At 65.5% G+C, this 56,117-nt stretch carries 52 protein-coding genes, 1 pseudogene and 1 riboswitch (1 of these 54 running past the window's edge); of the genes and pseudogenes, 20 read left to right on the top strand and 33 right to left on the bottom strand.

The genetic code is table 11. From position 1 onward, the window contains the following. Window positions 1-1,239, bottom strand: the 5' end (the start) of a protein-coding gene (gene clpB, locus QX124_RS00265) for an ATP-dependent chaperone ClpB (protein ID WP_315736251.1). 1,401 nt of this gene lie to the left of the window's left edge; 1,239 of the gene's 2,640 nt are visible here — the first part of the coding sequence; its start codon is at window positions 1,237-1,239; its stop codon lies beyond the left edge, outside the window. A 222-nt stretch (window positions 1,240-1,461) separates the two neighbouring features. Between clpB and QX124_RS00260 the strand changes: the two genes are divergently transcribed. Further along, window positions 1,462-2,247, top strand: a complete 786-nt coding sequence (locus tag QX124_RS00260; protein WP_315795644.1) for an MOSC domain-containing protein — start codon at window positions 1,462-1,464, stop codon at window positions 2,245-2,247. A 205-nt stretch (window positions 2,248-2,452) separates the two neighbouring features. Here the strand turns inward: QX124_RS00260 and QX124_RS00255 are convergent, their stop codons facing one another. Beyond that, window positions 2,453-3,124, bottom strand: coding sequence for a TIGR02594 family protein (locus QX124_RS00255; RefSeq protein WP_409997640.1), 672 nt, complete (start codon window positions 3,122-3,124; stop codon window positions 2,453-2,455). A gap of 256 nt (window positions 3,125-3,380) precedes the next feature. On the opposite strand from QX124_RS00255, the gene QX124_RS00250 reads away from it, so the two are divergent. Then, entirely contained in the window at window positions 3,381-4,244 is an 864-nt protein-coding gene (locus QX124_RS00250) for an alpha/beta hydrolase (RefSeq protein ID WP_315795640.1), read from the top strand. 391 nt (window positions 4,245-4,635) lie between these two features. On the opposite strand, the gene QX124_RS00245 is transcribed toward QX124_RS00250, so the two are convergent. Further along, window positions 4,636-5,055 carry a secondary thiamine-phosphate synthase enzyme YjbQ gene (locus QX124_RS00245; protein WP_315795638.1) on the bottom strand — a complete coding sequence of 140 codons (420 nt, stop codon included), beginning with the start codon at window positions 5,053-5,055 and terminating at the stop codon, window positions 4,636-4,638. 375 nt (window positions 5,056-5,430) lie between these two features. Between QX124_RS00245 and QX124_RS00240 the strand changes: the two genes are divergently transcribed. The 4 genes from QX124_RS00240 to QX124_RS00225 all read left to right on the top strand — a co-directional run bounded on the left by QX124_RS00240 (window position 5,431) and on the right by QX124_RS00225 (window position 9,926). Next, on the top strand, window positions 5,431-6,162 hold the full coding sequence (locus QX124_RS00240) for a BTAD domain-containing putative transcriptional regulator (RefSeq protein ID WP_315755972.1): 732 nt from the start codon (window positions 5,431-5,433) through the stop codon (window positions 6,160-6,162). A gap of 191 nt (window positions 6,163-6,353) precedes the next feature. Beyond that, on the top strand, window positions 6,354-7,487 hold the full coding sequence (locus QX124_RS00235; RefSeq protein ID WP_315795636.1) for a hypothetical protein: 1,134 nt from the start codon (window positions 6,354-6,356) through the stop codon (window positions 7,485-7,487). 113 nt (window positions 7,488-7,600) lie between these two features. Beyond that, window positions 7,601-7,831 (top strand): hypothetical protein, encoded by a 231-nt coding sequence (locus QX124_RS00230; RefSeq protein WP_315736244.1) that lies wholly within the window; start codon window positions 7,601-7,603, stop codon window positions 7,829-7,831. 52 nt (window positions 7,832-7,883) lie between these two features. After that, a complete protein-coding gene (locus QX124_RS00225; protein WP_315795634.1) occupies window positions 7,884-9,926 on the top strand; it encodes a S8 family serine peptidase in 2,043 nt (680 codons plus the stop codon). 669 nt (window positions 9,927-10,595) lie between these two features. Here QX124_RS00225 and QX124_RS00220 read toward each other — a convergent pair. The 3 genes from QX124_RS00220 to QX124_RS00210 all read right to left on the bottom strand — a co-directional run bounded on the left by QX124_RS00220 (window position 10,596) and on the right by QX124_RS00210 (window position 12,876). After that, entirely contained in the window at window positions 10,596-10,931 is a 336-nt protein-coding gene (locus tag QX124_RS00220; RefSeq protein WP_315795632.1) for a GIY-YIG nuclease family protein, read from the bottom strand. Window positions 10,932-10,992: 61 nt separating this feature from the next. Then, entirely contained in the window at window positions 10,993-11,658 is a 666-nt protein-coding gene (gene metW / locus QX124_RS00215; RefSeq protein WP_315736241.1) for a methionine biosynthesis protein MetW, read from the bottom strand. 3 nt (window positions 11,659-11,661) lie between these two features. Beyond that, window positions 11,662-12,876 carry a homoserine O-acetyltransferase gene (locus QX124_RS00210; RefSeq protein WP_315795630.1) on the bottom strand — a complete coding sequence of 405 codons (1,215 nt, stop codon included), beginning with the start codon at window positions 12,874-12,876 and terminating at the stop codon, window positions 11,662-11,664. A 91-nt stretch (window positions 12,877-12,967) separates the two neighbouring features. Further along, a riboswitch (SAM riboswitch) is annotated at window positions 12,968-13,047 on the bottom strand. Window positions 13,048-13,245: 198 nt separating this feature from the next. On the opposite strand from QX124_RS00210, the gene QX124_RS00205 reads away from it, so the two are divergent. From QX124_RS00205 to QX124_RS00195, 3 genes are read left to right on the top strand one after another with little or no spacing between them, the layout of a single operon-like run. Then, entirely contained in the window at window positions 13,246-14,079 is an 834-nt protein-coding gene (locus tag QX124_RS00205) for a chorismate mutase (RefSeq protein WP_315736239.1), read from the top strand. A 37-nt stretch (window positions 14,080-14,116) separates the two neighbouring features. Then, on the top strand, window positions 14,117-15,214 hold the full coding sequence (hisC, locus tag QX124_RS00200; protein ID WP_315795628.1) for a histidinol-phosphate transaminase: 1,098 nt from the start codon (window positions 14,117-14,119) through the stop codon (window positions 15,212-15,214). Continuing rightward, window positions 15,211-16,146 carry a prephenate/arogenate dehydrogenase family protein gene (locus QX124_RS00195; RefSeq protein WP_315795626.1) on the top strand — a complete coding sequence of 312 codons (936 nt, stop codon included), beginning with the start codon at window positions 15,211-15,213 and terminating at the stop codon, window positions 16,144-16,146. Before hisC ends, QX124_RS00195 begins: the two co-directional genes overlap by 4 nt. 5 nt (window positions 16,147-16,151) lie before the next feature. Here the strand turns inward: QX124_RS00195 and QX124_RS00190 are convergent, their stop codons facing one another. After that, on the bottom strand, window positions 16,152-17,336 hold the full coding sequence (locus QX124_RS00190) for a DUF2125 domain-containing protein (protein WP_315795625.1): 1,185 nt from the start codon (window positions 17,334-17,336) through the stop codon (window positions 16,152-16,154). A 108-nt stretch (window positions 17,337-17,444) separates the two neighbouring features. On the opposite strand from QX124_RS00190, the gene QX124_RS00185 reads away from it, so the two are divergent. Further along, window positions 17,445-18,038, top strand: a complete 594-nt coding sequence (locus tag QX124_RS00185) for a gamma-glutamylcyclotransferase (RefSeq protein ID WP_315795623.1) — start codon at window positions 17,445-17,447, stop codon at window positions 18,036-18,038. Window positions 18,039-18,044: 6 nt separating this feature from the next. Here the strand turns inward: QX124_RS00185 and QX124_RS00180 are convergent, their stop codons facing one another. The 4 genes from QX124_RS00180 to ftsE all read right to left on the bottom strand — a co-directional run bounded on the left by QX124_RS00180 (window position 18,045) and on the right by ftsE (window position 21,414). Then, window positions 18,045-18,812: a lysophospholipid acyltransferase family protein gene (locus QX124_RS00180; protein ID WP_315795622.1), complete on the bottom strand. Its 768-nt coding sequence runs from the start codon at window positions 18,810-18,812 to the stop codon at window positions 18,045-18,047. A gap of 12 nt (window positions 18,813-18,824) precedes the next feature. Next, window positions 18,825-19,538, bottom strand: a complete 714-nt coding sequence (locus QX124_RS00175) for a YdcF family protein (protein ID WP_315778297.1) — start codon at window positions 19,536-19,538, stop codon at window positions 18,825-18,827. Window positions 19,539-19,793: 255 nt separating this feature from the next. Then, the gene (locus QX124_RS00170; RefSeq protein ID WP_315783082.1) at window positions 19,794-20,762 is read right to left on the bottom strand and encodes an ABC transporter permease; all 969 of its coding nucleotides are present in this window, start codon (window positions 20,760-20,762) and stop codon (window positions 19,794-19,796) included. After that, window positions 20,755-21,414, bottom strand: a complete 660-nt coding sequence (gene ftsE / locus QX124_RS00165) for a cell division ATP-binding protein FtsE (RefSeq protein WP_006615648.1) — start codon at window positions 21,412-21,414, stop codon at window positions 20,755-20,757. Before ftsE ends, QX124_RS00170 begins: the two co-directional genes overlap by 8 nt. Before the next feature lie 214 nt (window positions 21,415-21,628). Between ftsE and QX124_RS00160 the strand changes: the two genes are divergently transcribed. Continuing rightward, a complete protein-coding gene (locus QX124_RS00160; RefSeq protein WP_315796599.1) occupies window positions 21,629-22,486 on the top strand; it encodes an MJ0042-type zinc finger domain-containing protein in 858 nt (285 codons plus the stop codon). A gap of 54 nt (window positions 22,487-22,540) precedes the next feature. After that, window positions 22,541-22,921, top strand: a complete 381-nt coding sequence (locus tag QX124_RS00155) for a response regulator (RefSeq protein ID WP_315795620.1) — start codon at window positions 22,541-22,543, stop codon at window positions 22,919-22,921. Between the two features lie 389 nt (window positions 22,922-23,310). Here the strand turns inward: QX124_RS00155 and QX124_RS00150 are convergent, their stop codons facing one another. From QX124_RS00150 to QX124_RS00120, 7 genes are all read right to left on the bottom strand, one after another. Next, window positions 23,311-24,480 (bottom strand): mandelate racemase/muconate lactonizing enzyme family protein, encoded by a 1,170-nt coding sequence (locus tag QX124_RS00150; RefSeq protein WP_315795619.1) that lies wholly within the window; start codon window positions 24,478-24,480, stop codon window positions 23,311-23,313. A gap of 34 nt (window positions 24,481-24,514) precedes the next feature. Further along, window positions 24,515-25,219, bottom strand: a complete 705-nt coding sequence (locus QX124_RS00145; RefSeq protein ID WP_315795617.1) for an SDR family NAD(P)-dependent oxidoreductase — start codon at window positions 25,217-25,219, stop codon at window positions 24,515-24,517. After that, window positions 25,216-26,286: an ABC transporter substrate-binding protein gene (locus tag QX124_RS00140; protein WP_315795615.1), complete on the bottom strand. Its 1,071-nt coding sequence runs from the start codon at window positions 26,284-26,286 to the stop codon at window positions 25,216-25,218. The genes QX124_RS00145 and QX124_RS00140 overlap by 4 nt, the downstream gene beginning before the upstream one ends. Before the next feature lie 21 nt (window positions 26,287-26,307). Then, window positions 26,308-27,147, bottom strand: coding sequence for an ABC transporter permease (locus QX124_RS00135; protein ID WP_315795614.1), 840 nt, complete (start codon window positions 27,145-27,147; stop codon window positions 26,308-26,310). Further along, complete coding sequence (locus tag QX124_RS00130) at window positions 27,140-27,967, bottom strand: ABC transporter ATP-binding protein (protein ID WP_315795612.1); 828 nt, start codon at window positions 27,965-27,967, stop codon at window positions 27,140-27,142. Before QX124_RS00130 ends, QX124_RS00135 begins: the two co-directional genes overlap by 8 nt. Before the next feature lie 77 nt (window positions 27,968-28,044). Continuing rightward, window positions 28,045-28,989: a dihydrodipicolinate synthase family protein gene (locus tag QX124_RS00125; protein WP_315795611.1), complete on the bottom strand. Its 945-nt coding sequence runs from the start codon at window positions 28,987-28,989 to the stop codon at window positions 28,045-28,047. A gap of 28 nt (window positions 28,990-29,017) precedes the next feature. Next, a complete protein-coding gene (locus QX124_RS00120; RefSeq protein WP_315795609.1) occupies window positions 29,018-29,833 on the bottom strand; it encodes an IclR family transcriptional regulator in 816 nt (271 codons plus the stop codon). 221 nt (window positions 29,834-30,054) lie between these two features. On the opposite strand from QX124_RS00120, the gene greA reads away from it, so the two are divergent. Next, on the top strand, window positions 30,055-30,537 hold the full coding sequence (gene greA / locus QX124_RS00115) for a transcription elongation factor GreA (RefSeq protein WP_315795608.1): 483 nt from the start codon (window positions 30,055-30,057) through the stop codon (window positions 30,535-30,537). 28 nt (window positions 30,538-30,565) lie between these two features. Next, window positions 30,566-31,030 (top strand): metallophosphoesterase family protein, encoded by a 465-nt coding sequence (locus QX124_RS00110; protein WP_315795607.1) that lies wholly within the window; start codon window positions 30,566-30,568, stop codon window positions 31,028-31,030. Window positions 31,031-31,088: 58 nt separating this feature from the next. Here the strand turns inward: QX124_RS00110 and QX124_RS00105 are convergent, their stop codons facing one another. Continuing rightward, the gene (locus tag QX124_RS00105) at window positions 31,089-33,437 is read right to left on the bottom strand and encodes a phosphocholine-specific phospholipase C (RefSeq protein WP_315795606.1); all 2,349 of its coding nucleotides are present in this window, start codon (window positions 33,435-33,437) and stop codon (window positions 31,089-31,091) included. A gap of 211 nt (window positions 33,438-33,648) precedes the next feature. On the opposite strand from QX124_RS00105, the gene QX124_RS00100 reads away from it, so the two are divergent. Further along, window positions 33,649-34,479, top strand: coding sequence for a MurR/RpiR family transcriptional regulator (locus QX124_RS00100; protein WP_315795605.1), 831 nt, complete (start codon window positions 33,649-33,651; stop codon window positions 34,477-34,479). A 62-nt stretch (window positions 34,480-34,541) separates the two neighbouring features. Here QX124_RS00100 and QX124_RS00095 read toward each other — a convergent pair whose 3' ends face one another. Then, window positions 34,542-37,175: a TIGR02302 family protein gene (locus tag QX124_RS00095; protein WP_315795604.1), complete on the bottom strand. Its 2,634-nt coding sequence runs from the start codon at window positions 37,173-37,175 to the stop codon at window positions 34,542-34,544. Window positions 37,176-38,302: 1,127 nt separating this feature from the next. On the opposite strand from QX124_RS00095, the gene QX124_RS00090 reads away from it, so the two are divergent. After that, window positions 38,303-39,250 (top strand): hypothetical protein, encoded by a 948-nt coding sequence (locus tag QX124_RS00090; RefSeq protein WP_315795602.1) that lies wholly within the window; start codon window positions 38,303-38,305, stop codon window positions 39,248-39,250. Further along, entirely contained in the window at window positions 39,247-42,078 is a 2,832-nt protein-coding gene (locus tag QX124_RS00085) for a DEAD/DEAH box helicase (RefSeq protein ID WP_315795601.1), read from the top strand. Before QX124_RS00090 ends, QX124_RS00085 begins: the two co-directional genes overlap by 4 nt. Window positions 42,079-42,980: 902 nt before the next feature. Here QX124_RS00085 and QX124_RS00080 read toward each other — a convergent pair. Continuing rightward, window positions 42,981-43,091: pseudogene (locus QX124_RS00080) on the bottom strand (diaminopimelate decarboxylase); the annotation flags it as partial. 237 nt (window positions 43,092-43,328) lie between these two features. Between QX124_RS00080 and QX124_RS00075 the strand changes: the two are divergent. After that, window positions 43,329-43,691, top strand: coding sequence for an NUDIX domain-containing protein (locus QX124_RS00075; RefSeq protein ID WP_315795600.1), 363 nt, complete (start codon window positions 43,329-43,331; stop codon window positions 43,689-43,691). Window positions 43,692-43,853: 162 nt separating this feature from the next. Here the strand turns inward: QX124_RS00075 and QX124_RS00070 are convergent, their stop codons facing one another. The 4 genes from QX124_RS00070 to argH form a co-directional block, all read right to left on the bottom strand. Continuing rightward, window positions 43,854-44,354 (bottom strand): hypothetical protein, encoded by a 501-nt coding sequence (locus QX124_RS00070; RefSeq protein ID WP_315795599.1) that lies wholly within the window; start codon window positions 44,352-44,354, stop codon window positions 43,854-43,856. Between the two features lie 175 nt (window positions 44,355-44,529). Continuing rightward, the gene (lysA, locus tag QX124_RS00065; protein ID WP_315795598.1) at window positions 44,530-45,795 is read right to left on the bottom strand and encodes a diaminopimelate decarboxylase; all 1,266 of its coding nucleotides are present in this window, start codon (window positions 45,793-45,795) and stop codon (window positions 44,530-44,532) included. Window positions 45,796-46,135: 340 nt separating this feature from the next. Continuing rightward, window positions 46,136-46,429, bottom strand: a complete 294-nt coding sequence (gene lptM / locus QX124_RS00060; protein WP_315777787.1) for an LPS translocon maturation chaperone LptM — start codon at window positions 46,427-46,429, stop codon at window positions 46,136-46,138. A gap of 83 nt (window positions 46,430-46,512) precedes the next feature. Then, the gene (argH, locus tag QX124_RS00055) at window positions 46,513-47,904 is read right to left on the bottom strand and encodes an argininosuccinate lyase (protein ID WP_315795597.1); all 1,392 of its coding nucleotides are present in this window, start codon (window positions 47,902-47,904) and stop codon (window positions 46,513-46,515) included. Window positions 47,905-48,005: 101 nt separating this feature from the next. On the opposite strand from argH, the gene tlpA reads away from it, so the two are divergent. Continuing rightward, window positions 48,006-48,695 (top strand): thiol:disulfide interchange protein TlpA, encoded by a 690-nt coding sequence (gene tlpA, locus QX124_RS00050; RefSeq protein ID WP_315795595.1) that lies wholly within the window; start codon window positions 48,006-48,008, stop codon window positions 48,693-48,695. 9 nt (window positions 48,696-48,704) lie between these two features. Here tlpA and QX124_RS00045 read toward each other — a convergent pair whose 3' ends face one another. The 6 genes from QX124_RS00045 to QX124_RS00020 all read right to left on the bottom strand — a co-directional run bounded on the left by QX124_RS00045 (window position 48,705) and on the right by QX124_RS00020 (window position 52,583). After that, complete coding sequence (locus QX124_RS00045; RefSeq protein WP_315736206.1) at window positions 48,705-48,902, bottom strand: putative motility protein; 198 nt, start codon at window positions 48,900-48,902, stop codon at window positions 48,705-48,707. Window positions 48,903-48,981: 79 nt separating this feature from the next. Further along, window positions 48,982-49,860, bottom strand: a complete 879-nt coding sequence (locus QX124_RS00040) for a 3-hydroxybutyryl-CoA dehydrogenase (protein WP_315736205.1) — start codon at window positions 49,858-49,860, stop codon at window positions 48,982-48,984. 99 nt (window positions 49,861-49,959) lie between these two features. Further along, the gene (locus tag QX124_RS00035; protein ID WP_315795594.1) at window positions 49,960-50,904 is read right to left on the bottom strand and encodes an electron transfer flavoprotein subunit alpha/FixB family protein; all 945 of its coding nucleotides are present in this window, start codon (window positions 50,902-50,904) and stop codon (window positions 49,960-49,962) included. Next, entirely contained in the window at window positions 50,904-51,653 is a 750-nt protein-coding gene (locus QX124_RS00030) for an electron transfer flavoprotein subunit beta/FixA family protein (RefSeq protein WP_315772759.1), read from the bottom strand. The genes QX124_RS00035 and QX124_RS00030 overlap by 1 nt, the downstream gene beginning before the upstream one ends. A 118-nt stretch (window positions 51,654-51,771) precedes the next feature. After that, a complete protein-coding gene (locus QX124_RS00025) occupies window positions 51,772-52,344 on the bottom strand; it encodes a cob(I)yrinic acid a,c-diamide adenosyltransferase (RefSeq protein ID WP_315736202.1) in 573 nt (190 codons plus the stop codon). A 44-nt stretch (window positions 52,345-52,388) separates the two neighbouring features. Next, window positions 52,389-52,583 carry a twin transmembrane helix small protein gene (locus QX124_RS00020; protein WP_015664263.1) on the bottom strand — a complete coding sequence of 65 codons (195 nt, stop codon included), beginning with the start codon at window positions 52,581-52,583 and terminating at the stop codon, window positions 52,389-52,391. Between the two features lie 131 nt (window positions 52,584-52,714). Here QX124_RS00020 and QX124_RS00015 point away from each other — a divergent pair, with 131 nt between their 5' ends. Next, window positions 52,715-53,608 (top strand): YihY/virulence factor BrkB family protein, encoded by an 894-nt coding sequence (locus QX124_RS00015; RefSeq protein WP_315736201.1) that lies wholly within the window; start codon window positions 52,715-52,717, stop codon window positions 53,606-53,608. On the opposite strand, the gene QX124_RS00010 is transcribed toward QX124_RS00015, so the two are convergent. Beyond that, window positions 53,535-54,689, bottom strand: coding sequence for an ATP-binding protein (locus QX124_RS00010; protein ID WP_409997661.1), 1,155 nt, complete (start codon window positions 54,687-54,689; stop codon window positions 53,535-53,537). The genes QX124_RS00015 and QX124_RS00010 overlap by 74 nt on opposite strands. A 558-nt stretch (window positions 54,690-55,247) precedes the next feature. Then, a partial coding sequence (gene gluQRS, locus QX124_RS00005) for a tRNA glutamyl-Q(34) synthetase GluQRS (protein WP_315795589.1) occupies window positions 55,248-56,117 on the bottom strand: 870 nt, incomplete at its 5' end.

Genomic DNA, 56,117 nt, shown 5'->3' with positions numbered 1-56,117 from the left:
CTCTTCCGGCTTGGAATCGACCTGCATCTTCAGCCGCGCGCCCGCCTCGTCCATCAGGTCGATGGCCTTGTCGGGCAGGAAGCGGTCGGTGATGTAGCGGTTCGACAGCGTCGCCGAGGCCACCAGCGCGGAATCGGTGATGCGCACGCCGTGATGCTGCTCGTATTTATCCTTCAGGCCGCGCAGGATCGAGATGGTGTCCTCGACCGTCGGCTCGGTGACGTAGACCGGCTGGAAGCGCCGCGCCAGCGCGGCGTCCTTCTCGACATGCTTCTGATACTCGTCGAGCGTGGTCGCGCCGATGCAGTGCAGCTCGCCGCGAGCGAGCGCGGGCTTCAGCAGGTTCGACGCATCCATCGCGCCGTCGGCCTTGCCGGCGCCGATCAGGGTATGCATCTCGTCGATGAACAGCACGAAGGTGCCTTCGGCCGACGTGACCTCCTGCAGCACGGCCTTCAGCCGCTCCTCGAACTCGCCGCGATATTTCGCGCCCGCGATCAGGGAGCCGAGATCGAGCGACAACAGCCGCTTGTCCTTCAGGCTCTCCGGCACGTCGCCATTGACGATGCGCAGCGCGAGGCCCTCGACGATCGCGGTCTTGCCGACGCCGGGCTCGCCGATCAGTACGGGATTGTTCTTGGTGCGCCGGGACAGAACTTGAATCGTACGGCGGATCTCCTCGTCGCGGCCGATCACCGGATCGAGCTTGCCGTCGCGCGCCGCCTGGGTCAGGTCGCGGGCATATTTCTTCAGCGCATCATACGCATTCTCGGCGGTCGCCGAGTCGGCGGTACGGCCCTTGCGCAGGGATTCGATCGCCGCGTTGAGGTTCTGCGCGGTGACGCCGCCCTTGGCGAGGATGCCGCCTGCTTCGCTGTTCTTCTCCAGCGTCAGCCCGAGCAGCAGCCGCTCGACCGTGACAAAACTATCGCCGGCCTTCTCGGCCGCCTTCTCCGCCGCGTCGAAGGCGCGCGCCAGCTCGGGCGACAGATAGACCTGTCCGGCGCCGCTGCCCGACACCTTCGGCAGCTTGCCCAGCGCATCCTCGGTCGCTTTCAGGATCGCGCGCGAATTGCCGCCGGCGCGGTCGATGAGACCGCCCGCGAGTCCCTCGCCGTCGTCGAGCAGGACTTTCAGCAGATGCAGCGGCGAGAACTGCTGATGGCCGTCGCGCACGGCCAGCGATTGCGCCGATTGGATGAAGCCCCGGGCGCGCTCGGTATATTTTTCGATATTCATGATATTTCCCTCAGCCTGCTGTGACGCCCCGAAGGCACGATTTCAGCATCTTCATTGGGTTTCGGACCGCGCACGTTGACGTCCATCAACGCCGCACCCCTGACGTCGCCGGCTTGCGCCCGGCTTGAGCTGAAATGTGGGAAGGCGGGCCAAAAACGGAAGAGGCCGTTTCACAAATTCGTGTGCCCTGGCCGCGGCCATGGGAATCTCCTATGAGGCGGCATGAGCCAGACCCGTCCCGCGCGCATCGCCGGCCTGTACCGCTATCCGGTCAAGGGCCTTACCCCGGAACCATTGCAGACGGCACCTCTGCGGGTCGGCCAGACCTTACCGGCCGACCGCCGCTACGCATTGGAGAACGGCCCCAGCGGGTTCGATCCGGACGCTCCGGTCTGGCGGCCGAAGACGGCGTATCTCATGCTGATGCGCAACGAGCGCCTCGCCGGCTTCAAGACCGTGTTCGACGACGCGACGAATATCCTCACCATCCGCAGGGACGACGCCGTCGTCGTGCAAGGCGATCTCGAGAGCCCCGAAGGCCGCGCGGCGATCGAGCGCTTCTTCGCAGGCGAGTTCGCCGACGAGCTGCGCGGGCCACCAAAGCTGCTGTCGGGCGGCGGCTACAGTTTCACGGACCTGGCGCGCAAGGTGGTCTCGATCATCAACCTCGCCTCCATCGCGGAGATCGAGACTTTGGTCGGCGCTCCCGTGCACCCGCTGCGCTTCCGCGCCAACGTCTACGTCACCGGCTGGCAGGCCTGGCACGAGACCTCGCTCATGGGCGAGACGCTGCGCATCGGCTCGGCGCGGCTCAAGGTCGTGAAGACCACCACCCGCTGCGCCGCGGTCAACGTCGACCCGGACACGGCCGCCCGCGACCTCGACATCCCGCCCGCGCTGATGACCCGGCGCGGCAACAATGAATGCGGCATCTATGCCGAGGTGATCGAAGCCGGTGATATCGCCGTTGGCGACGAACTCGCCGTGGAGCAGCCGCGGCTGGTGTAGTTCGAGCGCTGGCCGCATCGGCGGCGCGCCCCCTCTCCCGCGTGCGGGGGAGGGTTGGGGTGGGGGCCGCCCCACCCGAAAATCTTCGTGTGGAGAGACTTCCCCCACCCGCATCGCATCTTCGATGCGATGCGACCTCCCCCGCAAGCGGGGGAGGCGCACACCGAGCGAGCCTCGACGGCTCGATTCATCAGTTCGAGATTGGTTAGTTCGGCATCACATACGCATACACCCGGCCGCGCGACACCGCGGTCTCGCGCACGCGGTTGCCGTTGTTGCCGGAGATGACGATCGGGTTGCCCTGGGCATCGACGCCCGAGACCACGCCGACATGTCCGCCGCCACGGCGGCTCATGACCGCGATCGCGCCGACCTGCGGGCCGGAGACGCGCTGGCCATAGCTCGCGAACGAGCGCGCCATGTCGGAGCCGGTGCCGCGATGGCCGGTCCGCTCCAGCACCATGTTCATGAAACGGGCGCACCACAGGCTGCGCCGGCCGGTCGGGTTGCCGCTGCCGATGAAGCTGCGCGCCGCGGAGACGACGCTGCTGCCGCCGCCGAAGCCGCCGGACGACGCCATGCCGTCGGACGCCATGCCGTCGGACGCCGTGCCCGGCATCATGACGCTGGCCTGCGCGTCGGCAATGCCGCTCACCTGCACCCGCGCCACGCCGCGCTCCCAGCGCGACAACCGGGCGACGGACCGGCCGTGGTGATGATATCTTGCGTAGTGATGGCCGCCGTGGCTGCGGTGGGCATGATGCCCGGAGCCGTGATGCGGACGGGCCGAAGCCGGTGTTGCGGTGACGGCGACGACTGCCGAGCACATGGTTAACGCAACGATGTGAAGCGACCGGCGAAGGGTAGACACAACCATACTCAATCCTTCTGTTACTTCCCCCAGTACCTGACTTGGCACCCCCTGGTCCCTCAGCGCGGCCCCTCTGCAAGCCGCCAGCGGCGGTCCGTAAAATGTTGCGGTGTGACGAAACCATGACCATCGACGGCGAAAGGCTGGCGACGAGAGGGTGAGTCCGAGTCTATGTCGCGGCGAAAACAAGGCGCTGGCCCGACCATTGTCGCGTGTCGCGCGACTCGTCATCATGCAACACGTGACACGGGAGGAGCTGACGATGCCCCACGCAACGGCGAACGACGGCGTTCGCCTCTATTTCGAAGAGGTCGGCGCGGGCACGCCGCTCATCTTCCTGCACGAGTTCGCCGCCGACCACACCAATTGGGAGCCGCAGTTGCGCTACTTCGCGCGGCGCCACCGCTGCATCGCCTACGCCGCGCGCGGCTACACGCCCTCGGACGTGCCGGCCGCGCCCGACGTCTACAGCTACGTGCACTTCTACATCGACGCGCTGGCGGTGCTGGACCATCTCGGCATCGCCAGCGCCCACTTCGTCGGCCTGTCGATGGGCTCCTATTCCTCGCTGCAGGTGGCGCTGAACGCGCCGGGGCGCATCCGCTCGATGGTGCTGGCCGGGGTCGGCTCAGGCTCCAGCCTTGAGCAACTCGACGCCTTCCGCGCCCAGTGCCGCGCGACCGCCGAGCAGTTCGAGACCCTGGGCTCAGCCGAGACCGCCAAGGTGACGCGCGAGGCGCCCGGCCGCATTCCCTTCCTTGTCAAGGACCCGCGCGGCCATGCCGACTTCTACGCCGCCCTGGCCCGCCATGACGCGCGCGGCTCAGCCAACACGATGCGCGGCTTCCAGGGGGGCCGTCCCTCGATCTACACCATGACGGACGCCATCCGCGGCGTGCCGACGCCGGCCCTCATCATCTGCGGCGACGAGGACGACGCCTGCATCGCGCCGAGCCTGTTCCTCAAGCAGCATCTGGCGGCCTCGGGCCTGACCTTCTTCCCCAAGTCCGGCCACGTGCTGAACCTGGAGGAGCCGGTGCTGTTCAACGAAGCGGTCGAGCGCTTCATCGCGCTGGTCGAGGCCGGGCGATGGGGGCCACGGGATCCGCGGTCGATGGCGGGATAGTTGCGCAGCCGAAGCGTTCCGGCTCTGCTCGACACGCAAGGCGCAGCGGGCCAGGCTGCTTCGCGAGCCGGCTTTGCCCATTCCAGCGACGATCACGTCCAGCATGAATCGGACTCTGCCGTGACGATCAGGCCAAGCGCGCGCGGCGCCGCGATCCAGTGTTGCGAGATGGCAATGGGATCGCCCGTGAGGCCACGGCGCACTGGATGCCAGCCTGCGCGGGCATGACAGCTGAGGCTATTGCTACCTCCTCCGTCATCGCGAGCGCCAGCGAAGCGATCCAGGGCTACGCAGACAAGCTGCCGTCGTGGCCCTGGATTGCTTCGTCGCTTGCGCTCCTCGCAATGACGGCCTGTTCGAGCAAGCCCTGCCAAAGTCGCGACGGACTCGCCTACTCGCCGATGATCTTGATCAGCACGCGCTTGCGCCGCCCGCCGTCGAACTCGCCGTAGAAGATCTGCTCCCACGGACCGAAATCGAGCTTGCCGCCGGTGATCGCGACCACGACCTCGCGGCCCATGATCTGGCGCTTCATGTGGGCGTCGGCATTGTCCTCGCCGGTCCGGTTGTGGCGATAGCCCGCCACCGGCTCGTGCGGCGCCAGCTTCTCCAGCCATTGCTCGTAGTCGAAATGCAGCCCGCTCTCGTCGTCATTGATGAAGACCGACGCGGTGATGTGCATGGCGTTGACCAGCACGAGTCCCTCGCGCACCCCGCTCTCCTTCAGCGCCGCCTCGACATCATCCGTGATGTTGATGAAGGCGCGACGGCCCGGTGTCTGGAACCAAAGTTCCTTGCGGAACGATCTCATCGGAACAATCCCGTGCTTCATCACCATAACCAGAGGATACCGCAACGCGCGTGTCCGTCCTCGAGTGTGCCGTAGCTCACAGCGTGCGGTTCCGGCTGCGCGCAGACTGGACCCGATGGAGTGCATACTGCAAGCCCAGCCGGCCCGGTGTCGCTTCGTCATACAATCCAAGATTGAACCGAACGTTGCTCGGACAGACTTAACTGCATTGCCGATCTCATTTCGACGATGACAACGACAGCGTGGCGGCTCGCCCTTCGGCGACGACTGTGCAGACCTGATCCGGCTGCAGCCGCTCATTCTCATCGCACGAGAAGCTCGACTTCTGCAGGCTGACGCCGATCGCAGCGAGTCGCCATTCAGAGGAGAGAGACAATGAGTCTGCTGCGTATCAATCTCTTTGGCGGTCTTGAAATCAAACGCGTCTCCGGCGAGCAGGTCGTCATCCCAAGCCGCAAGGCTGCAACACTCCTGGGCTATCTCGCCCTTACCTCTCCGCACGGCATTTCACGCAGCAAGCTTGCCGCACTCCTGTGGGAAGGCCGCTTCGGCGACAACGCGCGCGCAAACCTTCGCCAGGCCCTGTTGACGCTGCGCCGGGTGCTGCCGCAATGCGCCGACGTCATTTCGGCGGAACGGGACGACATCCGCATCCATCCGAACGCCGTTAGCACCGACGTGCAGGAGTTCGAGCTGCTGCTGCAGCTCGGCGATCTGGAAACCATGGCGCGCGCCGCCGCGCTGTTCCGAGGCGAGTTGCTCGACGGCATCAGCTCGACGTCCTGCGCGTTCGAGGCATGGCTCTCCGCCGAGCGTCAACGACTGAAGACGCGAGCGATACGGGCCATCGCGGGCCTGCTGGACGTCGGCGGCCCGGAACATGTGGAGATCGCCAAGACCTTCTCGTTGCGCGTGCTGGCCGCCGATCCGCTGCAGGAGGACGTCCACCGCACCCTGATGCGCTGCTACGCACAGCAGGGTCGCCGCGCCGACGCCCTGCGTCAATATGACTTCTGCCGCACCGTCCTGCGCAAGCAGGTCGGTGCCACACCGGAGAGCGAAACCGAAACCCTGCAACGCGAAATCAGGCGCATGCTTCGCGTCTGACGATCCGCGCGACCCTTGCTCCATGCGTGCCTCACATGATCGATTTTGACGGCACTTTCACGCCCCGCTTGACACTTGCATCACGGCCACACGCGCAACATCGCCCTCGATCGACGTCGCGCAGCAACTACTCCTGATGAGGTCAAGCGGCGCGTCGCTCAGAGGTCAGATAACGAGCGAGGAGGCTCAACATGAGTGGCATGCAGCAATCGACTGAGGACTTTGGTCAACTGAATCCCGAAGGGATCTTCGGCTCCGTTCTCGGCAGGTTCGCCGGACAAGCGATCGGACGCCTGATCGGCGGCAAGACCGGCCGGGACTTCGGCGGCGCCATCGGCGGAATCGCGGGCGGGTTCGCGCCGTTCTCCGTCGGCCCCGGCACCGAGCAGCCGTCGGAGATGGAGTTGCAGGGCTTCTGGAGCGTGCTCAAGAAGATCGGACAGGGTGTCCAGACCGGCCTCAATGTCGGCCACAACCTCGGCATCTTCAGCACCGATCCGCAGGCCGCCGCCGCGGCGCAGCCGACCGACATGGAGCTGCAGGGCTTCTGGAGCGTGCTCAAGAAGATCGGACAGGGCGCCCAGACCGGCCTCAATGTCGGCCACAACCTCGGCATCTTCAGCACCGGTCCGCAAGCCGCTGCGGCGGCGCAGCCGACCGACATGGAGCTGCAGGGCTTCTGGAGCGTGCTCAAGAAGATCGGTCAGGGCGTCCAGACCGGCATCAATGTCGGCCACAACCTCGGCATCTTCAGCACCGGTCCGCAAGCCGCCACCGCCGCGGCGCAGCCGACCGACATGGAACTGCAGGGCTTCTGGAGCGTGCTCAAGAAGATCGGTCAGGGCGTCCAGACCGGCCTCGATGTCGGCCACAACCTCGGCATCTTCAGCACCGGTCCGCAAGCCGCTGCGGCGGCGCAGCCGACCGACATGGAGCTGCAGAGCTTCTGGAGCGTGCTCAAGAAGATCGGCCAGGGCGTCCAGACCGGCCTCGACGTCGGGCACAATCTCGGCATCTTCAGCGCCGGCCAGCCGGGCCAGCAGGCGGCGGCCGCGCAGCCCACCGACATGGAGCTGCAGAGCTTCTGGAGCGTGCTCAAGAAGATCGGACAGGGCGTCCAGACCGGCCTCGACGTCGGCCACAACCTCGGCATCTTCAGCGCCGGCCAGCCGGGCCAGCAGGCCGCGGCGCAGCCGACCGACATGGAGCTGCAGGGCTTCTGGAGCGTGCTCAAGAAGATCGGACAGGGCGCGCAGACCGGCCTCAACATCGGGCACACGCTCGGCATCTTCAGCACCGGCCAGCCCGCCGGCACGATGCACTAGGACGACCGATTGGAAGCAACGACCCGCGACATCGCAACGCGGGTCCAAGAGAGTGAAGCGGTGGGCGCACGAAAAGTCCGCCCACCGCCGACCTGACATGGAGGGAACGACGCATGGCGGATCCGAACTCAGAACAGGAATTCATCGTGCAAGGCGAGCCGGTCAAGTCCGGCCAGCTCGCTGATCACTTGAGCCGCGAGCCCAGCGTGAAACGCGTCGGTCAGGTCGCACCCGACGTCGTCATCCTGTCGATGACGAAGAGCCAGGCCGATCGCCTCCGATCGACTTTCAGCACGATCGTGGTGGAGCCGAACGCTCCGCTGAAACCCTTTGGCGCCGGCTGACTTCAGCAGCGCCTCCCGACGATGTCACGAGCGAGGATGAAGGAGCCCGCAAATGGCCGCACGAAGCAAGCCTGAAATCTCGGATCAGAAGGATGCGGCCGGCACGGCCGTCAACGGCACCGGAGCACAACCCGGAGCGGCGCAGCCGTCAGCCGAGGCCGCTGCCGCACCGCAGGCCGCAGCACGGGTGACCGCCGCATCAGCCCCAGCCGCACAAGGGACCAGCCGCAGCGACGGCGGCACGGCGGCGCCAGCAACGGGTCAACCCGGCGCAACGATCTCGCAACGGCGGGCGCAGTACATCCTGGCACCGCGCCAGCAGATGGGGCTTGGGACCTTCAGCGCCGACTTCATCGTCCAGCAACTGACAAACAGCCCCGACATCGACGTGGTGAAGACAATTCAGCCGCCGCGCCTGCTCGGATTTCAGAGCACCGACCCGGGACAAGCACCGCTCGGCCCGATGGTGCTGGCCCGCATGGCGCCCGACAAGGCCGAATTGCTGAAGGCCCAGGCCGGAGCACGGCTCGCGGTCGAGCGCGATGCGCCGCTCACCTACATGCTCGATCCGACCGTCCCCCAGGTGCCGGCGCCGCACCAGCTTCCCAATCCCGGCGTTCTCATTCCCTTGGCCGACGGGTTCTCGACGACGATCGAAGTGGTCGGCGAGAGCGGCCCGCTGCCGGAGGTGGAAGTGTACGTGTTCGGCAGCGTGTGGCCGGTTCAGGGCGTCACCGACGCCAGCGGCCGCGTCACGCTCAAGATTCAGGGCGAGACGCCCGACACCATCCGCTCGATCCTGATCAAGCCGCGGGTCGATTACTGGACCTTCTGGCTCGATCGTCCGCAACTAACCCCCGACAGCGTGAACCGCATCGCCGCGAAGACGCTCGGCGCCTATCTGCGCGGATTTCCCGGCCAGCAATTGCTGGGTTGGGGCCAGCGCGCGATGGGCCTCGATCGCCTGCCCCTCGCCTATAACGGCGCGGGAGTGAAGATTGCGGTGATCGATTCCGGCGCCGCGCCGACGCATCGCAATCTGCACGGCGTCACGATCGGCAAGAGCATCGTCGGCAATGATCCCGCGAGTTGGACCGTCGATACCATCGGTCACGGCTCGCATTGCGCCGGGATCATCGCCGGCGGACCGATCGGCTCCGGCGGCGGCATTCGCGGCTTCGCTCCGGCGGCCGAAATCCATGTCTGCCGGATCTTCCCGGGCGGCCGGTTCAGCGATCTCGTCTCGGCGCTCGACTACTGCATGGAGAATGGCATCGACGTCGCCAACATGAGTCTGGGCGGCGGCGAGCCGTCGCAGATCATCGAGGAGCGGATCTTGCGGGCCAAGCAGATGGGCCTCGCCTGTATCGTCGCCGCGGGAAACTCGTCGGGGCCGGTCCAGTTTCCGGGCTCGACGCCGCATTGCCTGGCGGTCGCCGCGATGGGCAAATGGGGCGAGTTTCCCGAGGACAGCTTCCACGCCCAGCAGGGATTGGACGGCTTCCGGAGCGCCGACGGATATTTTCCGGCGAAGTTCAGTTGCTTCGGGCCGGAGATCGACGTCTGCGCGCCGGGCGTCGGCATCGTGTCCTCGCTGCCGACGGATGGCTTCGGGGCCTGGGACGGCACCTCGATGGCCACGCCGCACGTCACCGGTCTCGCCGCGCTCGTGCTGGCGCATCATCCCGACTTCAAGGGCCAGTTCGCGACACGCGACGCGCGGCGTGTGGAGCGGCTGTTCCAGATCCTGAAGGAGACATCGACGCCGCTGCAGTTCGGCGATCCCAACCGTTCGGGTGCCGGACTGCCGAACGCGATGCGCGCACTCGGCCTGGAAGCGGGCGTGGCCTCCGCGCCCACGGCCGATCCCTCGCTCGACGTTCTCCGTCGCCTGCTCGGACTGGCGCGCGGCGAGGCGCAGAGCGGCGCGACGTCTCCGACGCTGGTGCCGCAGGCGCCCAATGGCAAGCTCAACGGAGCCGGTTCGGTTGCCAGGGGCCCGGCAACGACGACCAGCGAGTGGTCCAGCCCGGCGGTCGGTGATCCCAGTCCGGCGCAGATCCGCGACATCATGCACAAGGTCGGCTTGCTGTAGATCACGGGGCAAGCCGTAGGAACGGCATCAGACGTTGCACGACGGGCAGTTTGCGCATGAGCCTCATGCACGGACTGCCCGTCGTGTTAGTTTGTCGCACGATCGCGGCTTGCGTCGTCGGCCAAATCAAGCGCAGATTTCCGCCCGTCCCGCCTCACTGCAAGAGGGGCGTATCGCGGTCGTCACGAACGCTGAGGTGGGATGCGGTGGGCGTGTCGGATTGCGCGTGGGGCTTCCTCGCGCGGACGAGCAATTCCGGCACGCACGGTCAAGTCGCGCGGTCCTGATACCCCGATGCTGGTATCCAGCGCGATGCGCGCAAGCGCATTGCGCGACACGGTGGCCAAAAAGCCCGGCGCACCGAGGAGAATGCGAAGCAGCCGTTCAACCATCGCGCAGGGAAGGCCGGGTGTTCCGGCTCGTACCTGTGGTTCCTGCCGCCTGCATTTTTTCCGCAGGCGGGCCATGGGTGCGGCCAGCATCCGGCCTTCCCTGCGCCTCTTCGCTATCGGAGGCGATGCATGACGCATAGCTCGGGCGCAGATGCGCCGCGGGGATGCGCAGCCTTGTCTCAACCGCCATCGGCTCTTTGAAAAGTGAAATCCCGCCACCCCAAGCTCGTCATGGCCGGGCTTGTCCCGGCCATCCACGTCCGTCCTCGTGCGCGCCTCAAGCTGTGATCCTATCGTAGAGATCATCCCAGTCGGGATTGCTCGCAAGGATCAGTCCAACCTTCCAGGCGCGCGACCAATGCTTGATGTTGTGCTCCCGTTGGATCGCGCTCTGAATGTCGTCGAAGACTTTAAAGTACACCAATCGCTTCAAGCGATACCGCCTGGTGAAGCCATCAACCAAGCCGGATCGATGCTGAAAGACACGGCGCACGAGATCGCTGGTCACGCCGACATAGAGCGCACCGTTGGGACGATTAGTCATGAAGTACACGTAGCCGCCCGCCATCTCGCCATACTGCAAGACGTGGATGGCCGGGACAAGCCCGGCCATGACGGCGGAGAGAGCGGGCCGCAAACTTGAACGAGGCGCCCAGCGAATGTCGCCCCTGCCCCTACCGCCCCTTCTCCGCGCGGCTCAGCAGGAACACCCCCTGCTCGCCGAACATGTTCCAGAACCACCAGGGCATGGCGACGCGCAAGGGACGGCCGTAACTATCAAGTGCGACGGCGCGCTCCATCTTGACGCCGATCTCGTCGCAGAGCTGCACGAAGTCCTTGATGGTGCAGAAATGGATGTTCGGCGTGTCGTACCAGGTGAAAGGCAGATTGTCGGTGCGCGGCATGTGGCCGCCGACCAGCAGCTGCAGCCGCAGCCGCCAGAAGCCGAAATTCGGGAAGGTGACGATGGCACGGCGGCCGATGCGCAGGAGATTTTCCAGCACCGTCTTGGGCCGCCGCGTCGCTTGCAAGGTCTGCGACAGGACCACGTAGTCGAACGCATCGTCGGGATAATCGACGAGATCGGTGTCAGCATCGCCCTGCACCACCGCGAGGCCCTTGGCGACACAATGGTTGACGCCCTCGCGCGACAGCTCGATGCCGCGGCCGTCGATGCCGCGGCTCTCGAGCAGCTGCAGCAGGTCACCGTCGCCGCAGCCGATGTCGAGCACCTTGGAGCCGCTCTCGACCATGCCGGCGATCAGGAGATGATCGGGCCGATAGGCCAGCACCTCGCCGCCGGAGAATCCGTTCAGCGGCAGCACACCCTGCATGCTCATGTCTCAGCCTCCCGTCGCGACCTTGAGGCCGCGCGCCTTGCCGGCGGAATCGAGAAAAGCGCTGGCGATCTCGAAGAACTCGGGGACGTCGAGCAGGAACGCGTCGTGCCCCCTGTCGGTCTCGATCTCGGCAAACGACACGCGCGCGCTGGACGCGTTGAGCGCATGAACCAGCGCCCGCGATTCCGAAGTCGGAAACAGCCAGTCGCTGGTGAAGGACACCACGCAGAAGCGGGTCTTGATGCCGCGGAACGCCGCCGCCAGCACGCCATCGTGGTCGCCGGCGATGTCGAAATAGTCCATCGCGCGCGTCAAATAGAGATAGGAGTTGGCATCGAAGCGCTCGACGAAGGACGAGCCCTGATAGCGCAGATAGCTCTCGACCTGGAAATCGGCGTCGAACGAGAACGTCGGCAACTCGCGGTCCTGCATGCGGCGGCCGAACTTGCGATGCAGCGCCGCGTCCGACAGATAGGTGATATGCGCGGCCATCCGTGCCACCGCGAGACCGCGATGCGGATGAACGCCCTTGTCGCCGTAGCGGCCGTGGTCCCAGTCGGGATCGGCCATGACGGCCTGGCGGCCGAGCTCGTGGAAGGCGATGTTCTGCGCCGAGTGCCGCGTGGCACAGGCGATCGCGAGCGTGGCGAACACGCGGTGCGGATAGGCCACCGTCCATTGCAGCGCCTGCATGCCGCCCATCGATCCGCCGACCACGGCGAACAAGGTGTCGATGCCGAGATGGTCGATCAGCATCGCCTGCGCCCGCACCATGTCGGGGATGGTGATGATCGGAAAATTGAGCCCCCAAACCTTGCCGGTCGCCGGGTTCAGCGACGCCGGCCCGGTCGAGCCCATGCAGCCGCCGATCACGTTCGAGCAGATGATGAAATAGCGGCTGGGATCGAGCGGACGGCCGGGGCCGACCAGCGTCTCCCACCAGCCCGGCTTGCCGGTGACCGGATGACGGTTGGCGACGTGCTGGTCGCCGGTCAGCGCGTGGCAGACCAGGACCGCGTTCGATCTGTCGGCGTTGAGCTCGCCATAGGTCTGGTAGGCGATCTGGAACGGCGACAGGTCGACGCCGCAATCGAGCCTGAGCGGCTTGTCGGCACCGAACTGCGCGACCAGCGAGCTCGGATGATCGACCTCGTGCGAGCGCTCTTCGGGCGCAATCGTGCGCAGCGCGGAGGTGGGTTTCGGCGTCAGGCCTGTCATGTCTCTCACCCCGGCCATCCGGCAAGGGCTCCCGAACCACGTGACACATCAGGCCATGAAAAACCCGGCCTGAACTGGGGTTCGGCCGGGATCGATAACGTCCCCGGCCTGTTTAGCGAGTTTTTTAACGTGGCTGCAAGCCGGCCGGCTCAAATGACCACGGAACAGGCAGAAACTAGTCCCGCGGGCGCTCCTCGTCAAGGCAAGCTCGGGTTGACCGCCGATCGGGCGCCCCATGGCTGCAGGTCAGCCAAGCCTAGGCCGCACGAGGTAAACTTGCTGTTGCGCACGTCCCCCGCATCGGAGAGAACGGCATCCGTTCCAGTCCGCCGCGCGTTGACCCGCGGCCTGCGAAGAGTGACCCTGCCCATGTCGACCCCGCCGCCAGCCCCTCCCTCGCTCGCCGATTTGCGCAAGGAGATCGACGCGATCGACGAGCAGGTCCATCAGCTCCTGATGAACAGGGCCGACATCATCGACCGGCTGATCAAGGTCAAGAAGACCCAGGAGGTCGGCTCGGCGTTCCGCCCGGCGCGAGAGGCCGACATGATGCGGCGCCTGGTGCAGCGCCATCGCGGCATCCTGCCGCTCGACACCGTCGAGGGCATCTGGCGCGTGATCGTCTCGACGTTCACTTACGTGCAGGCGCCGTTCTCGGTTCACGCCGACGTGTCGGTCGGCGAATCCGCGATGCGCGATTCCGCCAGGTTCCATTTCGGCTTCGTGGTGCCTTATGTCGCCCATTTCAGCGCCCAGGCCGCCGTCGAAGCCGTGGCGCGCTCGAAGGGCGATCTCGCGCTGGTGTCGACGACCTCGGGGCATACGCCGTGGTGGATCACGCTGGAGCCCGCGGGCGCGCCGAAGATCATCGCGCGGATGCCGTTCATCGAGCGGGCCGACCATCCGGCGGCGCTGCCGGTGTTCGCGATCTCGCGCGTCGCGGACGACGCGCTGGTGCTGGAGGTCGAGACCTGGAGCATCCGCGTCTCCGGCTGGAATGCGCAGGTGTCCCGCGCGCTGTCGCCGCTCGCCGACGTCATCGCGGTGCCCGATACCGCCTTCGACGGCGCCGCGCTGTTGGTGTCGATCGAGTCGCCGTCGAACCTCGACAAGATCAAGGCTGCCCTGATCGCGGCGGGCGCCTCGGTGCGCTCGACGGCCCTCGTCGGCGGCCATGCGAAACGCTATACGGTTCCCAGCTGAGACGCCCCGCGCCAGTGATGATTTTCCGGAGTTGACGATGAACCGCCCCGTGCCGAATCCCGGCATCCTCGACATTGCGCCCTACACGCCGGGCAAGAGCCCGAAGCCCGAGCCGGGCCGCAAGGTGTTCAAGCTGTCGGCGAACGAGACTCCGTTCGGTCCTTCACCCAAGGCGATCGACGCCTTCAAGAGCGCGGCCACGCATCTGGAGGATTATCCGGAAGGCACCTCGCGGGTGCTGCGCGAGGCGATCGGCCGCACCTATGGCCTCGATCCCGGCCGCATCGTCTGCGGCGCCGGCTCCGACGAGATCCTGAATCTGCTGGCACACACCTTTCTCGGGCAAGGCGACGAGGCGATCTCCACCGCGCACGGCTTCCTGGTCTATCCGATCGCGACCATGGCCTGCGGCGCCAAGAACGTGGTTGTCGCGGAGACGGAGTATCGCACCGACGTCGACGCGATCCTGGCCGCGGTGACGCCGCGCACCAAGCTCGTGTGGCTCGCCAATCCGAACAACCCGACCGGCACCTACATCCCGTTCGACGAGGTCAAGCGGCTGCGCGCCGGCCTTCCCTCGCATGTCGTGCTGGTGCTCGACGCCGCCTATGCCGACTACGTCTCGCGCAACGATTATGAGTTCGGGATCGAGCTGGTCGCCACGACCGAGAACACCGTCGTCACCCACACCTTTTCCAAGATCCACGGCCTCGCGGCGCTCCGCGTCGGCTGGATGTTCGGCCCGGCGCACATCGTCGATGCCATCAACCGCATCCGCGGGCCGTTCAACGTCTCCTCGCCCGCGATGCTCGCTGCGGTCGCCGCGATCGAGGACACCGCGCATCAGCAGATGTCGAAGGCACACACCGAGACCTGGCGCAACTGGCTCACTGAGGAGATCGGCAAGCTCGGGCTGAAAGTGACGCCGAGCGTCACCAACTTCATCCTGATCCACTTCCCGACCGACAAGGGCCGCACCGCGGTCGAGGCCGACGAATTCCTGACACGGCGCGGCCTTGTGCTGCGCGCGCTCGCCAACTACAAGCTGCCGAATGCGCTGCGCATGACGATCGGCACCGAGGAGGCCAATCGTCTGGTCGTCGAGGCTCTCAGCGAATTCATGAGGGCGAAGTGAGCGTCGCGGGACGGTTCGAACGCATCGCGCTGATCGGCTTCGGCCTGATCGGCGGCTCGATCGCGCGCGCGGCGCGGCTGCAAGGCATGGCCGGCGAAATCGTCACCACGGCGCGTTCGGACAAGACCCGCGCCCGCGTGACCGAGCTCGGCATCGTCGACCGCGTCGTTGCGAGCAATGCGGAGGCGGTCAAGGATGCCGACCTCGTCATCCTCTGCATTCCCGTCGGCGCGTGCGGTCCCGTGGCCGAAGAGATCGCGCCGCATCTGAAGCCCGGCGCCATCGTCTCCGACGTCGGCTCCGTGAAGGGCGCCATCGTTCGCGACATGGCGCCGCACCTGCCGGCGCATGTTCATTTCGTACCGGCCCATCCGGTCGCCGGCACCGAGAATTCGGGACCGGACTCCGGCTTCGCCGAGCTGTTCATCAACCGCTGGTGCATCCTGACGCCACCCGACGGTGTAGATGCCGGCGCGATCGATCGTCTCCGTGCGTTCTGGGCCGCGCTTGGCGCCAAGGTCGAGATCATGACGCCGGATCATCATGACCGCGTGCTCGCGATCACCAGCCACCTGCCGCATCTGATCGCCTACACCATCGTCGGCACCGCCGACGAGCTGGCGCAGGTCACGGAGTCCGAGGTGATCAAGTTCTCCGCCGGCGGCTTTCGCGATTTCACCCGCATCGCCGCCTCCGACCCGACGATGTGGCGCGACATCTTCCTGAGCAACAAGGATGCCGTGCTCGACATGCTCGGCACCTTCACCGAGGACCTCTCCAAGCTGACGCGGGCGATCCGCCGCGGCGACGGCGATGCGCTGTTCGATCACTTCACCCGCACCCGTGCGATCCGCCGCGGCATCGTCGATATCGGCCAGGATTCGGCGGCGCCGGACTTCGGCCGACCGCTGCCGCAGTTGAAGAAGCCCTGAAGGCTTCAGAACAGCGGCGGGACGCGGGCGACCTTGAACGGACCGAGCACCACGACGCCATCGGCGAAGCGCAACGGGAAGGTCCGCGCCTTGCGCCCTTCGAGGGTGGCCTCCTTGCCGAGCGCATTGATGCCGAGCGCGACGCCGACATTGGCGTTCTGCTTGACAACCTTGCCGAGGCCGGGAATCGCGCGGTCGAGCGCACCGAGCAGGTTGTTGACGTCCTGCGACTTCACACCGGGCGCCACACGATCGAGCGTCCCCTGCGGCACGCCGTTTTCGAGCATCTTGTCGAGGCCGAGCGCCGGAATGACCTTTTCGATCCCGGCGACCGTCATCTGCACTTCGCCATCGATCCCGCCATTGGCGGTCAAGCTCAGCGTGCCCGCGGCGACCGCGAGCAATTCGCCCTGCTGGATGCGCGACTGGACGATCTCGACATGACCGCCCGCCGCCTGGATCTCGCGAAACCGCTCCGGCCAGGGTTTGGGCCTGAAGTCCTTGAGACCCGTGACGCGGGCCTGGACGTCGGTATTGAACGGTTCGGCAAGCAGAGGATGGCTGCCTTGGATGCTGCCGTTCGCGATCTGCAACGCAGTCTCCAGCACCGGATGGTCGGGCGGCGAGCCCTCGGCAACACGGCCGTGCAATTCGGCATGATCGGCGCGCGCGGCGGGCACGGCGGTGTTGCCCTCGATGCGGTCGATGGTCGGTTGTTCGAACACGAGGTCGGCGCGCTGCGGCGGCCCTGGCAGACCGCGGACACTGGCCTCACCGACGCGCCAGTTCACGGAGAACGAGGTCGGTCCGCGACCGTCGGCGATCATAGCGGGTCCCTTGAATTCCGCGATGACCCGCTTCGGGTCCCACACCTGTGCGACGACGAGAATCTCATCGAGCTTGGCGTTCATCAAGGGCGTGCCGGCGGCCTGCGAAAACAGGGCTACGTTCGGATCCGTACAGCGGACCTCGAGCCGGAACGGAAAGCCGGCGACCGAGCGGTTCGCGCAATCGAAGACGCGGCCGGACTTCGCTTCCCGCGCACGCCAGGCGTCGGCCTGGACATCCACTTGCGAAGCGGCGAAGAACCAGAATGCGCTCCACGCGACGGCGGCAATCAGGAGCAGGGCGGGAGCTATGAAAAGCCCCCAGCGAGAGCGCCTGCGCGGCGGTTGCGGCAAACGAGACATGCAGGACACCCTTTGGGCAGCAATTTTGGCAATTCGGCGATCACGGATTGTGTATCTAGATTAACAATTCGCGAGCACCACACTTAGGCCTCCGCATTGATGTCCGCAATGACCCTCTCCGAACGCGACCTTCCCCACGGCGACCTCTGGGTCTTCGGCTACGGCTCGCTGATGTGGCGACCCGGATTCGCCTTTCTCGAGCAGGTGCCGGCTCGGTTGATCGGCGAGCATCGCGCGCTCTGTGTGTATTCGTTCGTCCACCGCGGAACGCCGGAGAAGCCCGGCCTCGTGCTCGGTCTCGATCGCGGCGGCGCGTGTCGCGGCATTGCGTTTCGGGTGGCAGGAGACAAGCGCGACGAGACCATCGCGTATTTGCGGGCGCGTGAGCAGGTGACCTCGGTGTATCGCGAAGTGACGCGCTCGGTATGGCTGGAGAACGACGCCCGCGAGCGGGTGAGCGCGCTGGTCTACGTGGTCGATCGCGGCCATGTGCAATATGCCGGCCGGTTGTCGCCGCAGGAACAGTTGCGCCATGTGCGTCAGGGTCACGGCCAGTCCGGCGCCAATCGCGACTACGTGATCTCGACTGTGAAGGCGATCGAGGCGCAGGGCTTTCGCGACACGCAGTTGCATCGGCTCGCAACGATGCTGCACGATGACGGCCACTCGCTGCATCCTGCGCCGGAAGGTGCGCCGCCATAGCACGCGTCAAGCTTTCACCGCCGCCGCGACGCGGCCGAACAGCCGGGCCTGCTCGGCCTGCCCTGCGGCGACCAGCCGATTGGTGGCCTCCTCGATCACGCTTTGGATCCGCTGCATGAATTCATCGCGTGGCAGGCCCGGCGGCAGCGGATCAAGAAACTCCACCACAAGCGTGCCCGGATAGCGCAGGAATGTGCGACGCGGCCAGAACAGCCCTGAGTTCAGCGCCACCGGCAGGCACGGCACGCCGCAATCCGTATAGATCAAGCCGACCCCGCCCTTGTAGTCCGGCGGTGCGCCCGCCGGGCGCCGCGTGCCTTCCGGAAAAATCACAAACTGACGGCCGTGCTTCACCTCCTCCGCCGCCCGCCGCATCACCTGCTTCAACGCGCGGGCGCCGGAGCTGCGGTCGATCGCGATCATGTCCGCCTTGACCAGATATTGTCCGAACAAGGGAATCCGCAGCAGCTCGCGTTTGAGAACGAAGAACGGCGCATCGAAGAAATGCAGCAGCGAGATCGTCTCCCACATCGACTGATGCTTGGCGGCGACGATCAGCGGCCCCTTCGGGATCTTTTCGACGCCGCGATATTCGACGCGGATGTTGCAGACGACGCGCATCAACACGATGTTGCTCTGCGCCCACCAATTGGCGACGCGCAGCAGCGCCTTGCGGGGCATCGCCAGGGTCGGCAACGCAATCAGCGCCCAGAGCACGAAGTTCGGGTAGAACAGGATGTTGAACAGCAGCGAACGCAGGAAGATCGAGACCATCAGAAACCCAGTTCAATTGGCTTGCGCCGTCGTCGGTCGGCGCGCCACCGAGCCGGTTGGCGGATCGACCTCGGGCGCGAGATCGAGGCCGAGATCGGCCAGCCGCAGCCGCATCTCGGCGGCGACAAATTTGGCATATTCGGACAACAGAAGTCGCAGCGTCGGCGCGCTGGTCCACCACGGCTCGTCACGCCATTTCTCGCCGACGACGGCATACGGAATGAGATCCATGCTCGGCATCGCATGCGACAGTTCGACGATGGCCCGCGGCATGTGATAGTTCGACGTCACCACGATCAGCGACTTGAAGCCGCGCTCGCTGGCCCACCGCCGCGTCTGCGCGGCGTTGCTGCGGGTGTTGATCGCCGAATAATCCAGATCGACGCAGCAGTTGATGAATGATCGCGCCTCGGGCAGCGACCTGGTGATGTTGCTGGCCTCGTTGGTCGGGTGCACGCCGGAGATCAGCAGCCGCCGGCCATAGCCTCCCGCCAGGAGTTCCACCGCGTCCGACACGCGCGACGAGCCGCCGGTCAGGACCACGATTCCGTCCGCCTTGCGCTCGGGCTGGATCTCGGCACCGCGCAATTGCGAGAGGAAGCCGACGAAACCGACCGCCGCGACGAAGAAGCCGAGCCCGAGCGTCGCCACGGCGCCCGCGAGCGTCCGCCACACCGCCACGGTGAACGGCAGCTTTCGCCTGCTATGGTCGGTCTCCGGCTCCATGCAACGCCTGGCTTGTCCTTGCCTGCCTGCGCGCGGCGCCATGCCGTCGCGCGATCCCGTCGTTCAAGTCCGGGAACGCAGGCAGGTTTCGCCGGCCTCCCGATCACGCTCGCTCGCCGCCGATCCTGGCGCGCAACCTCCGCCGTGTTCGTGACCCAGCTCACCCCGTCCTGCCTCACCCCGGCGCAGACGATTTTAGGCGGTTTTCGGGCCAAGTGAAATCCGCAACGAGATGGCTGGGGATAGAAGCCGCCATCAGTCGATGCTCGCCAGCGTCGTGAACAGGGTCCGGCGTGCGGCCCAGCCGGTCACCGCGGCGATCACGATGGCCTGCAGCGCGATCGCGACATAGCCGAGCGGGCGCAGCGAGAACGTCCCGAGCAATGCCGCAAACTGATCGCCGACGGGGGTGCCGGAGAACCAGTTGGCGATCGACTCCGAGAACCCGAATCCGAGCATCGCAAGGCCGCCGCCGATCACGCCCCCCTCCAGTCCGAGCTGCAAAAAGTGCCGCAGGAAGTGATTGGCGATGTAGCGGTCACCGGCGCCGACGAAATGCAGCACCTCGACGATCGGCCGGTTCGCGGCCATCGCGCCGCGGGTCGCGAACGACACCGAGATGATGGTGGCCGCGATCACCAGCACGAGAATGCCGAAGCCTGCAAACAGGGTTGCACCGGTCATCGAGCGCATGCGCTCGATCCAGGCGCGGTGGTCATCCACGCTGGCGGTCGGCGCAACCTGGATCACGCGGGCGCGCAGGGCGTTGAGATCGAAGCTGGTGCCGGGCTGGACGCGTGCGATGATGACGCGGGGCACCGGAAGCTCATCGAACGACAAGCCGCTGCCGAGCCACGGCTCCAGCAGCTTGCTCGATTCCTCCTTCGTGAATGGCCGGACCTCCACGATTCCGGACTGCGCCCGCATCGCCTCCGTCACCAGGGCAATGTCGCGCTCGAGATCCCGGCCGGTCTTGGGGCGAACCTGAACCGTGATCTCGCTCGCCACCTCCGACTGCCATTCGGCCGCGGACTCGCTGACCAGCAGCACGCCGCCGGTCGTGATCGAGGCCAGGAAGGTCATGATCGCCACCACGGCGACCAGCGCACGGCCCGCGATCGACGCGCGCGGCACGATCGGCGACACGATGCGGGCCTGCGCCGGCAGTTGCGGGCGGTCGTCGCCGAGATCGACCAGGAGGCCGCGATCGTCTACGCTACTCATAGATGTGCAATCGTCCCTGATGCAGCACCAGCCGGCGGGCCTCGTATTGGTCCATCAGCGTGATGTCATGGGTTGCGATGATCACCGCCGTGCCCGAGCGGTTCAGTTCGATGAACAGCCGCAGCAGGCGGCGGCCGAGCGTCGGATCGACGTTGCCGGTCGGCTCGTCCGCGAGCAGCAGCTGCGGCCGCGAGATCACGGCGCGCGCGATCGCCGCGCGCTGCTTCTCACCACCCGACAGGATCGGTGGCAGCGCATCCATGCGCTCGCCGAGGCCGACCCATTTCAGGAGGTCGATGACCTCCTTGCGATAGCTCGACTCGTCGCGGCCCATGACGCGAAACGGCAACGCCACGTTCTCATAGGTCGTCATGTGGTCGAGCAGCCGGAAGTCCTGCAGCACGATGCCGATGCGCTTGCGCAGATCGGCGATCTCTTCCTTGCTGAGCAGCGAGATGTCGTAGCCGAACAGATTGACCAGACCGCGGGTCGGCCGCAGCGACAGGAACAGCAGCTTCAGCAGCGAGGTCTTGCCGGCGCCCGACGGGCCGGTGAGAAACTGGAAGGAATGGGCCGGAATCTGGAAACTGAGGTCGCGGAGAATCTCCGGCCCCAATCCATAGCGCAGCCCAACATTTTCGAACCGAACCAAAGCGTCAGCTCCGTTCGACCGCGTGCGCGGCAGACCCGCACGCTCCAAGCTCAGCGGTACGATGGCCCGATTGAGCGCCCGTTATGGTTTCCGGTTCGTTAACGGTCGCCGTGTACCATTGGCGCGATTGAGTTCCGAAGTTCGTCGACATGGCGGTCCTTGTAGCACGAACTGTCGGAAACAAAGCGGCAATGGCCGTTGGAGAACAGGCGCGATGTTCATCGTTTGCCCTCATTGTACGACATCTTATGCCATCGACTTGGCAACCCTGGGTATGGCTGGCCGCAGCGTACGCTGTTCCCGTTGCAAGGAGGTCTGGCTGGCGCGACCGGAGGATGCGGTCGAGGCGCCCGCCCCCATGCCTGCCATGGCGGAGGCCGGCGCGTCGGCCGCGCCCCGTGACGCGGCCGACGAGTGGGAAGCCCTCGCGCGCCAGGAAGAAGATGACGGCGGACGGTCGCCCGAGGTGGAAAGTCCGCCGCTGGCCGCCGGCTGGCCTGACGATGCCCTCGCCGAGCCCGACGACGACACGGCCGATGCCGAGCAGCCGGCGCAGAGCGGGGCTTCGCGCCTCGCCGGTCTCCGCAAGCTCATCAGGCGCCCGACGTTGCCGGATTTCCCAGGCAATAAGCTGTTGAACCTGCCGGTGCTGACGGCCGCCATGGCGGCGCTCACGATTGCGCTCGTGGTGTGGCGCGCCGACGTCGTCAGGCTGCTGCCGCAGACGGCGTCGTTCTACAAGCTGGTCGGGCTCGAGGTGAACCTGCGCGGCCTGAACTTCAAGGACTTGAAGGTGGCGACCGAAACCGTCGACGGCAAGCCGGTGCTGGTGATCGAGGGAACAATCGTCAGCCTGACGAAGAAATCGGTCGATCTGCCGCGGTTGCGTTTCAGCGTCCGTGACGCGCAGGGCACCGAGATCTACGCCTGGAACACGCTGCTCGATCAGACCGCGCTCAAGCCCGGCGAGCGCACGACGTTCAAGTCGCGGCTCGCCTCGCCCCCTCCCGAAGGCCGCAATATCGATATACGGTTCTTCAACCGGCGCGACCTCGCCGCCGGCAGTGCATGATGGTTCCGGTCTCGCGACTCTCTCGCGGGGCCAACGAGACGGAGACGAAACGACATGTCGCGCGTGCTGATCGCCGACGACGAAGATTCGATGCGGACCTTGGTCGCGCGCGCCATTGCCATGGATGGACATGAGGTCCTGACGGCGCAGGACGGTGCCGAGGCGCTCGACATCCTGACGCGCGAGGCCGGCGCCTTCGACCTGCTGCTGACCGACATCCAGATGCCCATCATGGACGGCATCGCGCTGGCGCTGTCGGCAGCACGCGATTTTCCCGATTTGACCATCCTGTTGATGACGGGCTTTGCCCATCAGCGCGAGCGCGCGTCGAATCTCAGCGCGATCGCTCACGACGTCATCACCAAGCCGTTCTCGGTCGCCGATATCAGAACCGCGGTCGCCGACGCGCTGGCGTCGAAGGCGGGCAAGGCGTAGCGCGCCAACGATAATCCTCGACGTTGCTGCAGTCCGCGCTGTCATCCCTGCGAACGCAGGGATCCATAGCCACCGCCGCCGTTGAGGGACAAGACTGGTCCCACATCTCGCGCCATCACATCTCCCTTGGGGGTATGGGTCCCGGGTCGGCACCACGCCGTCGCTTCGCGCCATCGCGGCTTGCCCGGGACGACAGCGATGGGTGCGATGGAGCGCGGACATGCCTGATGGGCTCGCGCCGGCGTAAAGGTCGCTGAAGGAACTGATCCTCTCTCCTCCGTCATTGCGAGCGCAGCGAAGCAATCCAGAATCCCTCTGCGGAGACCGTCTGGATTGCTTCGCTGCGCTCGCAATGACGCTGGGGCGGCCGTCGGACGCCCCGCTCAGCTTCACGCGCTGAGCGCGCGCATCTCGGCATAGAGATCGGATTTGCCCTCGAAGCCGATGCCGGGGAGGTCCAGCATCGTGATGTGACCCTCGATGACCTTCACGCCGTCGGGGAAGCCGCCATACGGTTGGAACAGGTCCGGATAGCTCTCATTGCCGCCGAGGCCGAGACCGGCTGCGATGTTGAGCGACATCTGGTGGCCGCCATGCGGGATGCAGCGGGACGGCGACCAGCCGTAAGTCCTGAGCACGTCGAGCGTACGCAGATATTCGCACAGGCCATAGGACAGCGCGCAGTCGAACTGCAGCCAGTCGCGATCGGGGCGCATGCCGCCGTAGCGAATGAGATTGCGGGCGTCCTGGTGGCTGAACAGGTTCTCGCCGGTGGCCATCGGGCCGGGATAGTAGTCGGCGAGCGTCGCCTGCAGATGATAGTCGAGCGAATCGCCCGCCTCCTCGTACCAGAACAGCGGATAGTCGCGCAGCATCTTGGCGTAGGCGATCGCGGTCTCCAGGTCGAAGCGGCCATTGGCGTCGACGGCGAGCTGATTGGTCGGACCGATCTCCGCGAGCACGGCTTCGATGCGCTCGCGGTCCTCCGCGATCGAGGCGCCGCCGATCTTCATCTTCACGACATTGTAGCCGCGCTCGAGATAGCCGCGCATCTCGCGGCGGAGCGCCGAGAGGTCCTTGCCGGGATAGTAGTAGCCGCCGGCAGCATAGACGAACACGCGCGGATCGGCCTTGCGGTTGTGACGCTCGGCGAGCAGGCGAAACAGCGGCTTGTCGGCGATCTTGGCGACCGCGTCCCAGATCGCCATGTCCAACGTGCCGACGGCAACCGAACGCTCGCCATGGCCGCCCGGCTTCTCGTTGATCATCATCGCGGCCCAGGCCTTGTCAGGATCGATGTTGTCCTTGGTCGCGTCCAGCAGCGACGCCGGGTCTGCCTCGAGCAGGCGTGCGCGAAAGCGCTCGCGGATCAGGCCGCCCTGGCCGTAGCGGCCGTTGGAGTTGAAGCCGTAGCCGACGACGGGACGCCCCTGGCGCTCGACATTGGTGATGACCGCGACGAGGCTCGACGTCATCTTGGTGAAGTCGATATAGGCATTGCGGATCGGCGATGAGATCGGCTTCGTCACCTCGCGGACGTCGACGATACGGACGGTCATGGTCATTCTCCTGGTCGGGGCCGCACGCGCCGCTCTACAGCGAGGCGCCTGCACAGATGGTGATGGTCTGTCCGGTGATGGCGCCCGCGTCCGGCGACAGCAGGAAGGCGGTGAGCGCGGCCACCTCCGCTGGATCGACGTAGCGCCCCATCGGCGGCAGCACCGGCGCGGTGCCCGCGCGGCTGGGATCGCGCAGGAACGGCGTGTCGGTCGCGGCCGGAGCGACGACGTTGACGGTGATCAGGCGCGGCGCCAGCTCGATGGCCCAGGAGCGCGCGAGGCCGGTGAGTGCCGCCTTGGTCGCGGCGTATTGGCTGCGGCCGGCCGCGCCATTGGCGGTGCGGCTGCCGATCAGGACGATGCGCCCGCCCTCCGTCATGTGCGGCGCCAGCGCATTGGCGAGCACCTCCGCCGCGCCGACATGGACGCGCCACATGCCTTCGCTGCTTCCGGGTGCGAACTCGCCGAGCCGGCCGACGCGCATGTAGCCGGCGGCATGGACGAGCGCCGTCACTGCGCCGATGCCTGCGAGTTGCGCGACCAGCGCGTGCGGCTCGGCGAGATCAGCTTGCAGACTTCGAAAGCCCTCATGTGAGAACGCCGACGGCGCGCGGTCGATGCCCGTCACGCGCCAGCCGGCCGCCAGCAGGCGCTCGGCGATGGCGCGGCCGATGCCGGAGCTGGCTCCGGTCACCACCGCGTGGCGAAAACCGGAACTGCTGTCGTGATCCACTGTCATCCCTTGTACGCAGCCGCCTCGGCCTTGACCTTCACTGCATCGAAATTGTTGATCTTGTCGATCAGCTCATTGGTGTAGAGCGCATTGTAGTCCTTGATGTCGAGCCCGTTCATCGCGGCTTCGGTGCGGAACTCCTGCTCGTTGATCGCGCCCATCTTCGTATCAGCATAGGGCGGCGCGTAGAGCTTGATGCGGCGGCTGATCGACTGCAGCACGGCCTTCACGGCTTCGTCCTCGCTGGCGCCGCGCGGCGCGGTCTCCGGATAGAGCTTCAGGAACGCCCTGGCGCCGGCGGCGGGATTGGCGAGCAGGAACTGCGAGGCCTTGCAGACCGAGCGGCCGAAGCCGATCAGCAGATCCTTGTCCTTCTCGAACGTCTGGGGCATCGCCATCAGGAACTGGCCGCCGACCATCGGGATCGAGGTCGGACGCGGCAGATAGGTCATCTCGATGCCGGCCGCCTCGATCTGGCCGAAGCCGGTGTCGAAATAGGCCAGCGCATCGACCACGCCGCGCTGCAGGGCGACGCCGGCCGGCGTGCCATTGCCGACCGCGACCCAGCTCACGTCCTTGTCCGGATCGAGGCCGAGCGCCTTCAGCACGTTCTTGGTCACCGGATATTCGGTGGCGCCGAAGTCGGACACGCCGATCTTCCTGCCCTTGAGGTCCGTGTAGCTCTTGAGCGCCGAGCCGGGCGGGACGGCGATGTCCCACTTGTAAGGGTAAGTGTACTGATAGAACAGTTTCGCGCCGCTCCATTCGCCCTTGGCAAGCAGCGGCAGCGCCGTCGACGGCACGCCGACGCCGATGGTGACGGAGCCGCGGTCGGTCGCGACCTGGACGTTGGCATTGGTGCCGAGCGCCTGGACGTCGAGCGAGAACCCTTCCTGCGCGTTGTAGCCGAGCGCCTCGCCGATCGCGCAATTGATGATGGTGGCGTTGAGCGCCTTGAGTCCGACACCGAAGCGGATCTTCCTTGCGTCCGCGGCCATCAGGCCGGCCGGGGCGCCGCTCATCAGCAGCGCCGCACTGGCGCTGCCCTTCAGGAATGACCTGCGCGAAACCATCTTCCATTCCTCCCTGTTGTCCTATTTCTTTCTGTTGGCGCCCCAGTGCACGACCTTGGCCTCGCACCAGCGCACGATCCCGTGCAGCACAATGCCGAGCACGCCGAGAATGATCAGCGCCGCGAACACGCCGGCGACATCGGAGACCGCCTGCGCCTGGGTGATGACGACGCCCATGCCGCGCTGCGCGCCGAGGAACTCGGCGACGATGGCGCCGAGCAGCGCATAGACCACGGCCATGTCGAGGCCGGCGAAGATGAAGGGCGCGGCGTTCGGCAGCTTGACGATGCGATAGGTCTCGAAGCGCGACGCCGACAGCGAGCGCATCAGGTCGATGCGCTCCGGCTCGACGGCGCGCAAGCCAGTGAAGCTGTTGATCAGCACCGGGAAGAACGACAGCAGCGCCGAGATCGCGATCTTGGAGCCGTCGCCGAAGCCGAACCAGATCACGATCAGCGGCGCGATCGCCACCTTGGGCAGGCTCTGCAGCGCGAACGCATAGGGCATCACGAGGCGCTCGATCGCTTCCACTTCCGCCATCAGCGAACCGATGACCAGGCCGAGCCCGACACCGATGGCGCAGCCGACCGCGGCATTGCTGAGCGTGCTCCACAACGGCAGGTAATAGCCGAGCGGGCTGGCCGGGCTGACCGCGAGCCCGGACCACAGCGCGCGGACGACGGCTTCGGGCTTCGGTAGGATGTAGGACGGGATGTTCAGCAGGTTGACCGCGGCAATCCAGCTCAGGATCAGCACCGCGAGGCCGATCCAGGCGATCGGCGATCCCAGGCGGATGCGGCGGCGCGGACTTGCGGGCTTCTGGGACATGGCTGAAACGGCGACGTTGGCGAGATCAGTCATGGCCGTGCTCCTGCGCATTGAGCAGTCCGCGGACTTCCCTGGCAAGCCGCGCATAGTCCGGATGCAACACGATGTCGTCGAACGTGCGCGGCCGCGGAATGGGCACGTGGAGATCAGCGAGGATGCGGCCGGGGCGGGCCGACATCACGATGACCCGGTCGGCGAGAAAGATCGCCTCGGAGATCGAGTGCGTGATCAGCAGGATGGTCTTGCGGTTCTCCTGCCAGATGCGCTGCAGCTCGAGGTTCAGGCGCTCGCGCGTCAGCGCATCGAGCGCGCCGAAGGGCTCGTCCATCAACAGGATCTCGGGATCGCGCGCCAGCGCGCGGCAGATGCCGGCGCGCTGCTGCATGCCGCCGGACAGCTCATAGGGATATTTGTCGCCGAAATCGGCAAGGCCGGTCACGGCGAGCAGACGATCGATACGGTCGCCGGCCGGCGCATGCTGGCCGCCGACGCGCAGCGGCAGCCCGACATTATCGCGCACCGTCATCCACGGCAGCAGATTGGCCGCCTGGAACACGACGCCGACCTTGCGCGAGGGACCGGCGACGTGCTCGCCATCGAGCAGCAGCCGGCCGTCGCTGTAACTATCAAGCCCCGCGAGCAGACGCAGCAAGGTGCTCTTGCCGCAGCCGGAGGGGCCGACGACGCAGACGAACTCGCCCGGCTTGATGTCGAGCGAGATCCGGCTCAGCGCATGGACGGCCGCGCCCGAGGCCGAGACGTAGGTCTTCGACAGCTGGTCGATCGCGATGAGCACATCCTTCGGCGCGTCCGTGGCGCGCCGTGGCGCATTGTCGACATCCATCATCAGCATGAGCGTCCACCCGGAATGTTATTCGTTGTCGTCTGGAGTGACGGCCGGGCCACACCCGACCATCGCTTGTCGATCAATCAGGCCGCAGCCTGCACCGTCAGACCGGCAGCCGCGACCGCGGCGCGGATCGCGGCCATCTCCTCCGCGCTGGGCGCATGGGTCGGCGGGCGCACCGTGGCGTCGCGGATGACGCCGGCGACCTGCATCGCCGCCTTCATGCGGCCATGCGCCTCGCCGGTCGGCTCGCCGCCGCCATAGACGGCGTCCTTCAGCGGATCGATCATGCCCTGCAGCTTCATCGCAAGCTTGAGGTCGCCGGCAGTGACGGCAGCGAACAGATCGTAGATCAGATCCGGAATCAGCGAGGCGAAGCCGACCAGCGCACCGTCGACGCCCTGCACCATCGAGGCCAGCAGATATTCGTCGTGGCAGGTCAAGAGCGCCTTGTGCGGCGCCGCGGCGCGGATCGCCTTGAGGTCGCGGGCGTATTTGTTCATCTCGCGGGTGCCGATCTTGAACGCCTGCACGTGGTCGAGGCGGGCGAGCTCGGCGAGCAGCTCGGACGAGAACGAGGCGCGGGTCCAGGCGGGATAGACATGGACGATCAGCGGCAGCTTGGTGGCTTCGCCGATCGCGGTGAAATAATCCAGGCAGTGCTCGCGCTTGAAGCCGAAGCGCAGCCAGTGATGCGGCGGCATGATGTCGAGCGCAGTGGCGCCGGCCTCCTTCGCCATCAGCGCATGCTCGATGCCGTCCTTGATGCCCTCGCAAACCACCGACGAGATGGTCGGGCAGATGCCGGTGAGCGCCTTGGCGACGATGCGCGTCACCTCGGCGCGCTCCTTCGCGGTGAGGCTGAATACCTCGCCGGTGTGGCCGTTGGTCATGATGCCGACGATGCCGCGGCGCTTGCCGAGCCAGGCCGCGTAGCGCGACAGCTCGGCCTCGTCGATCGAATGGTCGGCGTTGAAGGGGACGGCGATCGCCGGGATGATCCCCTTGAAGTTGGTCATGACGCTCATGCTTGCTCCTGTTTCGTCACATCGATGTTCATCGTTTCGAGACCGTCGCGCTCGCCCCGCCCATCGCCTCCAGAGCCCGCGACAGCTGGGCGGCCGCTCTGAGCAGCGGCGCCACGCCGAGCCGCTCGAAGTCGTCCGCCGTGATGCGCATGGTGGGCGCAGCGATGCTGATCGCCGCGAGCGGAATGCCGTCGCGATCGATGACCGGTGCCGCGAGCACGCACAGCCCGGGCGCATTTTCCTGATTTGACAGCGCGTAGCCCGCCGCCTTCACCTGACGCAGACGCTGCAGCAGCGCGTCGAGCTCGGTGATGGTGGTCTCGGTGCGCTTGATGCGCGGCTGCGCCTCCAGCACATGGATCTGCGTCTCGACCGGCAGCAGCGCGAGAATGGCGTGGCCGACCGCGGTCGAATAGACCGGCGCCCGGCTGCCGATCCGCACGTCGACGCCGAGCCGGACCAGGCCGGCCTGGATGCGCTCGACATAGACGATGTCGCTGCCGTCGAGCACGGCGAGCGAGGCGGCCTCGTTCATCTCGCCGACCAGGCTGCGCAGGATCGGGCGCGCCTGGGTGCGCAGCTCCGAGCGCGCGATCGCGTTGAAGCCGAGGTCGAGACATTTGAGCGTGAGGCGAAAGCGCCTGGTGTCGCCGACCTTCTCGACATAGCCGAGCATCACGAGCGTGTTGAGCAGGCGGAACGTGGTGCCCTTGTCGAGCGCCGCGCGGCGCGCGACGTCGGCGAGCACCAGCTCGGGCTCCTCGCTGGTGAAGGCATTGAGCACCTGAAAGCCCTTGGCCAGCGACTGTACGACGCTTTTCCCAGCCTTGCTGTCCTCGTCCACTTGGAGGCTCCGACGTTTCCTGATTGACGCCGGCCTTGACGACCGGCATTTTGATTTGTATGGTTCGGATTACGAACTATAGTTCGTATATTAGAATGCTCGTAGCCGCGTCTGTCAAGCGCGCTCGCACGCCGCATGCGCGCACGGCTTGAAATCTGCGCAGCCGGCATGATCTCTCCCTGAGGGCCGCGACATCTCGCGGCCTTTTTCAGGAGTCCGACGTGAGCGTCGCATTCACCAAGGAAGAGAGCGCCGAAACGGCCGCCGAAACGCAGCTGCCCGACCGGCCGGTCTCGCCGCATCCGAATCTCGTCACCGAGGCGGGACTCAAGGCGCTCGAGAGGCAGTTGCGCGAGGCGCAGGCGGCCTATGAAGCGGCGCAGGAAATCGAGGACGTGAATGAACGGCGACGGGAGTCGGCGCTGCCGCTGCGCGACGCGCGCTACTTTGCAGCGCGTGTCCGGACCGCGCAGGTGATGCCGGCGCCGACATCGACGGAGCAGATCGCGTTCGGCAGCACGGTGACGTTCAAGCGCGGCGACGGCCGCGTGCAGACCTACACGATCGTCGGCGAGGATGAGGCTGATCCGAAGCGCGGCATGATCTCGCACGTCTCGCCGGTGGCTCGCCTGCTGATGGGCAAGTCGGCCGGCGACGTCGTCGAGGTTACCGGACAAGAGCTGGAGATTCTCACGATCGCCTGAGGCGGTACCATCACGCCGGCAGGAAACGATGCTCAAAGTTGGAATCATCTCCGACACGCACGGGCTGCTGCGGCCGGAGGCAGTGCGATGTCTGTCGGGCGTCCATCACATCATCCACGCCGGCGATATCGGCCGGCACGAGATCGTTGACCGGCTTCGCCTGATCGCGCCGGTGACTGCGATCCGCGGCAACATCGACACGGCAGACTGGGCGAATGCATATCCTGCGACCGAGACCGTCAGGCTCGGCACGCATGCCGTCCATGTGGTGCACGACGTCCACGACCTCGCGATCGATTCTGCAACGTCGGGCATCGACATCGTCGTGTCTGGTCACTCGCATCGCGCGGGCATCGAGAGGCGCGACGGCGTGCTCTACCTGAATCCAGGCAGCGCAGGGCCGCGCCGCTTCAAGCTGCCGATCACGCTGGCGACGCTGAACATCTCCTCAGGCCAACTGTCACCCGCGATCCACGATCTCGGCAGCGCCTGAAGCAGAGCGAAAGGGCGCCCATGGGCGCCCTCCCCGAACCTCGTATGAGATGCATCGATCAGAAGCGATCGGCCAGCGCCATCCCGGGGTCGCTGAACGAGGGACGGCCGGTCTCGACGTGGCCGGCGACGCGGCGATAGAAGCTGTCGTCGGTGTCGCTGGTGACGACGAAGTCGTACCAATGGCCCGACTTGCGCAGTTGCCAGTACAGCTCGCCGTGGCGTCCGGGCGCGGATACCTTGACCGTCCACGACGTGGACGGACCGCCATGGCCCGGTCCGGGGAAGAAGGTCGGCGCGCCGAAGCCGAAGCCCGGAGCATCGAAGTCGGGAGCCGAGCGGAAACCCGGCACCGCGCCAAAACCCACCGGATGGAAGCCGGGCAGCGGACCGAAGCCGGGACACCGCGGCTCCAGCGCGGCCGAGACCGAGGCGGTGACGGCCTGCAGCGGCCCATAGATCTCGTTGGACTTCACCGTAAAGCTCACGCGGGCATGGCCGTCGTTGCGCAGCTGCATGTGCAGGCCGCCCTCGAAGACGTTGTAGCCGACGAAGATCTCGGGGTTGGCTGCATTCGACGGCCTGACCTTGTCGAGGTCGCCCTTGAAATGACGATGGAAGCCGTTCGGGCCGAGCACCCAGAGATCATACAGGCCGTCGCTGCCGACGCTCCATTCATCGTCGATCATCTTGCCGGCCTCGACGGTGTAGCGGCGCGGAATGAGATCGAGATGCTGCTTGTCGTAGACGTGGAACACGGCGCCGGCGAAGCCGGTGTTGGCGAACAGCAGCTTCACCTTGCCCGCGGCGGCGTCGACCTTGGCGGTGGCGTGCAGGATATAGGGCAGCGGACGTGAATAGCGCGCGCCGCTCTCCTGGAAAAGCGGCTGCGGCGTCGCGGGCGCAACCGGCGCCGGCAAGGTCTTTTGGTGCGCGTCCGAGGCCTGCCAGTTGCTCTGGTCGGGCAGCTCCGGGAAGCGCGGATCGTTCGGGCTGGCGAAGTCGAACGCCGAGGTCAGGTCGCCCGAGACGGCGCGGTGCCAGGGGCTGATGGCGTCGACCTTGATGCCGAAGCGCTTCTCGAGAAAGCGACCGATCGAGGTGTGGTCGAACACCTGCGAGTTGACCCAGCCGCCCTTGCTCCAAGGTGAAACGACATACATCGGCACCCGCGCGGAGAGGCCCCAGGGACGGATGTTGCCGCTGATGGTGTCGGTCGCGGTCAGCACGTTGCCGACGGTGTTGGAGAAATACTCGCCGTCGAGCGGCAAGGTCGCCTTGCCCATCAGCTTGCCGTTGATGTCATAGGACGGCACCGACGGTGCCGGCAGGTGATCGAAGAAGCCGTCATTCTCGTCGAAGGTCAGCAGGAAGACGGTCTGGCTCCAGACTTCGGGGTTGGCAGTCAGCGCCTCCAGAACCTGGTCGGTGAAATTGCCGGCGCGGGTCGGACTGCCGCCGCCGGGATGCTCGGAGTTGGCCTGGGTCGGCAGGATCCACGACACCTCCGGCAGCGTGCCTGCCATCACGTCCGCCTTCAGCCGGTCGAGATAGTCCGGACCGCCGGTCAGGCCGTGCACGTAGTTCGCATCGCCGGGCTGCGCGTGGCGGAAGCTGGAGAACGCGAGGCAGCCGTGCATCGCGCCGGTCCAGTTGTCGTTCATGTCCTGGTAGATGTGCCAGCTGACGCCGGCCTTGTTCAGCAGATCGGGCAGCGTGTCCCAATTGAAGTCGCTGCCGACATATTTGTAGGTCGCCTGCGGCTGCGGCTGGCCGGCGACCCAATTGTGCGGGTTCGGCCAGCAACGCAGATTGTTGGGCTCGGAATCGTTGGTCGTAGAGTTGATGCCCTGCGCGCGTAGCGCCGGATTGAAGTTGGAGCCGGACCAGAACACGATGCGGTTCGGGTCGGTGCCGGTGGTGATCGAGGCATGATAGGCGTCGCACAAGGTGAACGCCTCGGCGAGCGCGAACTGGAACGGGATGTCGTCGCGGCCGAAATAGCCCATCGCATAGGGCGTCTTGTACTTCGCCCAATAGCCCATCTTGCCCTGATTCCAGGCCGCCTGGCTGTCGCCGAAGGAGTGCGGCGTGCCGTAGCCGACCAGCGCGTTGGAGGTGGTGGAGTCGCGGTGATAGGGCGGAATCTCGCGGCTGCCGTCGGACTGGAACCAGACCGGCTTGCCGCTCTCCAGCGGGATCGGGAAGCGGTCGCCGAAGCCGCGGACGCCGCGCAACGTGCCGAAGTAGTGATCGAAGGAGCGGTTCTCCTGCATCAGGATGACGATGTGCTTGACGTCCTGAATGGTGCCGGTCCGGCGCCGTGCCGGAATGGCCAGCGCCTGGCGGATGCTGGCGAAGGCAGCCGCCGCCGTGGCGCCTGCCAAGAAATCGCGACGTGTTGTCATGCTGATACGACCTTTTGAAATCTTGAAGAACGTATTCAGGGTTGGCGGGGCGAGCCCGACCTGCTCCTGCGAACGTCGCTGGCGTATCAGCGCGACTTGACAGCGCTGTGAAATTTTTATTTACGAAATGAATCTGAATGAGATTTTCTCAGAATCGGGGCGCAGCGTGACGGGATCGACCTTTCGTTCTGGGCCGGGCGTGAACGGCATCTTGTTTCGTATTCGGGAGCTGCAGAACGAGCTGCCGCCGAAAGCGCGGCAGATCGCGGAGCTGGTCATCGCCCGGCCGGAGCCGTTTATCCACATGTCGATCACCGAGGTCGCGGAAGCCTGCGGCGTCAGCGAGGGCACGATCGTGTCGTTCTGCCGGCGGGTCGGGGTGCGGGGCTTCCAGGAGCTCAAGATCATGCTGGCGCGGGACCTGATCGAGCCGGTGCGGCTGATCCAGGAGGACCTGCATCGCGGCGATGATCCGGCGACGGTCACGGACCACATCTTCGCGGCGCATGCCGCCTCGCTGCAGGAGACGCGGCGGCTGCTGTCGATGGACGCGCTGGCGCAGGCGGCGAAGCTGCTGCGGCAGGCGCGGCGCGTCGAGATCTATGGCATCGGCAGTTCGGCGCCGATCGCGCAGGATCTGTCGTATCGCCTGCTGCAGCTCGGGCTGGCGGCCAATGCGGTCGTGGATTCGCATGTCCAGGCGGTCAGCGCCGGGATGACCGGGCCCGACGTCGCGACCGTCACGGTGTCGCATTCGGGCAGCACGGTCGAGACCGTGCTGGCGACGCGGCTGGCGCAGGCGGCGGGCGCGCGGACCATCGGCATCACCCGGCTCGGCAAGTCGCCGCTGGCGGCGCATTGCGAGGTGCTGCTCTACACCGTCGCCAACGAGACGCGCTATCGCCCGGAGGCGATGAGCAGCCGCGTCGCGCAGCTTGCGATCATCGACACGCTGGTCAGCTGCTGCGCCCTCACCGACACCGAACGCTCCGTCGACAGGCTGCAGCACGCGGCGCGCATCCTGTCGGAGAAACGCTACTGACCGACGCGGCCTCCGGTCAAAACGGTGAGCCACGGGCATGACCTCCCGTGGCCGCCCCATCCTCAATAGTCCTTCAGCAGCCGCTCGATGTAGTCGAGCTCGAGCTGCGGCCGCGACTGATCGCCGAGACGGCGGCGCAGCTCCTCGAGGATGCGGCGGACGCGCTGCACGTCGATCTCGCCCGGGATCTTCTGGGAGAAATCGTCGATGTCGCGGCCGGGATGCATCGGGCGTCCAAGCGGATCGGTCTGCTGCGCGCCCTGCTGGCGGCCGGCGCGCTGGCCGGGGCCGTCGCCGGGCTGGTCGCCGTCGCCCTGCTGCATCGCCTCGGCGAGGCTCTGTGCGCCCTTGCGCAGCGCGTCCAGCGCCTTGCCCTGCGATTCCACCGCGCCGTCGGCATTATTGTCGCCGAGCTGACTGCCGGCATCGCCCATCGCGCTGTCGGCGTCGTCGAGCCCGTCGCCGGAATCGCCCTGGTCGCCTTGATCACCGGGATCGCCCTGCTGACCCTGTTGCCCCTTCTGGCCTTTCTGACCCTTCTGGCCTTTTTCGCCCTTCTGGCCCATGCCGCGCTTGGCGAGCTGGTCCTGAAGCTGCTTGAGACGGTCGCGCAGCGCCTGTTGGTCCTGCTGCAGGTCGCCCATGCTCTGGTCCTGGTCGCCCTGCTGCTTGTTGCGGTTGCGGCGCGAATCCTGGCCCTGCTTGAAGGTCTTGTCGCGGAGCTGCTGCTGCTTGCGGATCATGTCGCCGAGCTCGTTGAGCGCCTGCTCCATGTCGTTGTCGCCGCCCTGGTTGGGCTGCGCCATCTGCAGGTTCTCCAGCATCTGCTGCAGCTGCTCGAGCAGCTCGCGTGCGCCCTCCTTGTCGCCCTGCCGCGACAGCCGCTCCATGCGGTCGATCATGTTCTGCAGGTCCTGCTGGCGCAGGATCTTGGTGTTCTGGTCGAGCGGCCGCTGCGCCATCTGCGGGTTGTTGCGCAGCTGCTCGGCGAGCTGGCGCATGTAGTTGTCCATCGCCTTGCGCAGATCCTCGGCGAGCTTCTTGATCTCCTCGTCGCTGGCGCCGCGCTCCAGCGCCTGCTTCAGCGCGTCCTGGGCCGCGCGCAGCGCCTTGTCGACGTCGGAGATGTTGCCGTCCTCGATGGTGACGGCCAGCGCCCACAGGCTCGCCACTACCTCGCGCAGCGCATCGTCGGTGCGCGCCGCTTCGAGCTGCCGCGTCACCGAGCGCAGGCCGAGATACTGGCCGGGCTCGGGCGTGAACAGCTCCGGCGCGATCGCCAGCGCGTCGAGCGCGGTGAACACGTCGCCGTTGCGGTTGCCGTCGAGCGCGAGGATCCGCCGCTGCTCGATCAGCGCCCGCGCCAGTGGCTTGGTGAACAGCCGCTCCGGCAGCCTGGTCTCGAACGGCTCGCTGGTGCCCTCGTTGCCGGCCTCGTCCTTGGCTGTCAGCGTGAGCGTGACGTCGGCGCCGGCGTAGGGGTCCTCGCTGAGATCCTTGACGGTCTGGCCGACGCCGTTGCGGGTGCGCGCGTTCGGCAGCACCAGCGGAAACTCCGGCGGCTGGAACAGCGGCCGCGCGGCGGGCGCGTCGGCCGTCTTGCTCTCGGCAGCCTTGCCTTCGACAGGCCGCGCGGTGACCCGGGCGCGGGCTTCGGTGACGCCGTAATCATCCTCGAGCTTGTAGGACAGCTTCAGCGAGCCGCGCGCCTGCCGCTCGGGGTCCTTGGCCATGCTGATGACCGGCGGCTTGTCCGGCGTCGCCGCGAACACCCATTGCGGTTGCCCTGCGGGCGCGCGGACGTGAACGGTGCCGTCGGTCTTGATCGTGTAGTGCTTCTCGGTGGTGCCCTTCGGCGCGGCTTCGCCGGCCGCGCCCTCGCCGGGCGCCGCCTCGGCGACGCCGCCGCCGGTGATGACATCGAGATTGCCGCCGCTGGAGCGCACGATCAGCGTCGAGCCCTGGGGCACCACGATCGGGCCGCTCGCCGGTACCGCGCCTTCCTTGTTGGCGGCGGACAGGATGATCGGCGGCTTCGCGGTGTAGAGCGGCGGCTTGATCCAGGCATCGACCCGGATCGTCACCGGCGTCATCACGCCGTTCCAGTCGAACGCCGAGGCCACCCGCAGCGCCCGCTCGTCACCGGCCGCGATAGAGGTCGCGACCAAGAGCACGATGACCAGCGCGCGCACCGCCCAGGGGTCGTGCAGCGACAGCCGCGGCCGCGGCGTGCCGGCGCGGATGCGCTTGATCGAGGCCAAGGTGCGCTCGCGCTGCGCCTGCCACAGCGCGTGCGCGATCGGATCCTTGGTGGTGAGCGTATCGGTGAGAGCGGTGGCGGGGCGATGGGCGATGCCCGAGCCGCGATCGAGCCGCGCCAGGCCCTCGTCGCGGGTCGGCCAGCGATAGCGCAGCATCGGCCCGGCGGCGCCGAGCAGCAGCAGCAGAAACAGCCCGACGCCGATCATGCGGACCGCGAACGGCAGGCCGAGCCAGAGGCCGGCCCAGGAGACGATCAGGAAAAGACCGACCACCGTGAGCAGCCGGGCGAGATGCGGCCAGCCGCGCTCCCAGGCGATGGCGAGACGCGCCCGCTTCAGCGCCTGCGCCAGCTTCAGCCGCGCCAGGCCATCCTGCGTCAGGCCATCGGGCGTGCTGCTTGCCGGCCCAGCCGGCTCGGGGGTGACACCGCTCAACAATCCCTCCAGGTTGCCCGGATGTTCAACCTAGCACAAAGGCAGCCGTGAGGCACCCGCTCTGCGGGGACTTTCCCGGCGCCGGCGGCGGTTCACACGGGAGTGTGACCGGCCGGGTTCCCGAAAAGCTACGGGGCATCCAGACGACAGCGGGGCATCCCGACGACATCGACATCCGAGTGTGACGCCCGCCGCACACCCCAAACCCCGTCATTGCGAGCGCAGCGAAGCAATCCAGGGCTCCGGGCGGGACTCTGGATTGCTTCGTCGCTGCGCTCCTCGCAATGACGTCGTGGCAAACGTCACGATGCACATGATCAAACACTCCGCGGAGGAAATCATTAGCAAAACGAGCAACGTCGTTCTCGCGACGCATCCGGCGCCCGAGTGATACCCGACATCTCACCCTCATCAGACAGAGGGCGCAGGGAAGACCGGGCGCCGGCCGGCGCCCATGGTCCGCGTGCAACAAAAAGCACGCGGCAGAACCACAGGCTCAGCCGAGATCACCCGGCCTTCCCTGCGCGATGGTGTTACGACTTATACGCGCTCTTCCCGGGGACCGGCTTGTTGGCCCCGTCGCGGACGACACGTCATCGCCCACTTGGCATCAGCACCGGGATGCCAGAACCACGCGACTTCCTCGTCGCACCGGGGTCGTTCGTCCGCGCGAGCAAGCCCACGCTGCGTCCCAATGCGCCCACCGCATCCCGCACCCGACGTCCGTGACGATCGCGAAGCGCCCCCTCAGCGGGACGGGATGCGGGAGAGTAGAGCATGATTTCGGATAAAGCGCAATAAAATATTTCGTACGACGGCTGAACATCTATGTTCGCGAAAGCGAGCCTCTCAGATTATGACCGTATTCACCCGCTTTCCCGGCCGGCTTAGACGGTCCCAATTGACCGGCCGGAGATCTATAAATCGAACCGGGAAATGGCGACCGGCGCGAGCTGGCTTCGAGCAACAAGCAGCTTTGGCAAGGCATACGCGCCGGTATCCGAAGACGTGGCAAGTCTGCACGTTTCAAAAGTGTCTATCTTGCGTACAGCCAGACGTTGAGAGATGATGGCCGTTGGGAGGCGGCGCTCAGCTGATGGAAGACTGTTGCTGCCGGCAAATGGGCAATGCTTTCTTTTTGGACGCCCGAAGATTTCCGATCAAAAGTAGTTGAGCTCGATGGTCTGAACGATCATTGGGAACCGGTTATCCACGACTCGCGTGAATTAGCGCTCCCAAAGTGCCAACGCGGCTCGCAAAATGCGGACTTTTGGGACCCTCTGCCCGCTACCCCCAAGGCAGTGAATTCAATCTCACGCGAGCGGGAGCCGAATTGGTTTGATTATGTCGAACTTCCCCTCTTTAAGGCGCGGGCTTTCGAGCATCCATTTGGGCCACCTCGGGAGCAGGATCGCGCCGAAAGCTTGCATGCTCGAAGGGCTCGATGGCTCTTGAGTTTGCTTGATGTACCCTCGTCAATTGATCGACGAACATTTCTGGGCAAATTCAACGAGCTATTTGAGCACTTCAACCACCCGAACACGTTTCGCGCAGTGTCGGACCTTGCTTTAAACGGCGCTTCTGCTGACGACATACTCACCGCATTTTACCTAAAGCTGGCATGGGCTGAATGCCCAAAATTCTGGAGCATTCGTCAATCTCGGTCTCGAGCTCCATTCATCCCTCAGAATGGACAAACGATGCTCACTTGGACCAGGGCCGTGCGCCTGAGCATTCTGTCTAAGGGGCTTCCGGCCGAGTGTATCATTCAAGACGACTGGTACGAGGATTGGCTTGTCATTCCATTCGGCGATCCAGCGTTTTGGCTCTTCATTGACTACGTTACTCTCCGATTGGAGGCGTTCGCCGCAGGAGCACTTGAGCTCCCCAATGAGCTTACACGAAAGAACGTGCGCGGCCTTTCGTTGCCAAGCTTTGGAGGAAATTCACTTGATGGCACGCTTTTGGGAAGCACCTCGCGAACCGGCCAACTCATTCGTTTAACGACAGATGCTTGGGGGTTCTCCTGTTTGACCGACAAAGTTTCCGAGGCAGCCGCTGGAAAATTGGAATGAATGAACTGACTCCCATTGAAGGGGCTTGGGTTTGCAAGCGCTCGAATCCGGATGAAATTGGCGTCGTTGTGGCGATACGGGAGACGCCAAATCGAACGACAATCGAGGCAGACTTTGGTCCTAAGGGAAAAATTACACTGGACCAAGACGAGTGGGGATGTGGGCTACAGATCGGACATTGCGTCCAAGATGTACCGCTCTCCGGCGTAAGGGAGACGTTGGGCGCCGGCACGGTGCTCCACGTTCGAGAGTTGGCGACGCGCTTCCAAGTATTGGTTCAGCTTCACGCTACTGGACGGTCGATCTGGTTGCCATTTGAACGGTTGCGCAGGATCATGGATCCCGAGCTTCTCTACAGGCGCGCTGGACCCATCGCCGAGCGGGGCGCCGAACGATTTTCGCTGAACATCATTGCGCACGCACTAAGCAAATGGAACGAAGCGACCGGCGCACTCGATCGGCTGGATGTCGATCCGCTCCCGCATCAAATATCACTGGTACATCGCATTGTGAATTCGGGCCAGACGAACTGGCTTATTGCAGACGACGTGGGCTTGGGAAAAACCATCGAAGTCGGGTTGCTCCTAGCCGCACTTGAGCGGCGGCAAAATCTCCGGCGAATCCTATTTGTTGTTCCATCGGGTCTGACGCGACAGTGGAAGGAGGAAATGCTCGCGAAGTTCGACCGTCGTTTCCTCATCTTCGGTACAGATTTCCGCATCTCCGATCACAAGGAGTGGGGCCTTTTCGAAAGGGTCATTGTGTCTCTTGACCTGGCGAAACCACGTCAACCTGACGACGACGGCACAAACGATTCGACCCCATTCGGAATGATGCTGGCGGCAGGGGTGTGGGATTTGATCGTCTTCGATGAAGCCCATCGATTGGCACGAGATGACAGAGGTCGGTCGACGCTCCGATATAAGCTGGCGCAGGCCTTGCGAGCGAAGACCGACAGGCTCATCCTGCTGACCGGCACCCCGCACCAGGGCGACACTGGAAAGTTTCGTAACCTGCTGACGCTCGTTCGGCCGGACTTAGGTGCAGCGATAGATGAGATTGAGACGGAGCCAGACGTCGTTCAAGAGATAGTGCTCCGAAACCGGAAGATCGATGCGGTAGATCTCGACGGCAGCTTTCTGTTCAAGGGGGTGATCGTCAGGCGCGCCACCATCGATCACGACCCCGAGTTTGAGACATTAGAGCGCCAGCTTCAAGACTACCTTCGGATGGGATACCGAGCTGGAGATACACTGGGCGGTGCTGAGGGCCGCGCAATAGGTTTCGTCATGACCATCTACCGAAAGATGGCGTCGTCATCGATAGCTGCGCTGTACATTGCGTTGAAAAACAGGCTTGAGCGGCTAACTGCACAAAATGACGCTGAGGACCTACCATATCCGCCGCCGGACGATGAGGAACTCGACGGAGACGACCAACTGGAGGAACGATCGCGCGGGCCAGGACGAACGCCATTCTTCGAGACGGAGACCCAGTCTTTGCGAGACCTAATGGCGAAGGCCGCCGAAGCAATGAGGAACGACAAGAAGGGCGACGCCTTAGTTTCACTGGTTTGCGACATCGTAATCGCGCAAAAGAAGAAAGTGCTTATATTCACGGAATATCGATCCACTCAAGCATATCTCATTTATCGGCTAAAGTCCGTCGTCGGCGAGAAGCCGGAGATCATCAACGGCGGTATGACAGTGGAAGAAAAGAGAAACGCCATCAGGGCATTCGAAAACGAAAATTCAATTTTGATCTCAACTGAGGCGGGCGGCGAGGGCCTCAATCTGCACAAGGACTGCCACATACTCATCAACTACGATTTGCCGTGGAATCCCTCGCGCATTTCCCAACGCATAGGGCGCCTCTATCGCTACGGCCAAAAGCAAAAAGTCGTCGTTATAAACTTCCTTGCCCGCGACACGATTGACAACGAAATCGTCTCCATTTTGTTTGATCGGCTCGACGTTATAGTCAGAGAGATGGCGACCGTGGGGTCTGAGTTTGATGAACGCTATGCCGCCGACATTTTGGGAGAACTGTTAGATCGGATCGATATTTCGATGCTTTTGGAGGAGGCCCAGGGTGGCCGAGTTGACCGTACTCAAGATCGGATAGACGACGCCCTGAATCAGGCGAAGCAAGCAAAACTGATCCAAGATGACATTTTAAGCTTCGCTACGTCCACGGGGTCTCCTGACCTGGAATCCTTGGGACAATACACGACGGTCGATGTCGCGACATTTATAAAGCGAGCGGCTCGGTTCTTTGAGATCGAAGTTGAGGAAAGTGGCGACCAAGAGCGCTTCACTATGCGGCTCCCCGCTCACATGAAAGGTAGATTTGCAGAGTTCGGAGGCAGAACGGTTGTAAGCGCAACAACTCGTCGGGCGGCATGGCGTCCGGGCGACCAGATCCTAATCGACTTTTCAACCGAGTTTCTGAAGTGGCTCGTCGATAACGTTACAGCGGAACAATTTAACGGAAGCTATTCGGTGATCGCTAGACGCGAAACTGCCGAGTTCGTTGCGGCGTTTCTGGCTAGATTCCAAAATGACCAGGGCCATACGTTAAGCGAAAAGTTAATCGTGCTGACGCAGGATCCGGGGGCCCTTCCCGTAGTGAACACAAGCATCGTCGGAAAGCTACTATCCTCGCCTAGCGAGGATGCCGCACCGCGGCTACGCGATCCTGTTGAGCGGAAGCGGCAGATGGACCTTGCTCGGGACCATGCCGAACTCCTGATGGCTCAGGAACTGACGCGGTTTAAGCATCCGAACGATCTGGTCACTCTCGCGGCTGGTGAATTTTCGTCCTCCTGAGGAACTTCGTCGGGACAAACCGGGAAATAGTTATTGTATTCGTCGAACGTCATGAAGAGATCGCTCCAGACACAAGCAGATGCCATCTGTGTCGCCAACCTCTTGTAGATCGGCGTGGTCGCCCCTCGATACGTTCTGCAATTACGTGACAGCGCACTTTACTTCTGCGTTCGTCGCCTAGGCCGAATTGGTCGCGCTGTGGCCGTACTACTTTCGGGGACTTTCGTCTCAGAAGAAAGACTTAAAAAGCTGGAACACGGCACCAACGTATTCGCGTCCCTGCCAAACCATGAGCAGGGCCATAGCGAGTCCGCCAATGGGCTTCACGTACAGAGTGAAGGCTAACGGTCGCCGGATAGCTTCAACTGCTCTGACTCCCTTCGCGGCTATGCTGAAGCGGCCGAGTTTGATATTTAGCTCCGGTTGCTGACTCACGACATAGCTCTCCATTGACGTTGAGAGAACCCTGTCGAATCAACAGAGGTATGGAGGCATAGATTCGCAGCACGCGCAACGCACCGCACGACCTCTATTCCCGGGTTGTTGAAACCTGTGGGCAGTTCAGGCATGACGCCGCTCTCCATTAGGGAACCTGGAGAGCTGGCGATCGGAGGATGAATGTTTGTGGCCAGCATCGAAATGGCCGTCAAGCGAAAGCTGGCCTTCTAAACACCAGGAAGTATCAGGAAATATCAGGAGCATTTGTCGGGCACTAGGCGCCCGCTCACGCGCACGTGATGAAGCGGAGCTGCGACTCGCAAGGTCGACGATGAGATCGATCGCGCCGGCTGCCGCGATCGACCAGTCAGCATGTGCGGCTACACGAATCTACTTAAAGCCAACCACCAACCTGCAAATAGCCCTCACAGCCACGGCGCCGGCGTATCCATCGCGATCAGTTGCTACACCTCGATCCTTGGCCGGATCACGGCGGACTGGTCGCCCTTGACTAGCACCTCGGGGACCAGGGCGCGGGTGTTGTAGGTGCAGGCCTGAACGGCGCCGTAGGCGGGAATTACGGTGACGCTGCACTTTTCTCGGCTCGTTTTGGATGGATGTGACGCGGACAGGCAGTCAAGTGCACCACAGCAGAATGACGAGATCCGACAGTTGAGCGCACCCAGACCTCCGAAACTGCCAAGGCCTCCCAGATCAATTCTGCTACGATCTGCCTCAGCGACGAAATGGATTCGGCGGCCAGCACATGGCGATGAACGAGCCTCGATTGGGCTGCGGTGTTGTGATCGTTGATGGCGGGGCGATCCTGCTCGTCCAGCGCCTTCGCGACCCGGAGGCCGGCCTGCTGGGGCCTGCCGGGCGGCAAGGTCGACTGGCTGGAGCCGGTGGAGGACGCCGTCAGGCGTGAGACGAGAGAGGAGCTCGACATCGCGCTTGGCGATCTCAGGCTGATCTGCGTGGTCGACCAGATCGACCGGCTGAGGGGCGAACATTGGGTTGCGCCGGTCTATCTCGCCTCGGGCTTCAAGGGTGAGCCGAGGCTGATCGAACCCGACAAGCACGCCGCGTTCGGCTGGTTCGCCTTGCACGAGCTTCCGAATCCACTCACTCTGGCAACGCAGCAGGCCGTGCAGGCCCTGTCCGGCGAGCGCTGAGTCGGGGACTGCGCAACAGTGCCCTCAAGTCCTGGGTCCCGCTGTCATGCTCCGCGAAGGCGGAGCATCCAGTACACCGCGCGGAAGATATTGAACCGAGACGTCACGGCGTACTGGATCGTCCGCTTTCGCGGACGATGACCGCGAGGGTCTACATGTTCATCAATTGTCGATAGCAACGATTTCAAAGCTGGGCGCGGCTTTGGAGAGCACGTCCATGCATCCCCATCCGGTGATGAAACGGTAGTGACGAGCGGGATGGAAATTCACTTTCCAAGCCTCCGATTGCGTCGCCGCAAACACGGCCCCCTCCACCCGGTAGGCGAAATGACGCGAGACCAGACCTTCCGTCTCAGTATCCTGCTCGGTACTGAGCGGAAATTCGTCCACAAGACGAACGATGGTGGCGTCGTTGAAGCGAACGCGGACAACATGGCCCGAGATGCCGGGAAGAATGAAGTCTGCCGAAAGACTGCCCGGACGCCAGTTGATTGCGATCAGATCGCTCTCATCACAAGCAAAGGCCACGCCCGCATCTATCGGAAAATACTTGGGCACATCTGCTCCGGTGACCTCGTCGCGCAGGAACCATATCCTAACATTTTGCCAAATGTCTGCTATGGCCCTGCTGTCTGGCGGGCCGCAGGCATCCGTCAGCCACACGCTTCACAAAGCTCACGGCAGACGAACTCGGCACCGCCTGCGGTCGACTGGCCGCCTCACCCGGAGCGCAGCCAGCATGCCGGACGACGTGGATGGCCGGGACAAGCCCGGCCATGACGATGTGAAGACAGATGAGCGCAATAGCGTGCGTGAGCTCCCTGGGCGACAGCTTATCTCACAACCACGGCGCCGGCGTATCCATCGCGATCAGTTGCTCGACCTCGATCCGCGGCCGGATCACCGCGGACTGGTCGCCCTTGACCAGCACCTCGGGCACCAGCGCGCGGGTGTTGTAGGTGCAGGCCTGCACGGCGCCGTAGGCGCCTGATGTCATGATGGCGAGGAGGTCGCCCGGCTTGGGCTCGGGCAGCGTGCGGTCGAGCGCGAGGTAGTCGCCGCTCTCGCAGACCGGGCCGACGACGTCGGCGACGAACGACGGCGCACCCGGCGCCGGCTGGATCACCGGCAGGATGTCGTGATGGGCCTCGTAGAGCGTCGGGCGGATCAGGTCGTTCATCGCGGCGTCGATGATGACGAAGTTCTTGGCCTCGCCATGCTTCACGTAGATCACCTTGGCAACGAGGATGCCGGCATTGCCGACGATCATGCGGCCGGGCTCGAACATCAGGGTGCAGCCAAGATTGTGCGAGACGCGCTTGACCATGGCGGCATATTCGGCCGGCTCCGGCGGCACCGCGCGGTCCATGTGATAGGGGATGCCGAGGCCGCCGCCGAAATCGACATGGGAGATGTCGTGGCCGTCGGCGCGCAGCGTCTGCACGAACTCGGTCAGGATGCGGAACGCGGTCTCCATGGGGCCGAGATCGGTGATCTGGCTGCCGATATGGACGTCGACGCCGGTGACCTTGATGCCCGGCATCTTGGCCGCGCGGGCGTAGACGCGGCGGGCGTGCTCCAGGGGAATGCCGAACTTGTTCTCCGACTTGCCGGTCGAGATTTTTGCGTGGGTGCCGGCATCGACATCGGGGTTGACGCGCACGGAGATGCGGGCGGTGTGGCCGGTCTCCTGGGCGAGGCGCGCCAGCAGATCGAGCTCCGGCTCGGACTCGATGTTGAGGCAGTGGATGTCGGCCGCGAGCGCGGCGCGCAGCTCGGCCTCGGTCTTGCCGACGCCGGAGAACACGATCTTGCGCGAGGGGATGCCGGCCGCCAGCGCGCGCTTCAATTCACCGCCGGAGACGACGTCGGCGCCGGCGCCGAGATGGGCCAGGGTGCGCAGCACCGACTGGTTGGAGTTGGCCTTCATCGCGTAGCAGATCAGCACGTCCTGGCCGGTGAAGGCCTCGGCGAACACGCGGTAGTGCCGCTCCAGCGTGGCGGTGGAGTAGCAGTAGAACGGCGTGCCGACGGTGGCGGCGAGCGCGGCGAGATTGACGGCCTCGGCGTGCAGCACGCCGTCGCGGTAGTCGAAATGATTCATGGGTCTGATCCGCGCACGGGGCCGCGAGAAGGTTGATTGTGGCGGCGAATTGCCGGGAAATGAGCCGGAATGTCAATTGAAGCTGCCGTCCTCGCCGAGGCACAGATGCCGCGCCGTCCGGGCCTCATGGTTCGAGACGCGCCGCGCGCGGCGCTCCTCACCATGAGGGTGGAGATCTCGCCGGGGGCCAGGTCGCGCCACAAGTTCAGTCCTCGTCCTGAGGAGCCCGCCGGAGGCGGGCGTCTCGAAGGACGGTGGCGGCCTAGGTGCCTGCGCAGGCGTCGGTCGGATGCGATCTCCCCCGGAGAAGGGGTGGTGCCCGTCGCGGGCGCGTCAGCCGCTATTTGCTGTCGAGCAGCGGGTCGAGGATGAAGGGTTTCTTCTGGCCACGGGTGGCGGCGGGGGCGGCGTCGGCGCCGTAGCCGGAGTTGAACAGGCCGGGCTTGTTCGCGGCTTCCGTCGCGGTGTCGGCGGGAGCGGCCGACATCTGCGGCGCCGGCGGGGAGTTGGCCGGCAGGTCCAACGGGCCCTTGCGCCCGCAGGCGGCGAGCAGAAGGGCTGCGGCGCCCATGACCAGGAGGGCGCGGGCTACGGACAGCGGACGGCGACTGCGATTCACGTGTGAGATCCCCATGCGGGCGGCACCATACAGAGATTGCCCCGATGTGGCGAGTGCCGGAGAGCCACGCCACGCCGGTCAAATTTCAGACAGCAGCCCTACTTTCGCTGTTTTTCCAGCCGCTTCAGCCAGCTCTTGGCCTGCGCGGCCACGTTCTTCGGCGCGGTGCCGCCGTAGCTGGTGCGGCTCTTCACGGAGGACTCGACCGAGAGCACGCCGAGCACCTCGGCTGATATCTTCGGCTCGACCTCCTGCATCGCCTTCAGCGGCAGCTCGTGCAGGGCGACGCCCTGCTTGGCGGCGAGCGCGACGATGCGCCCTGTGACGTGATGGGCCTCGCGGAACGGCATCTTCAGCGTGCGCACCAGCCAGTCGGCGAGGTCGGTCGCGGTGGCGTAGCCCTCGCCAGCCGCGGCCTTCATCCGCGCCTCGTCGGGCACGAGGTCGAGCGCCATGCCGGTCATGGCGCGGATCGCGAGCGACAGCGCCGCGAACGCCTCCATCGCGCCCTGCTTATCCTCCTGCATGTCCTTCTGGTAGGCGAGCGGCAGGCCCTTCATCACGATCAGCAGCCCGTTCAGCGCGCCGATGACGCGGCCGGTCTTGGCCCGCACCAGCTCGGCGGCGTCCGGATTGCGCTTCTGCGGCATGATCGAGGAGCCGGTGGTGAACTTGTCCGACAGCTTGATCAGGCCGACCAAAGGCGAGGTCCAGATCACGATCTCCTCGGCGAAGCGCGACAGGTGCACGGCGCAGATCGAGGCGGCCGATAGGGTCTCCAGCACGAAATCGCGGTCGGACACGGCGTCCAGCGAATTGGCCATCGGGCGCTCGAAGCCGAGCGCCTCGGCGGTGGCGTGGCGGTCGATCGGGAACGAGGTGCCGGCCAGCGCGGCGGCGCCCAGCGGCGATTCATTGAGGCGCTTGCGGGCGTCGAGGAAGCGGCCGCGGTCGCGCCCGGCCATCTCGACATAGGCCAGCAGGTGGTGGCCGAAGGTGACGGGCTGGGCGGTCTGCAGATGGGTGAAGCCGGGCATGACCGTGCCGGCGTAATCGAGCGCGCGGGTCGCGAGCGCATGCTGGTAGGCGGCCAGCGCGGCGTCGATGTCGTCGATGGTGTCGCGCACGAACAGGCGGAAGTCGGTTGCAACCTGGTCGTTGCGCGAGCGCGCGGTGTGCAGGCGGCCTGCGGCCGGGCCGATCAGCTCGCTGAGCCGGCTCTCGACATTCATGTGAATGTCTTCCAGCGCCCGCTTGAACTGGAACGAACCCTTGGTGATCTCTGACAGAATCGTGTCTAGACCCTTGCCGATATTTTTCGCATCAGTCGCGGTGATGATGCCCTGGGCGGCGAGCATCGCGGCGTGCGCCTTGGAAGCGGCAATGTCCTGTGCGTAGAGATGGCGATCGACGTCGATCGAGACGTTGATGTCCTCCATGATCGCGTCGGGACGCTCCGAGAACCGTCCGCCCCACATCTTGTTGCTCATGCCTGAACCGCTCTTAAGACCTTGCTGACCGCCATGGGATGGGACACACCGTCCGGCGCCGCCCCGAAACTCGCGCTCCTGATAGCCGCAACCGACCCGAGATGACAAACGATAAGCCTGACCCGTCCCCTGCCCGCCCCGCCCGCTCGCGCCGGACGCTGCTCGCGGCCAGTGCCGTCGCGGTCGTCGCCGCGGCTGGCATCGCCGCGGTGGCCTTTGGCGGATTGCTGAAGGGACGGCCGTCGGGCGACCAGGCGTGCCAGGCGGCGGTCGCCACCGCCAAGCGGATCGCGCCGCTGATCAAGGGCGAGGTGGCCGCGCTGACGGCTGCGACGGCGCCGCTGCGGCTGCCGGATCTGGCGTTCGAGGACAGCTCGGGGGCGCCGAAGAAGCTGTCGGATTTCCGCGGCAAGACGGTGTTATTGAACCTCTGGGCGACATGGTGCGTGCCGTGCCGCAAGGAGATGCCGGCGCTGGACTCGCTGCAGGCCAGGCTCGGCGGCGACGATTTCCAGGTGGTCGCGGTCAACATCGACACCCGCGATCCGGAGAAGCCGAAGGCGTTCCTCAGCGACGCCAAGCTGACGCAGCTCGCCTATTTCAGCGACCAGAAGGCCAAGGTGTTCCAGGACCTGAAGGCGGTCGGCCGCGCGCTGGGCATGCCGACCTCGGTGCTGGTGGATTCGAATGGCTGCGAGATCGCGACCATCGCGGGGCCGGCCGAATGGGACAGCGCCGACGCGGTCAAGCTGATCCAGGCGGCGACGGCGAAGGCCGCCGCGGGGCTGTGATCGGTGATATCAGGCGGCGATGTTGAGGTTGCCGCCGACGCCGGGGCCGGCATTGGCGAGCGACAGCGTCTGCTGCGCGCCGCCGAGCAGCGTCATCACCGCGTCCTTCTGGGCGTTCAGGTTCTGCTTCATCACGGACGTCGCGACCTGCTGCTGAATCGCACCCGTCTGCTGCGCCATGACCGCAGCCACCAAGCTCATATCCATACGCGCTTACCTCTCTGGGGCACACGCTAGCCGAGGAGGCTTAACGAAGCGTAGCGAGGGAGCCGCGGTGGCGGGAAATCTAGCGCGTCGGCACCGGCTTGGGGCCGCGATAGTCGTAGAAACCGCGCTGCGTCTTGCGGCCGAGCCAGCCGGCCTCGACATATTTCACCAGCAGCGGACAGGGCCGGTATTTGGAATCCGCCAGCCCCTCGTGCAGCACCTGCATGATGGACAGACAGGTATCGAGGCCGATGAAATCGGCAAGCTCCAGCGGGCCCATCGGGTGATGCGCGCCGAGCTTCATCGCCGCATCGATCGCCTCGACGTTGCCGACGCCCTCATACAGCGTGTAGATCGCCTCGTTGATCATCGGCAGCAGCACGCGGTTGACGATGAAGGCCGGAAAATCCTCGGAGACGGCGACCTGCTTGCCGAGCCGTCCGACGAACTCCTTGGCGGCCTCGAAGGTGGCGTCGTCGGTGGCGATGCCGCGGATCAGCTCCACCAGCTCCATCAGCGGAACCGGGTTCATGAAATGGATGCCGATGAAGCGCTCGGGGCGGTCGGTGCAGGCGGCGAGCCGGGTGATCGAGATCGACGAGGTGTTGGAGGCGATGATCGCCTCCGGCTTCAGCACCGCGCACAGATCGTGGAAGATCTTGCGCTTGACGTCCTCCTTCTCGATCGCCGTCTCGATGACGAGATCGCAATCGGCCAGGCCGTCGAGGGTTTCGGTGATCGAGATGTGGCCGAGCGCCTGATTGCGGGCCTCCTCGGAGATGACCTTCTTGGCCACCTGACGGGTCAGGTTGCCGTTGATGGTGGCCATGCCCGACTTCAACCGGTCGGCAGTGACGTCGTTGAGCACCACGTCGAGCCCGGCCAGCGCGGCGACATGCGCGATGCCGTTGCCCATCTGTCCTGCGCCGATCACACCGAGCTTGTTGATCTGAGCCATGTTGTCATCCACCCGGACGGCACGCCTGCTGCGCCCGTCCATGCCCTTGGAAGTGAGAACACCGGCCGCCGCGGTCCCATGCGGCCGGTGTCAGCAGCGTTATTTGCCGAGCTTGGCGAGCGCCTCGGTCAGCTCGGGAACGGCCTGATAGAGATCCGCAACCAGGCCGTAATCGGCGACCTGGAAGATCGGCGCGTCCTCGTCCTTGTTGATCGCGACGATCACCTTGGAGTCCTTCATGCCGGCCAGATGCTGAATGGCGCCTGAAATGCCGACCGCGACATAGAGCTCCGGCGCCACGACCTTGCCGGTCTGGCCGACCTGCCAGTCGTTCGGCGCGTAGCCGGCGTCGACCGCAGCGCGCGAGGCGCCGACGCCGGCGCCGAGCTTGTCGGCGAGCGGCTCGATGTACTTGGCGAAGTTCTCACGGCTCTGCATCGCGCGGCCGCCGGAGACGATGATCTTGGCCGAGGTCAGCTCGGGACGGTCGCTCTTGGCGACCTCCTCGCCGACGAAGGTCGACAGCGCCGGATCGCCGGCCGCCGCCACCGTCTCGACCGCGGCGCTACCGCCCTCGCCGGCCGCGGCGAAGGTCGAGGTGCGCACGGTGATGACCTTCTTGGCGTCCTTCGACTTCACGGTCTGGATCGCGTTGCCGGCATAGATCGGCCGCTCGAACGTGTCGGGCGCGACGACCTTGATGATCTCCGACACCTGCATCACGTCGAGCAGGGCGGCGATGCGCGGCATCACATTCTTGAAGCGCGAGGTCGCCGGGGCTACGATCGCGTCGTAGTTGGCGGCGAGCTTGACGACGAGGTCGGCGAGCGGCTCGGCGAGATCATGCGCGTAGGCCGCGTCGTCGGCGAGCAGCACCTTCTTGACCCCGGCGAGCTTGGCGGCGGCTTCGGCCGCGCCCTTCGCGCCCTGGCCCGCGACCAGCACGTCGACATCGGCGCCGAGGGCAGTGGCCGCCGTCAGCGCCTTGTTGGTCGCGTCCTTGATCCCGGCATTGTCGTGTTCGGCAATCAGCAGCGTGGCCATCAGAGCACCCCCGCCTCGGTCTTGAGTTTGTTGACGAGCTCGGCGACGTCCTTGACCTTGACGCCGGCCTTGCGGCCCGCCGGCTCGGTGGTCTTGAGCACCTCGAGCCGCGGCGTGAGATCGACGCCGGCGTCGGCGGCGGTCTTCTCGGCGATCGGCTTCTTCTTCGCCTTCATGATGTTCGGCAGCGACGCATAGCGCGGCTCGTTGAGGCGCAGGTCGGTGGTGACGATCGCCGGCCCCTTCAGCTTCACGGTCTGCAGGCCGCCATCGACCTCGCGGGTGACCTTGAAGTCGGAGCCGTCGACCTCGAGCTTGGAGGCGAAGGTCGCCTGCGCCCAGCCGAGCAACGCCGCCAGCATCTGGCCGGTCTGGTTCGAGTCGTCGTCGATCGCCTGCTTGCCGAGGATGATCAGGCCCGGCTGCTCCTCCTGGGCGACGGCCTTGAGGATCTTGGCGACCGCCAGCGGTTCCACGTTGCCCTCGGCCTTGACCAGGATGCCGCGGTCCGCGCCCATCGCGAGCGCCGTGCGGATCGTCTCCGAGGCCTGCGCGGGGCCGATCGAGACCACCACCACCTCGGTCGCCTTGCCGGCTTCCTTCAGCCGCAGCGCTTCCTCGACGGCGATCTCGTCGAACGGATTCATCGACATCTTGACGTTGGCGAGCTCAACGCCCGATCCGTCGCTCTTGACGCGGACCTTGACGTTGTAATCGACCACCCGCTTGACCGGCACCAGAACCTTCATCGATCCTCTTTCGCTCTAAATTGTCCGGGGTTGACCTTTCGGGCGCGGAACCTAAAGCCCCCATCCCCCCCGGTCAACGCGCGACGGGCGAAAAAACGCAGGCCCGCACGCCGCCGGGTTAACGGTTTTGCCCGGGCACCCACAACACGTCGCCGGCGCCGTTCCGGTTCGCGGCCCGGCTCGCCACGAACAGGAAATCCGACAACCGGTTCATATAACGAATGGCGGCCTCGCTGACCGGCTCGTCGGGCTTGCCGGCGAGCTCCGTCATGATCCGTTCCGCCCTGCGGCAAATGGTACGCGCCACATGCAGATGCGCCGCCGCCGCGGTTCCCCCGGGCAGCACGAACGACGTCAGCGGCGAGAGCCGTTCGTTCAGCGTATCGATGTCACGCTCCAGGCGGTCGACCTGGCTGGCGACGACGCGCAGCCGCTCCGCCTTGCCCTCGCGCTGCGGCACGGCCAGATCGGCGCCGAGGTCGAACAGATCGTTCTGGATCAGGCCGAGCATCGCATCGATCTCGGGCGCATCGGCCAGATGCAGCCGGACCACGCCGATCGCAGCGTTGGTCTCGTCGACGGTTCCATAGGCGGAGACGCGCAGATCGTACTTGGGACGGCGCTCGCCATTGCCGAGCGCGGTCGTGCCGTCGTCACCGGTCCGCGTGTAGATGCGATTCAGGACCACCATGCTGCTTCTCAACGTCCGTTTCTCGACGCCTCGGCGTCTCGGTCTCAGCGCCCCATCGCCCAGATCGCCGCCATGGCAATGACGACCGCGACGAACTGCAGGATCACCCGCCAGCGCATCAGCTTCTGCGACAGGTTCGGCGAGCCGCCGCGCGTCATGTTGACGAGGCCGAGAAACAGCACAAGGGCGACCGCGCCGACGGCGATGGGAAGGATGAATTTACCGAGAAGTGAAGCCATCGGGGCTAGATAACACCGCAGACGCAAGAGCGCCATGGCGGATCCGCGCGGCCGGCGCTGCAACTTCTGGCTTTTGGACCCGTAATATCGGATTGTACAAACCAAGTTTCTTTTGCGGAGTGCAGGGACAGGTGAAGGCGCTTCGCTACATCTTCCACGTCGTCATGGACGCGTTCTACACCTTCCTCGCCGACGACGGCTGGGCGATCGCCAGCCATATCGCGCTGTCGACCCTGATGGCGCTGTTTCCGTTCCTGATCGTCCTGACCTCGCTCGCCGGCTTTCTCGGCTCCAAAGACCTGGCCGACCAGGCCGCCACCCTGATGCTCGAGACCTGGCCGGCGCAGGTCGCGGATGCGCTGACCGGCGAGATCCACGACGTGCTGACCACGACCCGGACCGATGCGCTGACCATCGGCGCCGTGCTCGCGGTCTACTTCGCCTCGAATGGCGTCGAGGCGCTGCGGGTCGCGCTCAACCGCGCCTATGGCGTGATCGAGCAGCGCCGCTGGTACTGGCTGCGGCTGGAATCGATCGGCTACACCCTGGTCGCCGCGTTCACGGCGCTGGCGATGTCGTTCCTGATCGTGCTCGGCCCGCTGATGCTGGCCACCGCCCGGCGCTATTTGCCGCTGGCGGTCGAAGCCAACGAGCGCTTCGTCAACCTGTCGCGCTACGGCATCACCATCAGCGCGCTGATCGTCGCGCTGTTCATCCTGCACGCCTGGCTGCCGGCGGGCCGGCGCAGCTTCATGCAGATCGTGCCCGGCATCGTCTTCACCTTCGTCGCCTCGCTGGTATCGGGCATCGTGTTCGGCCAGTATCTGGCGCGCTTCGCCAACAACTACGTCACGATGTATGCGGGGCTCGCGTCGGTGATCATCGCGCTGGTGTTCCTGTATTTCATCGCCGCGATCTTCGTGTATGGCGGCGAGTTGAACGCCTCGATCATCAAGTCGCGGCTGCCGCGCGGCGTGTCGCTCCAAGAAGCGCAGTCGCTAGAGCCCGCGGCGAAACGGGCTTGAGCAGGAACGCGTCCGCGCCGGCAGCGCGCGAGGCCGCCTCGTCCTCGCCGCGTCCGGACACGCCGATGATCGGGATAGTCCCGTGGGGCGCGTCCAGCTTGCGAATGCGAGCAATCGCCTCGACGCCGTTGATGCCGGGCAGCACCATGTCCATCAGCACCGCATCGTAATTGCCGGCCGCGATCCGCTCCGGCGCCGCCTCGCCGCGGCCGATGAACTCGGCCTGGTGGCCGAGCTCGTTGAGGATGGTGTTGAGCACCACGCGGCCGAACGGATTGTCCTCGACCCCGAGGATGCGCAACGGCCTTGTCGGCGCCAGGGTCACGCCATTCTCCGATCCGCCCGCCGCGGTGTGCGGCGCGGCCGCAACGGTCAGCGTCACGGTCAGCGTGAAGGTCGTGCCGCCGCCTTCATGCGGCGCCACGGCGACGTCGCCCCCCATCGCGCGCGCCAGCTGCCGGACCGAGGACAGACCGAGGCCGGCGCCGCCGAAGCGCGAGGCGATCGAGACATTGGCTTGGCTGAACGGGCGGAACAGCCGCTTGATCTCCTTCAGGGTCAGGCCGATGCCCGAATCCGAGACGTGGAAGGCGATCGCGGCGCGGCCCCTGCTCGCGCCTCGGCCTGCGCCCGTGCTCGGCTTGCCGCGACCGCCGCGACGTGCGGGAACGACCTCCAGCGCGACGCCGCCCTGCTCGGTGAACTTCACCGCATTGTCGATCAGGTTCTCCAGCGCAGCACGCAGCCGCACGGGATCGCCGAACACAAGTCCCGGCAAGTCGTCGGAGACGTGGACCTTGACATCCAGCCCCTTGGCGGCGGCGCGGCCCGACAGCGAGTCTCCGGCGGCCCGCGCCAGCACGCGCAGATCGAACAGATCCTCACGCAGCAGCGCGCCGGCGGTCTCGTCCTTGGCGGCATCGACGAACAGGGTGGCGAGGCTCGACAGATGCTCCGCGCCGGCCTTGATCGTATCGACCCAGCGCCGCTCGCGCTCGCCGAGCTCGGAGGTGGCAAGCAGGTCGCTGATGGCGAGAATGCCTGTCAGCGGCGTGCGCACCTCATGGGCGAACACCGCCAGCGCGGCTTCGACGACCCCTGGTGATCCGGCGCCAGCCCTGGGCACAGACTTCGCGGCTTCGGGCTTCCTCACTCCGGACTTGGCCGCGCTTCGCCGGCTCCCCGCCATCGCCGTGACCTGAGGAACGTGCTTCTTGAGCGGTCGCGCCTTGGCGCGCTCCTTGGCCGGCGCCGCCTTCGCGGCCTTGGTCTTCGGCGGTTGTGTCTTCGGCGTTTGTGCTGCGGACGACGGCATCCTCACAGATGTCGTCCTGGAGGACGCCTTTTCAGCGGGCGCTCTGGACGCGCCGGCGGGCCTGGGCGCAGCCGGCTTGGCCGGTCGGGCCCGACGCCCCGTACTCATCTTCCGAACGCGCTTCATCATGGCCCCTGTGACATGAACTCCGAAAAACGAAGGGGCACTTGTACTGTCATGTCTCGTCGTGCCGCTTTCGATTGAAGCTCCCGATTACCCGCGCCATTGAGCAGCATGGCACGGTCGTTTCCGGGTGTCACGATGCCCCGGAGGTTGTCCCCGCCGGAAACATTCGGAGATATCAGGGCTGCGGACAGGACACGGCTAGACCATGCCGATCCTGTGTCGGATTTCCGTCGGCGAGACGCCTTCCGCGCGCAAGGCGCGCAATCCCGTCGCCTGGGTGGACTTGGACAGCTTGCGGCCCTGCGCGTCGCGAATCAGTTGGTGATGCCGATAGGCCGGGGCCGGCAGGCCGAGCAGGACCTGCAGCAGCCGGTGGACGCTCGTGGCATGAAACAGGTCCTGTCCACGCACCACCTCCGTCACCCCCTGCAGGGCATCGTCGAGCACGACGGAGAGGTGATAGCTGGTCGGCGTCTCCTTGCGCGCCAGAATCACATCCCCCCAGGCCTCCGGCCTTGCTTCGACCCTGCCACTCTCGCCCGAAGGCCCGGCGCCGTGCTCGTCCCAGGCCGCCCGGCCCGCGCGCGCGACCGCGGCGGCCATGTCGAGCCGCAAGGCATAGGGCGCGCCGCCGGCCATCAGTGCCGCACGGCGCGCTCCGGAGAGCGAGGTCGCGGTCCCCGGATAGAGCGGCGCGCCATCCGGATCGCGCGGCCACCTCCCCTCTGCATCCCGTTGCGCGACCATCCGCGCGACCTCGGCCCGGCTCTCGAAGCTCGGATAGACCAGCCCCATGCCCTGCAGCCGCTCCAGCGCAGCGCGGTACTCGGCGAGGTGCTCCGATTGCCGCCGCACCGGCTGCTCCCAGGCGATGCCGAGCCAGGCGAGATCCTCGTAGATCGCCTGCTCGAACTCGGGGCGGCAGCGGGTCGGGTCGATGTCCTCGATGCGCAGCAGCAAGCGGCCGCCGCTCTGCTGCGCGCATTGGAAGTTCAACAGCGCCGAAAAAGCGTGGCCGAGATGCAGATAGCCGTTCGGGCTGGGGGCGAATCGGAAAACGGGTGGCAT

The organism is Bradyrhizobium sp. SZCCHNRI3043 (assembly GCF_032377735.1).
Classification (GTDB): domain Bacteria; phylum Pseudomonadota; class Alphaproteobacteria; order Rhizobiales; family Xanthobacteraceae; genus Bradyrhizobium.
This window is presented reverse-complemented; position numbering and strand designations above follow the sequence as displayed.

What these genes read in the sequence shown, in the direction of transcription:
- QX124_RS00260 (WP_315795644.1), top strand. Translation starts at nt 1,462, where the DNA reads ATGAGCCAGACCCGTCCCGCGCGCATCGCCGGCCTGTACCGCTATCCG.
- QX124_RS00255 (WP_409997640.1), bottom strand. Translation starts at nt 3,124, where the DNA reads ATGGTTGTGTCTACCCTTCGCCGGTCGCTTCACATCGTTGCGTTAACC.
- QX124_RS00250 (WP_315795640.1), top strand. Translation starts at nt 3,381, where the DNA reads ATGCCCCACGCAACGGCGAACGACGGCGTTCGCCTCTATTTCGAAGAG.
- QX124_RS00245 (WP_315795638.1), bottom strand. Translation starts at nt 5,055, where the DNA reads ATGAGATCGTTCCGCAAGGAACTTTGGTTCCAGACACCGGGCCGTCGC.
- QX124_RS00240 (WP_315755972.1), top strand. Translation starts at nt 5,431, where the DNA reads ATGAGTCTGCTGCGTATCAATCTCTTTGGCGGTCTTGAAATCAAACGC.
- QX124_RS00235 (WP_315795636.1), top strand. Translation starts at nt 6,354, where the DNA reads ATGAGTGGCATGCAGCAATCGACTGAGGACTTTGGTCAACTGAATCCC.
- QX124_RS00230 (WP_315736244.1), top strand. Translation starts at nt 7,601, where the DNA reads ATGGCGGATCCGAACTCAGAACAGGAATTCATCGTGCAAGGCGAGCCG.
- QX124_RS00225 (WP_315795634.1), top strand. Translation starts at nt 7,884, where the DNA reads ATGGCCGCACGAAGCAAGCCTGAAATCTCGGATCAGAAGGATGCGGCC.
- QX124_RS00220 (WP_315795632.1), bottom strand. Translation starts at nt 10,931, where the DNA reads ATGGCCGGGCTTGTCCCGGCCATCCACGTCTTGCAGTATGGCGAGATG.
- metW (WP_315736241.1), bottom strand. Translation starts at nt 11,658, where the DNA reads ATGAGCATGCAGGGTGTGCTGCCGCTGAACGGATTCTCCGGCGGCGAG.
- QX124_RS00210 (WP_315795630.1), bottom strand. Translation starts at nt 12,876, where the DNA reads ATGACAGGCCTGACGCCGAAACCCACCTCCGCGCTGCGCACGATTGCG.
- QX124_RS00205 (WP_315736239.1), top strand. Translation starts at nt 13,246, where the DNA reads ATGTCGACCCCGCCGCCAGCCCCTCCCTCGCTCGCCGATTTGCGCAAG.
- hisC (WP_315795628.1), top strand. Translation starts at nt 14,117, where the DNA reads ATGAACCGCCCCGTGCCGAATCCCGGCATCCTCGACATTGCGCCCTAC.
- QX124_RS00190 (WP_315795625.1), bottom strand. Translation starts at nt 17,336, where the DNA reads ATGTCTCGTTTGCCGCAACCGCCGCGCAGGCGCTCTCGCTGGGGGCTT.
- QX124_RS00185 (WP_315795623.1), top strand. Translation starts at nt 17,445, where the DNA reads ATGACCCTCTCCGAACGCGACCTTCCCCACGGCGACCTCTGGGTCTTC.
- QX124_RS00180 (WP_315795622.1), bottom strand. Translation starts at nt 18,812, where the DNA reads ATGGTCTCGATCTTCCTGCGTTCGCTGCTGTTCAACATCCTGTTCTAC.
- QX124_RS00175 (WP_315778297.1), bottom strand. Translation starts at nt 19,538, where the DNA reads ATGGAGCCGGAGACCGACCATAGCAGGCGAAAGCTGCCGTTCACCGTG.
- QX124_RS00170 (WP_315783082.1), bottom strand. Translation starts at nt 20,762, where the DNA reads ATGAGTAGCGTAGACGATCGCGGCCTCCTGGTCGATCTCGGCGACGAC.
- QX124_RS00160 (WP_315796599.1), top strand. Translation starts at nt 21,629, where the DNA reads ATGTTCATCGTTTGCCCTCATTGTACGACATCTTATGCCATCGACTTG.
- QX124_RS00155 (WP_315795620.1), top strand. Translation starts at nt 22,541, where the DNA reads ATGTCGCGCGTGCTGATCGCCGACGACGAAGATTCGATGCGGACCTTG.
- QX124_RS00150 (WP_315795619.1), bottom strand. Translation starts at nt 24,480, where the DNA reads ATGACCGTCCGTATCGTCGACGTCCGCGAGGTGACGAAGCCGATCTCA.
- QX124_RS00145 (WP_315795617.1), bottom strand. Translation starts at nt 25,219, where the DNA reads ATGACAGTGGATCACGACAGCAGTTCCGGTTTTCGCCACGCGGTGGTG.
- QX124_RS00140 (WP_315795615.1), bottom strand. Translation starts at nt 26,286, where the DNA reads ATGGTTTCGCGCAGGTCATTCCTGAAGGGCAGCGCCAGTGCGGCGCTG.
- QX124_RS00135 (WP_315795614.1), bottom strand. Translation starts at nt 27,147, where the DNA reads ATGACTGATCTCGCCAACGTCGCCGTTTCAGCCATGTCCCAGAAGCCC.
- QX124_RS00130 (WP_315795612.1), bottom strand. Translation starts at nt 27,967, where the DNA reads ATGCTGATGATGGATGTCGACAATGCGCCACGGCGCGCCACGGACGCG.
- QX124_RS00125 (WP_315795611.1), bottom strand. Translation starts at nt 28,989, where the DNA reads ATGAGCGTCATGACCAACTTCAAGGGGATCATCCCGGCGATCGCCGTC.
- QX124_RS00110 (WP_315795607.1), top strand. Translation starts at nt 30,566, where the DNA reads ATGCTCAAAGTTGGAATCATCTCCGACACGCACGGGCTGCTGCGGCCG.
- QX124_RS00105 (WP_315795606.1), bottom strand. Translation starts at nt 33,437, where the DNA reads ATGACAACACGTCGCGATTTCTTGGCAGGCGCCACGGCGGCGGCTGCC.
- QX124_RS00090 (WP_315795602.1), top strand. Translation starts at nt 38,303, where the DNA reads ATGCTTTCTTTTTGGACGCCCGAAGATTTCCGATCAAAAGTAGTTGAG.
- QX124_RS00085 (WP_315795601.1), top strand. Translation starts at nt 39,247, where the DNA reads ATGAATGAACTGACTCCCATTGAAGGGGCTTGGGTTTGCAAGCGCTCG.
- QX124_RS00075 (WP_315795600.1), top strand. Translation starts at nt 43,329, where the DNA reads ATGGCGGGGCGATCCTGCTCGTCCAGCGCCTTCGCGACCCGGAGGCCG.
- lysA (WP_315795598.1), bottom strand. Translation starts at nt 45,795, where the DNA reads ATGAATCATTTCGACTACCGCGACGGCGTGCTGCACGCCGAGGCCGTC.
- lptM (WP_315777787.1), bottom strand. Translation starts at nt 46,429, where the DNA reads ATGGGGATCTCACACGTGAATCGCAGTCGCCGTCCGCTGTCCGTAGCC.
- argH (WP_315795597.1), bottom strand. Translation starts at nt 47,904, where the DNA reads ATGAGCAACAAGATGTGGGGCGGACGGTTCTCGGAGCGTCCCGACGCG.
- tlpA (WP_315795595.1), top strand. Translation starts at nt 48,006, where the DNA reads ATGACAAACGATAAGCCTGACCCGTCCCCTGCCCGCCCCGCCCGCTCG.
- QX124_RS00045 (WP_315736206.1), bottom strand. Translation starts at nt 48,902, where the DNA reads ATGGATATGAGCTTGGTGGCTGCGGTCATGGCGCAGCAGACGGGTGCG.
- QX124_RS00040 (WP_315736205.1), bottom strand. Translation starts at nt 49,860, where the DNA reads ATGGCTCAGATCAACAAGCTCGGTGTGATCGGCGCAGGACAGATGGGC.
- QX124_RS00035 (WP_315795594.1), bottom strand. Translation starts at nt 50,904, where the DNA reads ATGGCCACGCTGCTGATTGCCGAACACGACAATGCCGGGATCAAGGAC.
- QX124_RS00030 (WP_315772759.1), bottom strand. Translation starts at nt 51,653, where the DNA reads ATGAAGGTTCTGGTGCCGGTCAAGCGGGTGGTCGATTACAACGTCAAG.
- QX124_RS00025 (WP_315736202.1), bottom strand. Translation starts at nt 52,344, where the DNA reads ATGGTGGTCCTGAATCGCATCTACACGCGGACCGGTGACGACGGCACG.
- QX124_RS00020 (WP_015664263.1), bottom strand. Translation starts at nt 52,583, where the DNA reads ATGGCTTCACTTCTCGGTAAATTCATCCTTCCCATCGCCGTCGGCGCG.